The organism is Actinophytocola sp. (assembly GCF_035762905.1).
Taxonomy (GTDB): Bacteria; Actinomycetota; Actinomycetes; order Mycobacteriales; family Pseudonocardiaceae; genus DASYTH01.
In genome coordinates this window covers 1-56537 of record NZ_DASUCC010000111.1, presented here as the reverse complement: position 1 = coordinate 56537, position 56537 = coordinate 1, and the positions used below count along the sequence as shown (strand labels likewise).

At 70.6% G+C, this 56537-nt stretch carries 55 protein-coding genes and 1 pseudogene (1 of these 56 running past the window's edge); 21 read left to right on the top strand and 35 right to left on the bottom strand.

The features are described from left to right. Nucleotides 1-200: pseudogene (locus tag VFV67_RS24285) on the top strand (protein-L-isoaspartate O-methyltransferase family protein) (it extends 153 nt beyond the left edge of the window). Between the two features lie 452 nt (nt 201-652). Here VFV67_RS24285 and VFV67_RS24280 read toward each other — a convergent pair. Together VFV67_RS24280 and VFV67_RS24275 are read right to left on the bottom strand one after the other, a co-directional pair. Beyond that, nucleotides 653-1846 carry an RICIN domain-containing protein gene (locus VFV67_RS24280; RefSeq protein WP_326472937.1) on the bottom strand — a complete coding sequence of 398 codons (1194 nt, stop codon included), beginning with the start codon at nt 1844-1846 and terminating at the stop codon, nt 653-655. 239 nt (nt 1847-2085) lie between these two features. Further along, nucleotides 2086-5430: a BTAD domain-containing putative transcriptional regulator gene (locus tag VFV67_RS24275; RefSeq protein WP_326472936.1), complete on the bottom strand. Its 3345-nt coding sequence runs from the start codon at nt 5428-5430 to the stop codon at nt 2086-2088. A gap of 132 nt (nt 5431-5562) precedes the next feature. Here VFV67_RS24275 and VFV67_RS24270 point away from each other — a divergent pair, with 132 nt between their 5' ends. Next, entirely contained in the window at nt 5563-7902 is a 2340-nt protein-coding gene (locus tag VFV67_RS24270) for an NmrA family NAD(P)-binding protein (protein WP_326472935.1), read from the top strand. Between the two features lie 703 nt (nt 7903-8605). Here the strand turns inward: VFV67_RS24270 and VFV67_RS24265 are convergent. From VFV67_RS24265 to VFV67_RS24250, 4 genes are all read right to left on the bottom strand, one after another. Beyond that, nucleotides 8606-9028 carry a hypothetical protein gene (locus VFV67_RS24265; protein ID WP_326472934.1) on the bottom strand — a complete coding sequence of 141 codons (423 nt, stop codon included), beginning with the start codon at nt 9026-9028 and terminating at the stop codon, nt 8606-8608. Continuing rightward, nucleotides 9025-11181 (bottom strand): integrase, encoded by a 2157-nt coding sequence (locus VFV67_RS24260; RefSeq protein ID WP_326472933.1) that lies wholly within the window; start codon nt 11179-11181, stop codon nt 9025-9027. Before VFV67_RS24260 ends, VFV67_RS24265 begins: the two co-directional genes overlap by 4 nt. Next, nucleotides 11163-12800 carry a hypothetical protein gene (locus tag VFV67_RS24255; protein ID WP_326472932.1) on the bottom strand — a complete coding sequence of 546 codons (1638 nt, stop codon included), beginning with the start codon at nt 12798-12800 and terminating at the stop codon, nt 11163-11165. The genes VFV67_RS24260 and VFV67_RS24255 overlap by 19 nt, the downstream gene beginning before the upstream one ends. Nucleotides 12801-12928: 128 nt before the next feature. After that, complete coding sequence (locus VFV67_RS24250; protein ID WP_326472931.1) at nt 12929-14521, bottom strand: site-specific integrase; 1593 nt, start codon at nt 14519-14521, stop codon at nt 12929-12931. 77 nt (nt 14522-14598) lie between these two features. Between VFV67_RS24250 and VFV67_RS24245 the strand changes: the two genes are divergently transcribed. Continuing rightward, complete coding sequence (locus tag VFV67_RS24245) at nt 14599-14721, top strand: hypothetical protein (RefSeq protein WP_326472930.1); 123 nt, start codon at nt 14599-14601, stop codon at nt 14719-14721. After that, nucleotides 14718-15194 carry a hypothetical protein gene (locus VFV67_RS24240; RefSeq protein ID WP_326472929.1) on the top strand — a complete coding sequence of 159 codons (477 nt, stop codon included), beginning with the start codon at nt 14718-14720 and terminating at the stop codon, nt 15192-15194. Before VFV67_RS24245 ends, VFV67_RS24240 begins: the two co-directional genes overlap by 4 nt. A gap of 250 nt (nt 15195-15444) precedes the next feature. Here the strand turns inward: VFV67_RS24240 and VFV67_RS24235 are convergent, their stop codons facing one another. After that, nucleotides 15445-16398: a hypothetical protein gene (locus VFV67_RS24235; RefSeq protein ID WP_326472928.1), complete on the bottom strand. Its 954-nt coding sequence runs from the start codon at nt 16396-16398 to the stop codon at nt 15445-15447. Nucleotides 16399-16582: 184 nt separating this feature from the next. Next, nucleotides 16583-16747: an aldo/keto reductase gene (locus VFV67_RS24230; RefSeq protein ID WP_326472927.1), complete on the bottom strand. Its 165-nt coding sequence runs from the start codon at nt 16745-16747 to the stop codon at nt 16583-16585. 88 nt (nt 16748-16835) lie between these two features. Here VFV67_RS24230 and VFV67_RS24225 point away from each other — a divergent pair, with 88 nt between their 5' ends. Continuing rightward, complete coding sequence (locus VFV67_RS24225) at nt 16836-17648, top strand: hypothetical protein (protein WP_326472926.1); 813 nt, start codon at nt 16836-16838, stop codon at nt 17646-17648. Nucleotides 17649-17662: 14 nt separating this feature from the next. On the opposite strand, the gene hutI is transcribed toward VFV67_RS24225, so the two are convergent. The 5 genes from hutI to hutH are packed head-to-tail and all read right to left on the bottom strand — an operon-like array spanning nt 17663 to nt 24447. Further along, nucleotides 17663-18811 (bottom strand): imidazolonepropionase, encoded by a 1149-nt coding sequence (hutI, locus tag VFV67_RS24220; protein ID WP_326472925.1) that lies wholly within the window; start codon nt 18809-18811, stop codon nt 17663-17665. Then, nucleotides 18808-20100, bottom strand: coding sequence for a formimidoylglutamate deiminase (locus VFV67_RS24215; protein WP_326472924.1), 1293 nt, complete (start codon nt 20098-20100; stop codon nt 18808-18810). The genes hutI and VFV67_RS24215 overlap by 4 nt, the downstream gene beginning before the upstream one ends. Next, nucleotides 20097-21296, bottom strand: coding sequence for an allantoate amidohydrolase (locus VFV67_RS24210; protein WP_326472923.1), 1200 nt, complete (start codon nt 21294-21296; stop codon nt 20097-20099). The genes VFV67_RS24215 and VFV67_RS24210 overlap by 4 nt, the downstream gene beginning before the upstream one ends. Further along, complete coding sequence (gene hutU / locus VFV67_RS24205; protein WP_326472922.1) at nt 21293-22942, bottom strand: urocanate hydratase; 1650 nt, start codon at nt 22940-22942, stop codon at nt 21293-21295. The genes VFV67_RS24210 and hutU overlap by 4 nt, the downstream gene beginning before the upstream one ends. Then, nucleotides 22939-24447, bottom strand: a complete 1509-nt coding sequence (gene hutH, locus VFV67_RS24200) for a histidine ammonia-lyase (RefSeq protein ID WP_326472921.1) — start codon at nt 24445-24447, stop codon at nt 22939-22941. The genes hutU and hutH overlap by 4 nt, the downstream gene beginning before the upstream one ends. Before the next feature lie 81 nt (nt 24448-24528). Here hutH and VFV67_RS24195 point away from each other — a divergent pair, with 81 nt between their 5' ends. Next, nucleotides 24529-25296 carry an IclR family transcriptional regulator gene (locus VFV67_RS24195; RefSeq protein WP_326472920.1) on the top strand — a complete coding sequence of 256 codons (768 nt, stop codon included), beginning with the start codon at nt 24529-24531 and terminating at the stop codon, nt 25294-25296. A gap of 484 nt (nt 25297-25780) precedes the next feature. Here VFV67_RS24195 and VFV67_RS24190 read toward each other — a convergent pair whose 3' ends face one another. The 6 genes from VFV67_RS24190 to VFV67_RS24165 all read right to left on the bottom strand — a co-directional run bounded on the left by VFV67_RS24190 (nt 25781) and on the right by VFV67_RS24165 (nt 33185). Then, nucleotides 25781-26725, bottom strand: coding sequence for an ABC transporter substrate-binding protein (locus VFV67_RS24190; RefSeq protein ID WP_326472919.1), 945 nt, complete (start codon nt 26723-26725; stop codon nt 25781-25783). 10 nt (nt 26726-26735) lie between these two features. Beyond that, nucleotides 26736-27491 (bottom strand): ABC transporter permease, encoded by a 756-nt coding sequence (locus tag VFV67_RS24185; protein ID WP_326472918.1) that lies wholly within the window; start codon nt 27489-27491, stop codon nt 26736-26738. Further along, on the bottom strand, nt 27488-28147 hold the full coding sequence (locus VFV67_RS24180; protein WP_326472917.1) for an ABC transporter permease: 660 nt from the start codon (nt 28145-28147) through the stop codon (nt 27488-27490). Before VFV67_RS24180 ends, VFV67_RS24185 begins: the two co-directional genes overlap by 4 nt. Next, nucleotides 28144-29286 carry an ABC transporter ATP-binding protein gene (locus VFV67_RS24175; RefSeq protein ID WP_326472916.1) on the bottom strand — a complete coding sequence of 381 codons (1143 nt, stop codon included), beginning with the start codon at nt 29284-29286 and terminating at the stop codon, nt 28144-28146. Before VFV67_RS24175 ends, VFV67_RS24180 begins: the two co-directional genes overlap by 4 nt. Nucleotides 29287-29387: 101 nt before the next feature. After that, nucleotides 29388-31976 carry a sensor domain-containing protein gene (locus VFV67_RS24170; RefSeq protein ID WP_326472915.1) on the bottom strand — a complete coding sequence of 863 codons (2589 nt, stop codon included), beginning with the start codon at nt 31974-31976 and terminating at the stop codon, nt 29388-29390. Nucleotides 31977-32024: 48 nt separating this feature from the next. Further along, complete coding sequence (locus tag VFV67_RS24165) at nt 32025-33185, bottom strand: NAD(P)-dependent malic enzyme (protein WP_326472914.1); 1161 nt, start codon at nt 33183-33185, stop codon at nt 32025-32027. Between the two features lie 268 nt (nt 33186-33453). On the opposite strand from VFV67_RS24165, the gene rfbC reads away from it, so the two are divergent. Further along, complete coding sequence (gene rfbC, locus VFV67_RS24160) at nt 33454-34062, top strand: dTDP-4-dehydrorhamnose 3,5-epimerase (RefSeq protein ID WP_326472913.1); 609 nt, start codon at nt 33454-33456, stop codon at nt 34060-34062. Here the strand turns inward: rfbC and VFV67_RS24155 are convergent. Continuing rightward, nucleotides 34059-34385: a S24/S26 family peptidase gene (locus VFV67_RS24155; RefSeq protein ID WP_326472912.1), complete on the bottom strand. Its 327-nt coding sequence runs from the start codon at nt 34383-34385 to the stop codon at nt 34059-34061. The genes rfbC and VFV67_RS24155 overlap by 4 nt on opposite strands. Nucleotides 34386-34438: 53 nt before the next feature. Between VFV67_RS24155 and sodN the strand changes: the two genes are divergently transcribed. Continuing rightward, on the top strand, nt 34439-34843 hold the full coding sequence (gene sodN / locus VFV67_RS24150) for a superoxide dismutase, Ni (RefSeq protein WP_326472911.1): 405 nt from the start codon (nt 34439-34441) through the stop codon (nt 34841-34843). A gap of 60 nt (nt 34844-34903) precedes the next feature. Here the strand turns inward: sodN and VFV67_RS24145 are convergent, their stop codons facing one another. The 3 genes from VFV67_RS24145 to VFV67_RS24135 all read right to left on the bottom strand — a co-directional run bounded on the left by VFV67_RS24145 (nt 34904) and on the right by VFV67_RS24135 (nt 36743). After that, on the bottom strand, nt 34904-35389 hold the full coding sequence (locus tag VFV67_RS24145; protein ID WP_326472910.1) for an SRPBCC family protein: 486 nt from the start codon (nt 35387-35389) through the stop codon (nt 34904-34906). Next, nucleotides 35386-35730, bottom strand: a complete 345-nt coding sequence (locus VFV67_RS24140) for a metalloregulator ArsR/SmtB family transcription factor (RefSeq protein WP_326472909.1) — start codon at nt 35728-35730, stop codon at nt 35386-35388. Before VFV67_RS24140 ends, VFV67_RS24145 begins: the two co-directional genes overlap by 4 nt. Nucleotides 35731-35810: 80 nt before the next feature. Then, entirely contained in the window at nt 35811-36743 is a 933-nt protein-coding gene (locus VFV67_RS24135) for an AraC family transcriptional regulator (RefSeq protein ID WP_326472908.1), read from the bottom strand. A gap of 81 nt (nt 36744-36824) precedes the next feature. Here VFV67_RS24135 and VFV67_RS24130 point away from each other — a divergent pair, with 81 nt between their 5' ends. Further along, complete coding sequence (locus tag VFV67_RS24130; RefSeq protein WP_326472907.1) at nt 36825-37307, top strand: DUF1772 domain-containing protein; 483 nt, start codon at nt 36825-36827, stop codon at nt 37305-37307. On the opposite strand, the gene VFV67_RS24125 is transcribed toward VFV67_RS24130, so the two are convergent. After that, nucleotides 37304-37792, bottom strand: coding sequence for a hotdog fold domain-containing protein (locus VFV67_RS24125; RefSeq protein WP_326472906.1), 489 nt, complete (start codon nt 37790-37792; stop codon nt 37304-37306). The two genes, VFV67_RS24130 and VFV67_RS24125, sit on opposite strands and share 4 nt — an antisense overlap. A gap of 43 nt (nt 37793-37835) precedes the next feature. Here VFV67_RS24125 and VFV67_RS24120 point away from each other — a divergent pair, with 43 nt between their 5' ends. The 3 genes from VFV67_RS24120 to VFV67_RS24110 all read left to right on the top strand — a co-directional run bounded on the left by VFV67_RS24120 (nt 37836) and on the right by VFV67_RS24110 (nt 39887). Beyond that, nucleotides 37836-38435, top strand: a complete 600-nt coding sequence (locus VFV67_RS24120) for a histidine phosphatase family protein (protein ID WP_326472905.1) — start codon at nt 37836-37838, stop codon at nt 38433-38435. A 43-nt stretch (nt 38436-38478) separates the two neighbouring features. Then, nucleotides 38479-38961, top strand: a complete 483-nt coding sequence (locus VFV67_RS24115; protein WP_326472904.1) for a GNAT family N-acetyltransferase — start codon at nt 38479-38481, stop codon at nt 38959-38961. Nucleotides 38962-39032: 71 nt separating this feature from the next. Further along, a complete protein-coding gene (locus VFV67_RS24110; RefSeq protein WP_326472903.1) occupies nt 39033-39887 on the top strand; it encodes an ATP-grasp domain-containing protein in 855 nt (284 codons plus the stop codon). A gap of 78 nt (nt 39888-39965) precedes the next feature. Here VFV67_RS24110 and VFV67_RS24105 read toward each other — a convergent pair whose 3' ends face one another. Together VFV67_RS24105 and VFV67_RS24100 are read right to left on the bottom strand one after the other, a co-directional pair. Continuing rightward, a complete protein-coding gene (locus VFV67_RS24105) occupies nt 39966-40259 on the bottom strand; it encodes a hypothetical protein (protein ID WP_326472902.1) in 294 nt (97 codons plus the stop codon). 92 nt (nt 40260-40351) lie between these two features. After that, nucleotides 40352-40756: a hypothetical protein gene (locus tag VFV67_RS24100; protein ID WP_326472901.1), complete on the bottom strand. Its 405-nt coding sequence runs from the start codon at nt 40754-40756 to the stop codon at nt 40352-40354. A 180-nt stretch (nt 40757-40936) separates the two neighbouring features. Here VFV67_RS24100 and VFV67_RS24095 point away from each other — a divergent pair, with 180 nt between their 5' ends. Then, on the top strand, nt 40937-41866 hold the full coding sequence (locus VFV67_RS24095; protein WP_326472900.1) for a diacylglycerol/lipid kinase family protein: 930 nt from the start codon (nt 40937-40939) through the stop codon (nt 41864-41866). A 233-nt stretch (nt 41867-42099) separates the two neighbouring features. Further along, entirely contained in the window at nt 42100-42354 is a 255-nt protein-coding gene (locus VFV67_RS24090) for a WhiB family transcriptional regulator (RefSeq protein ID WP_326472899.1), read from the top strand. Between the two features lie 70 nt (nt 42355-42424). Here VFV67_RS24090 and VFV67_RS24085 read toward each other — a convergent pair whose 3' ends face one another. Beyond that, nucleotides 42425-43921 carry a sensor histidine kinase gene (locus VFV67_RS24085; protein ID WP_326472898.1) on the bottom strand — a complete coding sequence of 499 codons (1497 nt, stop codon included), beginning with the start codon at nt 43919-43921 and terminating at the stop codon, nt 42425-42427. A gap of 12 nt (nt 43922-43933) precedes the next feature. Further along, complete coding sequence (locus tag VFV67_RS24080) at nt 43934-44146, bottom strand: biotin/lipoyl-binding carrier protein (protein ID WP_326472897.1); 213 nt, start codon at nt 44144-44146, stop codon at nt 43934-43936. Nucleotides 44147-44282: 136 nt separating this feature from the next. Here VFV67_RS24080 and VFV67_RS36845 point away from each other — a divergent pair, with 136 nt between their 5' ends. Further along, entirely contained in the window at nt 44283-44357 is a 75-nt protein-coding gene (locus VFV67_RS36845; RefSeq protein WP_414635456.1) for a 50S ribosomal protein bL37, read from the top strand. Nucleotides 44358-44391: 34 nt separating this feature from the next. Here VFV67_RS36845 and rsrA read toward each other — a convergent pair whose 3' ends face one another. The 4 genes from rsrA to VFV67_RS24060 form a co-directional block, all read right to left on the bottom strand. After that, nucleotides 44392-44703, bottom strand: a complete 312-nt coding sequence (rsrA, locus tag VFV67_RS24075; protein ID WP_326472896.1) for a mycothiol system anti-sigma-R factor — start codon at nt 44701-44703, stop codon at nt 44392-44394. Next, on the bottom strand, nt 44700-45326 hold the full coding sequence (locus VFV67_RS24070; protein ID WP_414636338.1) for a sigma-70 family RNA polymerase sigma factor: 627 nt from the start codon (nt 45324-45326) through the stop codon (nt 44700-44702). Before VFV67_RS24070 ends, rsrA begins: the two co-directional genes overlap by 4 nt. 324 nt (nt 45327-45650) lie before the next feature. Continuing rightward, on the bottom strand, nt 45651-46262 hold the full coding sequence (locus VFV67_RS24065; RefSeq protein ID WP_326472894.1) for an alpha/beta family hydrolase: 612 nt from the start codon (nt 46260-46262) through the stop codon (nt 45651-45653). Continuing rightward, nucleotides 46259-47035, bottom strand: coding sequence for an SOS response-associated peptidase (locus VFV67_RS24060; RefSeq protein ID WP_326472893.1), 777 nt, complete (start codon nt 47033-47035; stop codon nt 46259-46261). Before VFV67_RS24060 ends, VFV67_RS24065 begins: the two co-directional genes overlap by 4 nt. Nucleotides 47036-47113: 78 nt before the next feature. On the opposite strand from VFV67_RS24060, the gene aroA reads away from it, so the two are divergent. The 4 genes from aroA (at nt 47114) to VFV67_RS24040 (ending at nt 51236) form a co-directional block, all read left to right on the top strand. Beyond that, complete coding sequence (gene aroA / locus VFV67_RS24055; protein WP_326472892.1) at nt 47114-48376, top strand: 3-phosphoshikimate 1-carboxyvinyltransferase; 1263 nt, start codon at nt 47114-47116, stop codon at nt 48374-48376. Then, on the top strand, nt 48373-49398 hold the full coding sequence (gene rsgA, locus VFV67_RS24050; protein ID WP_326472891.1) for a ribosome small subunit-dependent GTPase A: 1026 nt from the start codon (nt 48373-48375) through the stop codon (nt 49396-49398). Before aroA ends, rsgA begins: the two co-directional genes overlap by 4 nt. Nucleotides 49399-49450: 52 nt before the next feature. Beyond that, nucleotides 49451-50281, top strand: a complete 831-nt coding sequence (locus VFV67_RS24045) for a hypothetical protein (RefSeq protein ID WP_326472890.1) — start codon at nt 49451-49453, stop codon at nt 50279-50281. A gap of 70 nt (nt 50282-50351) precedes the next feature. Then, nucleotides 50352-51236 (top strand): NAD(P)-dependent oxidoreductase, encoded by an 885-nt coding sequence (locus VFV67_RS24040; RefSeq protein WP_326472889.1) that lies wholly within the window; start codon nt 50352-50354, stop codon nt 51234-51236. Nucleotides 51237-51245: 9 nt separating this feature from the next. Here VFV67_RS24040 and pruA read toward each other — a convergent pair whose 3' ends face one another. Genes pruA through VFV67_RS24025 form a run of 3 tightly spaced genes read right to left on the bottom strand, consistent with a single transcriptional unit; the run spans nt 51246 to nt 54820 of the window. Then, on the bottom strand, nt 51246-52874 hold the full coding sequence (gene pruA, locus VFV67_RS24035) for an L-glutamate gamma-semialdehyde dehydrogenase (protein WP_326472888.1): 1629 nt from the start codon (nt 52872-52874) through the stop codon (nt 51246-51248). A gap of 54 nt (nt 52875-52928) precedes the next feature. Beyond that, on the bottom strand, nt 52929-53432 hold the full coding sequence (locus tag VFV67_RS24030) for a DUF6912 family protein (protein WP_326472887.1): 504 nt from the start codon (nt 53430-53432) through the stop codon (nt 52929-52931). Further along, complete coding sequence (locus VFV67_RS24025; protein WP_326472886.1) at nt 53429-54820, bottom strand: wax ester/triacylglycerol synthase family O-acyltransferase; 1392 nt, start codon at nt 54818-54820, stop codon at nt 53429-53431. Before VFV67_RS24025 ends, VFV67_RS24030 begins: the two co-directional genes overlap by 4 nt. 65 nt (nt 54821-54885) lie before the next feature. Between VFV67_RS24025 and VFV67_RS24020 the strand changes: the two genes are divergently transcribed. Both VFV67_RS24020 and VFV67_RS24015 read left to right on the top strand, forming a co-directional pair. Further along, nucleotides 54886-55614: an RNA methyltransferase gene (locus tag VFV67_RS24020; protein ID WP_326472885.1), complete on the top strand. Its 729-nt coding sequence runs from the start codon at nt 54886-54888 to the stop codon at nt 55612-55614. A 76-nt stretch (nt 55615-55690) separates the two neighbouring features. After that, nucleotides 55691-56537 (top strand): DEAD/DEAH box helicase (locus VFV67_RS24015; RefSeq protein WP_326472884.1); only part of this gene is annotated, 847 nt, incomplete at its 3' end.

Below are 56537 nucleotides of genomic sequence, written 5' to 3'. Positions count from 1 at the left end.
GCGCGCTCATCGCTACCAGCTATGGCGGCGTACACGTGATCACCGGTGATGGCGGGCTCGGCTACCCCGGCCACTCCCCCTACGACCGGATGATCGCCACCGTCTCACCCTGGGACATCCCTCTCCCGTGGTGGAACCAGCTCGCTCCAGGAGCGCGGCTGGTCGCCCCGCTGCGGTTCCCTGTCAAGTCGGCGTGTTGAGCTTCTTCGCCGGGCTGGCGCAGAGCCGATGCTCCGGTGTTGTCGGGGTCTGACACCGAGTTGGCTTTTGTTCTGGTAAGCCAGGACATGCGGTCAGGTGAACCCGGGGCCCATTTTCAAGCGAGCGAAAGGTTTCTATGGACGCGTCTGTCACCGCAACATCGCCCGACTCCCTGCGGACGCGATGATCACGAAGGTCAAGGACGCGGGTTACATCCTCAGCCTTTCGAGTGCGGTGCTGGCTGGCTCGAACGATGGTGAAGCTCGAATCGGATGGCAGTAGCGGGTGGCGGTTGGTCCGCCACCCGCTGAAGGTGCCCCGCTCGCCGCTCCGGGTTTGGTTTGGGTCGGGAGTGCCGCCGGAAGACCTTGGCCTGTGGGGAAAGTTGACGCTCAACGTTGCGGGGAGCGTGGCCGGTAGGGCTTCCGGGATGCCGTCGGGTATTCCGGGCTTACTGGATGGCGATGGGGGGGTGGAGGTAGAAGGTCTCGTTCGGCACGGGGTTCCCTCCGGCTTGGTCGGGCCATTGGATGAGCCAGGCGCCGTCGTCGGTTTCGTTGCGGTTGACGTTGGCGTAGAGGCCGGTGGCGTTGTTGCGGAGCATCGTGAGGTTCGGCATGTGCGCGACGGGGTGTTCCAGGGTGTAGTTCTGGGTGTCGCGCTGGGGGCCGCCGGGGTCGGGCTGGCCGTCGGCGCGGTGGCAGGTCCAGATGTTGAGGTGGTTGCCCGCTGTGCTGGACTGGCCCTGGTTGACGTCGAGGCATTTGCCGGTGTCGGAGCTGATCAGCCGGTACAGGGGTTGGCCGCTGTCGGCGGTGCCGATGTGGGACAGCCGCCATTTCTGGTTGGCGCCGCCGGTGTCGTGGTAGGTGATCACGTGCGTGCCGTTGCGGTCCTCGGCTTGGTACACGTCCAGCAGGCGGTCGCTGTTGTCGGCGTGGATGGTGAGCTCCGGGGGCTCGGCCGCTGCCCGCAGGGAACCGAAGCGGACGGGCCAGTGGTCGCTGCCCGCGTTGGCGCCGACCGTGGCCTGCCAGTTGTCGGTGAGGACGTTGGAGACCATGTAGTCGAGTTGTCCGCCGCTGCGCTGGGTGGCCTGGCCGGGGTTGTAGATGCGGGAGTTCTGGGGCAGCCCGAGGACCGGCAGCAGACCGGGGTCGCGGTTGAAGTCGCCGAGCACGGCCCAGTGGGCGTAGGTGTTGGCCGTGGCCGCGTCCGACACGCGGCGCACGAGGGAGGCGGAGTCGCTTCCACCGTTGGCCGAGGCGTGGATGGCGGCGAACATGACGTTGTCGGTTCGGTTACCGACCGCGAGCGCGTCACGGTAGTTGCCGTCGACCACATGGACCGTGTCGGGCCACCAGGTGGTGATGATCGCCAGGTTCTGTGAGGCCTGCGGGAGAATGTGCAGGTAGCGGACCGGGTCACGGGTCGACTCTCGCCAATGGTAGACCGCTACCTGCCCTCGCATCATCAGGAGGACCGCGGCGGACGGTTCGACGTTCGGTACCTCCTGCAGCGTCACCACCGAGGTCGTCCGGGCCAGGGCGTAGGCGCCGGCCCACCGGTCCCGCCCGTTCTGCATGTTCCACGTCGCCGCGGTGTGGGTGTCCGGCGGCGCCGCGTGCGCGGTTCCCCCGGCCATGGTCAACAGTGTCCCCGTCAGCAGCAGGGTCGACAGTGTTGCGAGCACGTGTCGCAGCGGCGGCCATCGAGGCGGCGAGCCCCTGTGCGGCTTGTCAGACATCTTGGGTTGTTCTCGTCTCTTGGGTAGGAGTGGGGCCGATCTGGGGCAGACTCTGACCGCACCCGCTGATCTCCCACTTGCCCCCTGTCGAGCCCCGCTTATCGTCGGCTTACCGCCGTGTCGAGCCGACCCTCAGGTCAGGCCGGGAGAGCGTCCAGGCTCTGCTGTGCGCGCCGCAGCCAGGGGACGACCTGCGCAGCCTGGTTGCGGTCGACGGCCCGCTGGTAGGCGGCCCGGGCGCCGTCGAGGTCGCCGAGTGCTTCCCGGCCGCGGCCGATGAAGTACTCGACCGAGCCGAGGTAGTCGGTGGAGCCGGCGACGGCGAACTCATCGCGCCACGGTTCGATCCGGTCCAGCGCCTTACGCAAGCGTGGGCTGGGTCCGGCCATGGCGAGAACATCGACACGGAGACACTCGGCATACATCGAGGAGTAGTGCCACAGGCCCTCCGGCACCGGCTCCCCGAGCACGGTGATGGCCTCGCGGAGGCGCCCGGTCCGGGCGAGTGCTTCGGCGATGAAGGACCGGAAGGCGGGATTGGCGTTTCCCGTCGCGAGGGTGAGCAACGATTCCGGAACCGGCGCGTCTGCCCCGGCCCGCTCCAGCTGTGCCATCGAGGCGATCTCGGGCAGGGCCACGGTCTGGCTGCGCCGATGCCGTTGGATGACCTCGTCCGACATCCGGGCCACGAGGGCGTCGTCCCCGGTCGCCACCGCCCGGTAGAACCGCCACCAGGCGATCGGGACGTCGGCGCCGGTGTGCCGCAGCCGCCGGGCCAGCTCGGTGCAGCGGATCATCTCCCGGTCGGCCGCGAGAGGCTCACCGTGCTGCAGCTGTGCGGCGGCCGCACCGAACCGGGCGTACAGCTCCTGTTCCGGTGAAAGTGGCAACCGCAGGACTTCAGCGGCCAGGGCGAGTCGCTCGCCTGCCGCCCCGGGCTTGCCCCAGAGAACCATCATGCGCATCGCCACGACATCGGCGAACAGCGCGGTGTCGCCGATCGGCCGTGCCATGTCGACCGCCTGCCCGGCGATCGCCGCGGCCTCGGGCGAGCACCATTCATGCGTCATCTCCATGGACAGGCTCGCCAGCACCCGAGCGAGCAGGGGCCCGGGTGGCAGGGCCGCCGCGGCTTCCCGCAGAACGGCGACCGTGCCGGGATCGTCCGCGCCGGCCTCCCGCCAGCGCCAGACGCCCGCCCCCCGGAAGCTGGACGCGGCCTCGGCCACCAGCACGATGTCGTCGAGCTCGCGGCCGAGGTCGACGGCCGCGTCCAGCGCTTCGCGGGAGCCGGCGACCTGTCCGCGTCGGTACCGAGCGCGGCCGAGGCCGAGCAACACGTCGTAGCGGCGCCGCGGGTGTGGTTCCGGCGTGCGCGCCTCGGCCGCCTTGGCGGACTCCCAGTGCTTGAGGGCTTCGTCCAGCGCACCCTGGCTTTCGGCCAGCCGGGCGGCGGCCACGGCGTACCGCACGGCGCGCCCGGCCAGTTCGGGCCGGATCGCCGCGCCGAGCGCGAAGTGATGCGCGATCGCGGTCACCAGCTCAGGGGCGTGGCGCAACCGGGCCTCGAGGGCGACGGCGACAGCGGCGTGCAGCAGGCCACGGCGGGTTGACGACATTGAGCCGAGAAGGGTCTCCCGGACCAGGGCGTGGGTGAACCGGTATCGTCCCGGCCGCTCGCCCTCCTCGACGCAGGGGCTGCGCACCGCCTCGTCCAGCAGGTCGATCGCCTCCTCCGGGGGCGTGCCCGAGACCTCGCCGGCCACGTCGAGATCGAATTCCCGCCCGATCACGGCCGCCACCCGCAGCAACCGACCGGTGGACGCGGACAGCCCGGCCAGCCGAAGCCGCAGGACGTCCTGGATGCCGTGTGGTACCGGAACGTCGCGGGCACCGGCTGCGTGCAGACGCTGTTCGGCGGCGAGCAGGCGAACGAGTTCGATCACGAAGAACGGATTTCCGTCGGTGCGTTCGGACATGATCGAGCCCAGTTCGTCGTCGGTCTCGCCGCCGCCCAGCGCCGCCACCAGGCTGCGGACGTCCTCAGCGGGTAGGCCGCGCAGCGCGATCCGCGTGATCTGCAGGCGTCCCAGCGCGCCGAGACAGGTCTGCAGGGCCGGGCTCGTCTCCGCCGGGTCGCGCAGGGTGGCGATGATCATCACACGTTCGTCGGTGAGCGCTTCGGCGGCGTAGGACAGCAGCCGCAGCGACGACATGTCGGCCCACTGCAGATCGTCGATGACGACCAGCAGCGGACCGTCGGACGCGCCGCAGGCCAGCAGTGCCGACACCGCGTCGTACGTCCGCAGTTCGACCGATCCCGCCTCCCCTCCCGAAGGTGTGTCGGCCGGGGACAGCAGCAGGTCCACCGGCGACCCGGGTCGCACCGGCCCGAGCTCACGCAGGATCGGCAGCCACGGCCAGTAGGCGGGCGAGAAGTCGGCTTCGTGGCACTGCCCCCGCAGCACCCTGACCCCCGCGGCAGCGGCCATCGCCGCCAGTTCGGTGACCAGCCGGGTCTTGCCGATGCCGGCGTCACCACTGACCAGTACCGTCTCGCCGTGGCCGGCGAGCACCCGCCGCAGACCGGCCTGCAGGTCGGCGACCACGCTCGCGCGTCCGATGAATCCCGAGGCCGCCGGGGCGAACGGCCGAGTCGCCGCCGAAGCAGGGGCGGTTTCGGGAACGGCGCGAGCGGTCAACTCCGGCGACTGCGCGAGGACGTCGGCCTCGAGCTTCCGCAGCGCTGGCGAGGGGTCGATGCCCAGTTCGTCGGCCAGGGCGCCGCGGGCCCGGCGGAGCGTGGCCAGGGCGTCGCCCTGCCGGCCGGAGCGGTAGAGCGCCAGGGCGAGCAGTTCCCACAGTCGTTCGCGGAACGGGTGCGCGAGCACGAGGGACTCCAGCTCGCCGGTCAGCAGCCCGTGCCTGCCTAGTTCCAGGAGTGCCTGGGCGCGTAGCTCGTGCGCCCGCAACCGCAGGTCCTCCAGACGGGCGGTTTCGGACCGGATCAGAGCGCAGTCGAGTTCCTGGCCGAACGGCGGGCCTGCCCAGAGCGCGGTGGCCTCGTCACAGAGCTTCACCGCCTGGTCGGGCCGCCCGGCCGCCAGCGCGGCGTCGGCGTCCACGACCAGAGCGGTGAACTGTTCGAGATCGACACTGTCCGGGGGCGCCAGGAGTGCGTATCCGGCTCCGCTGGTGACCAGCACGGCGGGCTCGGCGCCCTTGACCCGGTCCGGCTCGATCAGCGCGCGCAATCTGCTGACGGCCACCTGCAGCGATCCGAGAGTGCTGTCGCCGGCGTCATCGCCCCAGATGTCCTCGATCAGGCGATCCGCCGTGAGCACCTGCCCTCGGGCGGCCAGCAGGAGAGCGAGCACGGCCCGTTCCCGCCGGCCGCGGAGGCGCGCCTCGACACCGTCGGCCGAGAGACGCACCCGACCGAGAGCGAGGAACGTCATCGCCACCATAAGGGAGGCTATCACCGCGACAGGCGAATCGACCTGCGTCAAGCCGACGGTAAGCGAGCCGCGGCGGCGGGCAAGTGGGCGGTCAGCGGGGGCGGTCAGGGTTTGCCCCAGATCACCACCCCTACCCAAGAGACGAGAACACCCGAGATGGCAGACAAGCTGCACAACGCCACCGCCGACCGCGCGACGGCACTGTGCGAACTCGCCGCCGTGCTGCCCGGACAGGTCGCGCTGCCCGGCGACCCAGGCTGGGACGATCTGCGGTTGGGCTGGGTCCGCTCAGTGGACCAGCAGCCCAGCGCGGTCGTGACCGCCAACGACGACGAGGACGTGGTGGCCGCTGTCCACTGGGCCGCGACCAGCGGATTCAGCGTCTCCGCCCAGCCGGTCGGACACGGTGCCACCACCGCGGTCGACGGCACGGTCCTGCTGCGGACGCGGAGGCTGTCGGAGATCACGCTCGACCTCGAGCACGGGACGGCCCGGGTAGGGGCAGGCGTGAAGTGGGGCGAGTTCCTGACCGCCCTGAACGGCCTGGGCGTCACCGGCCTGGCAGGCAGTTCCCCGGACACCTCGGTCGTGGGCTACACGCTCGGAGGTGGGCTCAGCTGGTTCGGCCGCAAGTACGGGCTGGCCGCCTACAGCGTGCTCGCCGTGGACCTGGTGGACCCCACCGGTCGGCCGCGTCGGGCCACCCACACCACCAATCCCGATCTGTTCTGGGCGATCCGCGGCGGTGGCGGCGACTTCGGCATCGTCACGTCGATGGACATCCAGCTGCATCCGGCCCCGCACGTCTACGGCGGCCGGTTGCTGTGGCCGGCCGCGATGGCGCGCCCGGTACTACAGGCGTTCAGCCACATCACCGATACCGCCCCGGACGAACTCACCATGTGGGCCGAGTTGTTGCGGTTCCCGCCACTGCCCGCAATTCCCGCGCTCCTGCGCGGCGGCAGCTTCGTCGCCGTGGATCTGACCTTCCTCGGTTCCGCCGAGAAGGCTGAAGCCCTGCTCGCTCCGCTGCGCGCACTCGCGGCTCCGCAGCAGGACACGCTCGGCACCGTCGAGTTGGCCGACCTCGGTGGTATCTGCGCCGAACCTGTCGACCCGCTGCCGGTCAGCGAGCAGACCGGCCTGCTCAGCGGCCTGGACGATGCGGCGATCACCGCACTGCTCGACGCTGTCCAGGACGGCCCGGACTTCGTGCTCGACGTCGTCCAGGTGCGGCATCTGGGCGGCGCGTTCGCACGGGCCTCGGCAGCGGACGGTCCGGCCGGCGCCATCACCGAGCCGTACATGCTGGCCGCCCTGGCCGTTCCGGCGACACCGGAGGTGGCTGTGCGGATTCAGCAGACCTTCGCCGCAGTCACGAGGGCCATGTCCACCTGGCTGACTGGGCGGACCCCGTTCAACTTCCTCGGCGCGGACGTAGACCCGACACGAGCGATCACGGGCGCCGCCCTCACCAGGCTCAGCGCGGTGAAGGCGGCGACCGACCCCGACGGAGTGATCCGCAGCAACCGGCCGATCCCGGTCCGCCGGGTCATCGCCGTGACCGGTGCGACCGGGGCCCAGGGCGGTGCCCTGATCCGGGCGATCCTGCGGCACCCGGAAAGCGGCCTCGTCCCGCGAGCCATTCTCCGGAACGCGAATTCCGCCGCGGCCTATCGCCTCGCAGCCCTCGGAGTGGAGATGGTCCGCGCCGACCTCGACGACCGCGACAGCCTCGCGGCCGCGTTCGAGGGCGCCCACGGTGCGTTCTGCCTGACCAACTTCTGGGAGCACTTCGACGCCGACCGTGAGCAGGCACAGGCCGCGAACCTGGCCGCAGCCGCGTCGACCGCCGGGGTGTCGCACGCGATCTGGTCCACCCTGGAGGACACCCGCACCTGGATGCCGCTGCCGGACGAGCGGATGCCGACCTTGCAGGGCAAGTACAAAGTCCCGCACATGGACAACAAGGCCGAGTCCGACAGGCTTTTCATCGAGGCCGGCGTGCCGACGACCTTCCTCATCGCGTCGTTCTACTGGGAGAACCTGATCAACCTGGGCATGGGGCCGCAGCGCGGCGCCGACGGCGTTCAGGAACTCACCTTGCCGCTGGCGAACTCCGCACTGCCGGGCATCGCCGTCGCCGACATCGGCGCCAGCGCCTACGAGATCTTCCGCGCCGGTCCCCCGGCGACCGAGGAACGGATTGGCATCGCCGGAGACCACCTCACCGGACACGAGTTGGCCGACGCCCTCGGCCTGGCTCTCGACGAGGAAGTCCGTTACCGCCCGCTGACGGCGGCAGCGTTCCGGGCGCTCGGCTTCCCGGGAGCTGACGACATGGGCAACATGTTCCAGTTCGTCGCCGAGTTCAACGCCGACAACCTCGCCCTGCGCCCTCTCGCATCCAGCCGTGCGAGGCACTCAGGCCTGCAGGACTTCACAACCTGGCTGGCCGTAAACGCCACAGCCATCCCCCTCGCCCCGGCCGGGTGACCGAAGACTAGTGGGATTTCGTCCTGCATCCCCTGTGGCGAGTGGAAGTAAAGCCACCAGTGAGCCGAGGGTCATCAGATCGGCCATCACGACGATGACCCTCGCCTCAGGGCGAACCAGATACCAGGCGACAGCGGTCAGCAGCGCCGTCCCACACGCTCGCCGCAGTGGCCAGCACACCCTGGCAACCCTGGCGACAAGCCCGAGCGACCGAAGTGGAGAACTACATCACATGCCGCAACGCCGTGGCGGACAAGGCCTTCGGTCGACAAACCCACAGCGACGGTACCGCGGCGTCGAGACAGGTCGCCGGCGTAACCGGAGCGCGTGTTACCGGCGAGTTCGTTCCAGGTAGTGGCGGTTGTTGCGTTGCAGGTTGAGCAGGTCGGACAGCACCATCGCGAGAAGTTGGACGGCCAGGTCCATCAGTGCGGTGGTGCGGCTCAACCGGGGCCCGGATGCCCAGGCGGTTGACTGTCGGCGATCATGAAATTCTCCACCAAAGCCGGGTTTGCGATCACGTAATTCTTGTCCCACCCATCGGCGCCGTCGAAGGCACCGCCAGCTTCGACGCTTGAGCCGGGACAGGCTGCACGCAGGACATGCCAGCAGCACAAGATCACCGAAGACGTGCCCTGTCGGTGCACTTCGTCGCAGGGGCCCCCGAAGGTGGGGCGGTGAAGATCGCGGCCGGAGGCTCTGTTTACGAGTTGGTGCTCGATGGTTGTCGGGGCCGCAGCGGGATGACGGTCGGGAGGGTCTGCGCGCCAGCCTCGCGGAGTTGCTGGTTTTCCAGCGTGAGCACGTTGATCGTGCGGACCAGTGCCGGCACATCCGCTCGGAGCTGCTCGAGTTCGGTGTTTTTGTTGGCGATCGTGTTCTTGAGCCGGGCGATGGTCTTGCGCAGCCGGTCTTCCACCTCGGAGGGGCCGTCGCGTTCGCGGACGCGCGTGTAGAACTCGATCTTGAGGTCGAGATGTCGTTGGGTGAGTGCGTTGCGGGGGACACCGGCTTCGTGGGCGAGAGCGACGATCGTCAGGGCGCCGTTGGAGTTCTCGGCTGCGCCGGCCAGGATGCGGTCCATCGCAGCGCGGATACGGTCGCGTTCGTCGGGTGCAGGGCTCATCCGGTGGTGTCCTCCAGCATGGTTCGGGTCCGGTCGTGGGTGTCGGCGTAGCCCCGGAGCCGATTGGCGTTGGTGCGCAGACGCTCGGCGACCGGATGGGGCGCGTGGCGTGCGTGGGTCTCGAGGAGGTCAGCGCGGTCGCGGAGCTGGGCGGCGTGCTGGTCGGTGCGGACGGTGTTGCCGCAACCGGGGACACAGTGGTGCAGGCTGGGAGTGTCCTTGATGCCATCGCGGTGGCACAGCGCCTGCTCGCGTTTGTAGTGGCAGAGCAGGAAGGCTTGCGGGTTGTCGTAGATCATGGCGTCCTCGTTCACCAGTAGACGCCGGGCGGTGCGGGCGGTGATGACGGTGCCGGCGAAGCGCGGGGCGGTCGCGGCGGCCGTGATGGCGCGTCGCGCTGCCGGACCAGAAACGCCGCCGCCGCTGTCCAGGTCGTCGTGCAGGTCGGCGACGGTGTCGGCGACCGCGCGGACAGTCTCCATGTCCAGCAGTTCATGAATGCCGCCACGCCCGCGCGAGGCGTAAGCACCGGAGACGGCGGTGCGCAGGTGGCCGTACTGGATGGCCAGGGCGACCAGGCCGTTGGGGCGGCGAGCGATGTGCCAGGCCAGACTTCTGCGGAACCGGGCGGTGCCGATCCGGCCGTGCGGGTCGGCCGGAATCGCCTCGCCCGGCAGGTTGTGCGTGACGGCTTCGGTGTTCACCCAGGCCACGAAGTCCTCGATCCGGTGCCGGATGGCCACCGGTTTCAGCGACCCGGTGCCGGGCCGGTGGTAGCGCACATCGTGAACGCGGCGGTCGAATAGCAGACTCCCGTCGGGGACCATGCGTTCCAGCACGCGGATCGCGTTGACCACGGGTGTGATCGCGACCCAGGGCACGTCGCGTTCGGTACCGGCGGATTGGTGGTTGCCGTCCGCGTCGACGGCGTTCTTGTACTCGTGCGTGCGGATCAAGTGCCTGCCGGCGTTCCCGTCGGCGTTCTCGTCCGTGGTCGGTTTCGGGTCGGGGCAGCAGCCAGTTGTCATGCCCAGAACCTCACCGGTGCGCATCCCGGTCAAGTAGGCGCAGACGATGAAGGCTGCGGTGCCGAGGTGCCGCATCAGCACTGGGGCCTCCGTGAAGTCCAGCGCCTGCCGCCACGGCGCTCCGGCGATCCGGCCGGTGACCGGGACGTTCAGCGGGCACGGCCCTGGCCGCTTCGCGGCGACGGCGGCGAGGCTCTCGCGTTGGTTCAACTTGTCGATCTGGGAACGTGAGGCTCCGGTGATGCCGCCGAGGTAGGTCGCGGCGAGACAAACCTCTCCCCGGATCCGGCTGGCGGGCAACGGGGCTTCTTCGGCGAGCAGCGGAGCGAGGAACGCCTCCAACGCGGCTTTCCCGTGCGGTGTCCCGGTGGTGGCGTGGGCGGCCTCGGTCAGCCGCTGTGTCTCGGCCCAGGCGGCGAGGATGTCCTCGGCCAGGTCGTCGATCATGCGCATCGCCCAGACTAGGAGCGGGCCCATCGTTTGTTCGGCCAGTGGCTCGGTCTCGTTCTCCCCAGTGGTTGTTGTGGCAGCGGGGAGGTAGTCATCGGCTCCGCGTTCGTCCCACGGTGGCTGCCCGATCCCGGTGGGCCGGGCGCACAGCTGGTCGAACGCCCACAGCCGGGTCACCGCGCCCAACGTCTTGTGCGTGTGGCTGCGGTTGGTGTGGCAGCTCAGGAGGTGGTGCCCGTAGGAGTGCAGGACGCTGGTGGTGCAGTCGGCGAGCCGCCGGATGCCGCGAGACTCCAGCCAGATCGCCAGTCGTATCCAGCAAGAGATCGTCTCGTGTATCTGTGCGGCGCTGAGGCGGGAGCGCAGCCGGTTTCCGCGAGTCTGCAGGAACGTGGGCCGCAGCCGGCCGTTGATCATCGTCCAGGTGGCCAGTCGCAGTTCGTCGGCGAACACGGTCGGGCAGTTGCGCCAGTGGATCACCTTTTTGCCGGTGCTGGGGTTGGCCGTCAGCGGGCCGAGCGGCCAGGCGGAATCGGCGTAGCGGGCGTTGAGGTGGGCGTGCATCGCCACGACGAACTGCGGCAGGACCACTGGAGTGCCGGGTTCCGGCAGCGGCAGGAGATAACGGTCGTGGCGGCTGAGGTCCAGGGCGGCGGTCACATGTCCGGTGTCCACGTATCAAGGTCTCCGGTCAGCATGAGGTCGATCAGGTCCCGGTCACTGTCGGTGACCTGGGCTTTCGCTCGGGTCCATACGGTGTCGCCGAGCGTGGTCTTCAGGTCGTCCAGACGGGCGTGGGTCTCGCACCAGTCCGCCTCCCACCCCGCCGGGGCCACGACGGAGCGCAGGTTGTTCACCGCGTGATGCAAGTGGGCGAGCCGGCCGTGGTGGCCAGGATGGATCCGGGCGTTTACGCAACCCAGGCACATCAGGAACGACGCCCCGCAACGACCACCAGCTGCCGGGTAGGGGCTGTGCTCGATATCGGCGCAGTCCGCGGTCGCGGTCTCCACGTCGCCGGGGTCAGGTGCGTCCCGGAGTTCAGCCACCAGCACCGCTCGACGTGCGTGCTCGGTCGCCTCTTCCGCACCGGCTGCGATGATCGCGACCGCGTCGGCCTGGACTCGCTTGTCGGCCAGCACGTAGTGCCTGTCGTGCGTGTCCTGGCTGTTCTGGCCCGGCTCGCGGCGGTCGAGCGCGTTCACCGTCTGCCGTCCCCGCTGGAACGGCGACCCGCGCAACCCCACCGTGCGTGCCCACCGTGCACCGGCGTCGCGATGAACTCCGAAATGGAACGGGCCAATCGGTGGTTGTCGGTCGCCATCGGCGCGTTCCCGACCGGCGACGTGCGTTCGCCAGACGACCAGCAGGTCGATGTCCGGCGCATGGTCGACGACGATGGCGCGAGCAAACCGGGTAGCCGCGAGCGTCTGAGTGATCAGCCGGCCCGGCGAGGCAGCACCGTCATCGGTGACGTTGCGGGTCTCGTAGAAGCGGCCCGCGCCGCGGCGCCGTTTCTCGATCGGGATGCGGTACGTCGGCCGGCCATCCTCCCCGGGGTCGGGCAACGCCCGCGGGACCGCGGCCCGGTCGATCACCGAGAGGTTCCAACCGAACTCCGCCAGCAGCAGCACCCCGAGCGCCGTGGCCTCCATACGGGACAGAAACAGCCGCTGCCACGTCACCGCCGCGGCCATCCCCCCGAACGCCGTCCGGTACTTGTAGACGATGCCCTGCCCGCCTCTCGTGCGGTGGCCGGGGTGGCGGATGAGGTCGCCGGTGCGGGCGAGGATGTCCAAGGCTTCGCCGAGCGCCCAATCGCGGCTGCCCTCGGTGAACTCGCCCGTCTGCCAGCGGTGCAGGTGGGCGGCGTTGTGCTCGATCCGCAGCAACGCAGCACGGAACATACGCCGAGCAGCGAGCTTGATCCGATCGAACTCGGCCTCGCTGTAGGACTGCGTCCCACTGCGGGGCCGCTGAGCGCGCCGGGCCAGCGTGTCCGCGATCGGCCCCGTCTGCAGCCGGGGATCTGTGCGCAGCAGGCTGGTGACCGCGGTGAACGTGGTGTAGCCACCCGCGGTGGTCAGCACGTTCTCTCGCCATCGCTCGATCATGTGGGCGGTCAGTTCGTCCACGTCGCGCGGTGGCCGTACCTGTTGGGACAGGAAGGTCGTGAACGTCTGAAGCTGCCGCCAGTACATTGTGGAGCTGGCGTGCACGGTCCAATGGTGCGGGGTACAGCGGGCCGCGAACAGCGCGGCCAGCGAGCGCTGCATCGGCTCGGCGACCAGCAACGCCGTGAAGTCGTACTCCCGGACCCGGCCAGCACTGTTGTAGTGGTGCACGACTAGGCCATCCGGGGCGACATACTTCGGGCGGGCATGGTCAGCCAACGGCAGAGACGCCTGGCGCCCACGGCCACTCACACGCTCCCACCGGACGCAGGCCGCATGCGATCGTCGAGGTCCTGGATGCCTTCGGACTCTCGCGCGATCCGCGCGAACACCGCGTCCAGTTCGGGCATCGGCGCTGCCGCCAGCTCGGTCGCACCGGCCAGCATCGACCGCAGCTGCAGGTCCGCCACGGGAGCCAGATACCGATCCACAGTGGTCTCCCGCGACGCGTGGCCCAGCAAGCACTGCACCATGAACCACGGATCCCCATACAGCTGCCGGAAATCCCGCCGTTCCTCCGGACTCAGCCCGTACTTCAGGTCCATCAGGGTGTTCAACACCACCAACATGTACAGCGCGAACGAGTGCCGCGCCGAGTGCGGCGTCGCGTAAGGAGCGAACACCTGGTGAGGATCGAAGCCCATCCGGTTCGGCGGGGTCAGCACCCGCTCGCAGCGTTGGTTCGCGGCGGCGAACACCCCCTCCCACGAATGCACCTGGAACGGCAGGCCCTGTTCGTTAAGCCACAACCACAACGGCTCCAACCCCCGCGAACCCTCAATGAACAATCCCATCCGCTCCCGCGCCGTCAGATCATCCAGCGCCCGCTCACCCGTGACGCCCGCCTCGTCACGCCAGCGCACCACCGGCTTGCGGCCCCGGGTCACCTCGGTAACCACTCGCCTGCCCGGCAGCCGGTCGTAGCGCCCCTTCCGCTGTGCCTGGCGCACGACCCACGCACGCGAGGACTCCATATACGCGTCGATCTCCCCGACCGCGTCGGCGGCGACGTAGAACGTGCGCGGCTTCTTCGACCGCGTCACCTCGGCGGCGACCTTGCCGCGGTAGTAGCGGGCAACGTCCACCTGCCGCGCCGGCACCTCGAACGTCAACAGCGACCCGCCCTCCGCCCGCCGCAGCCCCGAGGTAACCAGCAGCCGCACGAACGCCACGTTGCGGTCCTCCAACCGGCCCACCCAACCCGGTTCCGGAACCCCGTCACGGGTATGGCCACGGAGCCCGACATCGATCCACCGCCGCCACGTCCGCGGCGTCAGCCAATGGACATTGCTTGGCCGCGCGTCCTTGGCCCTGGCGACTGGCACCGACAGCACCACGCCTTCACGACCGACCACCTGCTTCATCGCCACCGGACTGCGCCGCACGTGACCGTTGCCAACCGCCCACCGGTACAAGCTGGCGAACGCCGCCAGCTCGCGATCCCACTTCGAGCCACCGACCCGCACCGGATTCCGCTCCGCGAATCGGCGCCAGTGCTCGTAATCCTCCACATCCCTCTCCGTCGCCACCGTCCACACCTGACCGCGGCCGGACAAGAACGTCAGAAACAAGCTGATGTCCGTGGCGTAGTTCCGCCGCGTCTCCGTCGTGTACTCGCGGAACCTTTTCGACTGCCCGTACTGACTCAACAGCGGATCCACGCGATACTCCGGCGACAGGAAGACCGGATCCCCCGCCCGTATCCCCGCCTCGTCTTCGCGCGCCGCCAGATCCGCCCAGTCCGCCAGCACCTGTCGTCGTACCCCGCCACGCACCGCATCCCACGGCACCCAGAACACCCGCCAGCCCGCCACGCCACCATCCCTCTCGAAGTGGATCAACACACGCATTCAATAGGGAACTGCGGTGGCGCGGCCAAGGGCGTAGCGTCGCCTTCACCTACACCGACGGCCGCCTGGTGTCCGATTCGCTGCACCTGTGCGGTTTCGTGTACCTGGTCGGCGAGGACGAAGGCGAACTCAGCGGCCCGATCACCCCGACGGCCTGGTTACGCTCCACTGGGACCGCGACCAAGCCGTGAACCCCGACGCGCTGGGCGGTGTCCTCGACCAGCCGCGCGTCACCACCTGGTCCGGAATCACCCTCGCCGGTAACGAGTCCCACGACGGCCTGTGGCTCGGCCTGACCGTCACCGACCCACGCGTATGCCGGCTCAAGGTCCACGCCGACGTCCCACCCGAGACATGCGATCCGGTACCCGGATGGTGGCGCATGGCGCTGGTCGACCGCGGCACGCTGGTCTACCTCACCACCCGCCGCCTTAAGACCGGTGACGAGGCGTGCCGGGAGCTAGGCGCGATCGGCCACGGCCGCCCCGAGCTCACGGAGTACCTGGGCGACGAGATCCGGACTTGGGCCCCCGAACGCGACCTACACGCGCCCACGCTCATCGTGTACCCGGCGGACACCCCCGACAGCGAGTTGGCCGGCCCCGCCACCGACAAGACCCACAGCAGATTCGTCCTCACCGACACGCTGTCCGCAACATTGTGACGATGCGCGACAAGGATCCCATCGCCAAGGCTTCGCCGCGTCCAGTGAGGGGCAATCGGTCAGCCTCCTCGGACAGGCGAATCGACCATGTGCGTGCTCAAGATCCGCAGCGAGCTGACTGAATCTGCGGGTACCAGTACCAGTCCGGGTACCGGTACCGCGACCAACGTTCCAGTAACCAACTTGCCGGCTCGGTACTGTCCAGTGCTCAGCCACGCCACATCCGACCTGCGCGGGGCTCACAGCAGCGTTAATCGTCCCAGTAGCTGGCGCGGAGGTACCCGCCAATGTCGAAGCTTGGACCCAGGTCGTCGCTGCTGACCTCAAAATGCTGGGATGGTAGCCCTACCTCGGCCAACTCCTGGGTGCCGTGGAGCTGCAGCTTGCACACCATGCAGAAGAAGGCCCGGGGGCCGAGCCTCAGCTGCGAGTACGGCACCTCGATGGTGTCGTAGTGGCCACCGCCCAGCGGCTCGACGTCGTAGTCAACCTCCGCGCTGACATCCAGTTCCCCGAAGAGCCTCGCCTTAGACCGACACTCGGGGCACTCGGCCTCGATGCCTTCGCCCCCGGTGACGAAGTCGTCCGGGTCGAGGGACCATCGCTGGTCCTCCAGCTCGTGAGCGGCCTTCTCGAAAGCCGTATCGCCAAGGGCCTCTTCCAGTCGGGTCAGCCGCGTGCGGGCCGTGGCCATCTTGGCGGCAACCTGCCGAGAGATCTCCGTTTTCCGCTCGTCGAGGAGCACTTCGACCGTACGAACGTGCCGCCCGAAGAAGTCCGTTCGCTCGATCCCCAGCCGCTCCAACAGCACTCCGAGGATGGCGAGACAGTCGAGCAGGACATACCGCAACTCCCCGCCAGAACCTACGTGAACCGCCCCATTCCGGACGTCAACGATGCGCTTCTGGCGATCCTTCGCCACCGGCAGATCGCCGAGCAGCTTGATCAGGCGGTTCAGCACAATCTGCAGGCCGACCGTCTTGACGCCCTTGGTCGCCAGGTCAGGATGGGTGGCGAGCAAGAACAGCGCCGTCTCGTGCTGGTCGTTCAGCTGGACCAGCAGCACGGGGTTCTCCCGCCATAAAGTCGCCTTCCCAAGCAGCTCCACAGCCATAGGCGCCATCAGGGCCACTTTCGGCTGGTCACCCTCGCTCCAGGCGTCGAGAGCCTCGCCGATCCAGCGCTCCGCGCCGGTGATGAGCACCTTCTCGGAAGTCGCCCTCCCATCAGGTGCGACGGCAGGGCTGGGAGCCGGCTCAGGCTCAGGCGCGGGTGATGCAGTCACGCCACGAGCATGTCATCACGCCATCGCGGCGGTGCGAACGACCGTTGCCAACTGGGAAGACACCCGCTCGGCGTGTCCCGCCCGCCACTCGCGTCCCCCGGAGTTAATCTGTTGTTATCGACGTGTCGAAGAAGTTGATTCCGTACTCGTGCGCCCGATCCATGATCCCATGACTGTCCTCTTCGGACGTATGCGGCCCGAAGTTCATGGTGCCCAGCACAAGCCGGGATACGGACAGACCGGTGCGGCCGAGATTCGTGTACTCCATGAGAGCCAACCTACCCCTGGAGTTGCTCCAGAACTGTGCCCGAAAGGCCATTCCCGCTCCGGGCGCCGGTTTGGAACACTGTCGCGGCATGGGCGACACCGTGTTGGCGGTGCTGCGCGACCCCCTGTTCGCCGTGGCGCTGAGCCTTGTCCTCGCCATCCTGGCCAGCCGGGTCGGTGGCTGTGTGGTCAAGCTTCTGCTCGGCGTGGGAGCCGTGGCGGCGTTCATCTGGCTGCTGGTCCGGTTCGAGCCGTTCGAGAACGTCGTGGTCGCGATCATCGGCGTCCTCGGCACCCTGCTGGTCATCCTGCTGATCTGCATCGCGGTCGTGGCCCTCGCCGCCATCTTCGCGGTGCACGCCATGCACCGCACCGCCGCGTCCGGCACCCCTGGCCGCCGCCCGCTCGCCTTCCCCCGCCCCGCCGGCCCGGTCACCGACCGCTCCATCCTCGGCCGCCTCGAAGCCCGTCACTCCCGGGTCGCCGAACTGGAAACCCACCTCGTCACCATCATCGAAGCCGTCTTCGACATCGAAGACGACCGCCTCACCCGCATGATCGGCAACATCACCCGGGCCTTCTTCTCCGGCCTGTCCCCCTACCGCGCCGACCTCACCCGCCTGCACACCGAGATCAACGCTCAGCTACTCGACCTCGCCGGCGAACTCCCGCCCCACTTCACCGGCGTGGACTCCCTCCGCCTGCGCACCATCGCCGCCACCCGCTCCTACCTGCTGACCAAATCCGAGTGGGACGAATGGTCCGAATCCCACGGCACCGGCTTCGCCTACCTCTTCCTCCGCCTGCTCTGCCTGCACCGCGACTGGCGCCACATCGGCACCATCATCTCCAAATGCCAACACACCACCGCCCTCCTCGACGAATGCCTCGCCTCACTCTGACCGAAAGGTTGCCTTCACCGGACGCGTTCGCCCTGGTGGTAGACGGAGTGGGTGAGGGGGACGCCGGGGCGGTAGGCGAGGTGGGTGGCGGAGGGGGCGTCGAGGATGTGGAGGTCGGCGCGGGAGCCGGGGCGGAGGATGCCGACCTCCTGCTCGCGGCGCAGGGCGCGGGCGCCGGCCCAGGTGGCGGCGCGGATGGCTTCGGGGACGGTCATCCGCATTTGCAGGACGGCGGTGGCGACGCAGAAGGACATGGAGGTGGTGTAGGAGGAGCCGGGGTTGCAGTTGGAGGCCAACGCGACGGTGGCGCCGGCATCGAGGAGCGCGCGGGCGTCGGGGAGCGGGGCGCGGGTGGACAGGTCGCAGGCGGGCAGCAGGGTGGCGACGGTGTCGGACGAGGCCAGAGCGTCCACATCGGACGGTGTGAGGTGCGTGCAGTGGTCGACGCTGGCGGCGCCCAGCTCGACCGCGAGCCGGACGCCGGGGCCGGGGCCGAGCTGGTTGCCGTGCACGCGCAGACCGAGACCGTGGGCGCGGGCGGCGAGCAGGACGGCGCGGGACTGGTCCTCGTCGAACGCGCCGGTCTCGCAGAACACGTCGGCCCAGCGCACCAGCGGTGCGACGGCGGTGAGCATCTCCCCGCACACCAGGTCCACGTAGTCGTCGGCGGCCAGTTCGGGCGGAACCAGGTGGGCGCCGAGGAAGGTGACCTCGTCGGCCTGTTCGGCGGCCAGGGTGGCCGAGCGCACCTCGTCGGCGACGGTCAGGCCGTAGCCGGTCTTGGTCTCCACATACGTCGTGCCGGCGGCGCGCGCCTCGGCCACATGGCGGCGCAGACCCGCGGCGAGAACCTCGGCGGACGCGGCCCGGGTGGCGGCCACGGTGGTCGCGATTCCGCCTGCGGTGTAGGGCTTTCCGGCCATCCGGGCGGCGAACTCGGCGGTCCGGTCACCGGCGAAGACCAGGTGCGTGTGGCTGTCCACCCAGCCCGGCAGCACCGCCCGGCCGGCCAGGTCCACGTGCTCGTCGGCGGCCGGGGCGCGTGCAGCCGGCCCGACCCAGACCACCCGGTCGCCCTCGATCACCAGTGCCGCACCGGAAAGCTGGCCCAGCTCGTCGTCGTTGGTGGTCAGCTCACCGATCCCGGTGAGCAGCAGGGTCATTCCCACAGCCTCCCGATCGCGGCGTCGAGCAGCTCGCCCACGTCGCCGAGCTTCTCGTGCCGGCCGTCCCGGGCGATCACCTGACCGCGGGAGACCACGGTGTGCACGTCCGCGCCGGTCGCGGCGAGCAGCACCTGGTCCGGCGCACAACCCGCGGTGCGCACCGAATCCGTGCGTACCGCGACGAGATCCGCGTACGAGGCGGACCAGCCGAGCGCGTTGTGCCCGGCGGAGGTCAGCGCGATGGTCAGCTCGACCGGAGCGAACCGGCCGCGCCGTCCCGTGCGGAGCCGCTCGCCGTGCTCGAGCGCCCGCGCCTCGAGGAACGGATCGACCACGGCGTGCTGGTCGCTGCCGAGCACGATCGGGCAGCCGGCGTCGGCCAGCTCGCGTGCCGGTCCGATCCCGTCGGCCAGATCCGCCTCGGTGGTCGGGCACAGGCAGGCGTTGACCCGCGCCGACCCGAGCAGCTGAATGTCCCGTGTGGACAGATGAGTGGCGTGCACGGCCGTGGTGCGCGCGGACAGCACGCCGGCCCCGGCCAGCAGCTCGGTCGGCGAGCACCCGTAGGCCGCCTGGCAGGCCTCGTTCTCCGCCGGCTGCTCGGACAGGTGGACGTGCAGCGGCCGGCGCACGTCCGACGCGGCGACCGCGGCCAGGTCGGTACGCGGCACCGCCCGCACCGAGTGGATCGCGGCCCCGACGACCATGGTCTCGTCGCCGCGCAGGGCCGACACCCGCTCCGCCCAGGCCAGCACCGAGCCGTCGGAGAACCGTTGCTGCTCAGCGGAAACCGGCGTCTCGATGCCGCCGGCCAGGTAGCAGGTGTCCAGCAAGGTCAGCCGGATTCCGGCCTCCGCCGCGGCCGCGCGCAGCGCCTCGGCCATCGCGTTGGGGTCGTTGTATCGGGCCCCACCCGGCGCATGGTGCAGGTAGTGGAACTCCCCGACGCAGGTGAAGCCGGCCACCGCCAGTTCCGCGTAGACGGCCCTGGCCAGCTCGAGGTAACCGTCCGGGTCGAGTTTCCTCGCCAGCGCGTACATGCCCTGCCGCCAGGTCCAGAAGGTGCCGCCCGCGGTGTGCGTGCGGCCCCGCAGCGCCCGGTGGAAGGCGTGCGAGTGCACGTTGGCGAACCCGGGAAACACCAAGCCGGACAATCGATGCGCGTCCGCAGGCGGACTGTCGGTGATCGACATCCGGCCGATCGTGCCGTCCTCGTTCACCGCGACCAGCACGTGGTCGCGCACGCCGGTCGGCTGCCACAGCCGCTCACACCAGAAGTCGGTCATGATGATCGCGCCAGGTGCTCGAGCACGGACGCCAGCGCCACCGCGCCGGCCTCGCAGTCGGCCGGCTCGGCATGCTCTGCGGGCGCGTGGCTCACGCCGGTCGGGTTGCGCACGAACAGCATCGCGGCCGGAACGTGCGCGGCAAGCACCCCGGCGTCATGCCCGGCGCCGGTCGGCAGGGCCGGTACGCCGCCGAGCATCCGGGACAGGTCGTCGCGCAGCGCCGGGTCGAAGATCACGGTGTCACCGTAGGACTCCTCGGTCACGGTCACCGCGCAGCCCTCGTCGGCCGCGGCCACGGTCGCCGCCGAGGTGATCTTCTCGACCAGATCCCTTGTGCTCGCGTCGTTCTCGGCACGTGCGTCCAGCCATACGTCCACAGTGGACGCGATGACATTGGTGCCGCCCGGGTTGGGCACCAGCCGGCCGACCGTCGCCCGGGCTCCGCCGGTCGCGGCCCGGCGCGCGGCCAGGACCAGCTGGGAGGCCGGCAGCATCGGGTCCCTGCGGTCGGCGATCGGGGTTGCGCCGGCATGATTTCCCTCGCCGGTGAACCGGAACCGCCACCGGCCGTGGGCCATGATCGAACTGGCGACACCGACCGGCGCGTCCAGCTCGATCAGCCCGCGCCCCTGCTCCACATGCAGCTCGATGAAGCAGCCGATCCGGGACAGCGCCTCGGTGTCCCGCCCGAAGGCCGCCGGGTCGAACCCGGCGGTCTCCGCCGCGTCGGCCAGCGTCACCCCGCTGTTGTCGGTCAGCCCCAGCGCCGCCGCCGGATCGAGCGAACCGGTCAGCAGCCGGCTGCCCAGGCACGGCACCCCGAACCGGCCGCCCTCCTCCTCCGCGAACACCACGACGGCGAGCGGTTTGGCCGGCTGGAATCCCTTGCTCCGCATGGCCTCCACCGCGGCGAGGGCGGACACCACGCCGAGCGGGCCGTCGAACGCGCCACCGCCGGGCACCGAGTCCAGGTGGCTTCCGGTGACCACCGCATCGGGGCCCGGATCACCCCACCAGGCCCAGATGTTGCTGTTCCGGTCCACCTCGACGTCCAGCCCGCACCACCCGGCCTCCGCGATGAACCAGTCGCGCAGTTCCAGCTCGGCCTTGGCGAAACCGTGCCGCGAGTAGCCGCCCCGGCCCCGATCCGTTCCGACGCCGGAGATCGTCCGCAGCAGGCCGGTCGTGGTCATGACCCGGCCATGGGGATGGTCAGGCCCTTCCCGGCCGCGACCTCTGCCGCCCGGTCGTAACCGGCATCGACATGCCGCAGAACCCCCATCGCGGGGTCGTTGGTGAGCACGCGTTCGATTTTATGACCGGCGAGCTGCGTCCCGTCGGCCACGGTGACCTGACCGGCGTGGATGGACCGGCCGATGCCCACGCCGCCGCCATGGTGGATGGACACCCAGCTCGCTCCGGACGCGGTGTTCACCAGGGCGTTGAGCAGCGGCCAGTCGGCGATCGCGTCCGAACCGTCGGCCATCGCCTCGGTCTCCCGGTAGGGCGAGGCGACCGAGCCGCAGTCCAGATGGTCGCGGCCGATCACCACCGGCGCGGACAGCTCGCCGCGGGCAACCATCTCGTTGAACCGGACCCCGGCCTGCTCCCGCTCGCCGTAGCCGAGCCAGCAGATTCGGGCCGGAAGTCCCTGGTAGGCAACGCGTTCGCCAGCCAGGCGGATCCACCGGGCCAGCGCGGCATTGTCCGGGAACAACTCCAGGATGGCCCGGTCGGTGGCGGCGATATCGGCCGGGTCGCCCGACAGCGCTGCCCATCGGAACGGACCCTTGCCCTCGCAGAACAGCGGACGGACGTAGGCGGGCACGAAGCCGGGGAAGTCGAACGCCCGCTCGCAGCCGCCGAGCCTGGCCTCGCCCCGGATCGAGTTGCCGTAGTCGAACACCTCGGCGCCCGCGTCGAGAAAGCCGATCATGGCGTCCACATGCTCGGCCATGGAGTCCCGCGACCGGTCGGTGAACTCGTCCGGCTTGGCTGCCGCGTAGTCGTGCCAGTCCTCGAGTGACACGCCCTTTGGCAGATATGCCAACGGATCGTGCGCCGACGTCTGGTCGGTGACGACGTCCACCTCGACCCCACGGCGCAACAGTTCGGGCAGCACCTCGGCGGCGTTGCCGATCACCGCCACGGACAGCGCCCGGCCGGCCCGTTTGGCGGCGGTGACCCGCGCGACCGCGTCGTCCAGGTCGTCGGCGACCTCGTCCAGGTACCGGGTCGCCACCCGGCGCCGGGCCCGCTCGGGGTCCACCTCGACGCACAGTGCGACGCCCTCGTTCATGGTGATCGCCAGCGGCTGCGCACCGCCCATCCCGCCCAACCCGGCGGTCAGCGTCAGCGTGCCGCGCAGCGAGCCGCCGAACCGCTTGTCCGCCACCGCCGCGAACGTCTCGTAGGTTCCCTGCAGGATCCCTTGCGTGCCAATGTAGATCCACGACCCGGCGGTCATCTGCCCGTACATGGTCAGGCCGAGCGCCTCCAGCCGGCGAAACTCCGGCCAGGTCGCCCAGTCGCCGACCAGGTTGGAGTTGGCGATCAGCACCCGCGGCGCCCATTCGTGGGTGCGCAGCACGCCGACCGGCTTGCCGGACTGCACGAGCAGCGTCTCGTCCTCGCGCAGTTCGGTGAGCTCCCGGGTGATCGCGTCGAAGCTCGCCCAGTCCCGGGCCGCCTTGCCGGTGCCGCCGTAGACGACCAGGTCGTCCGGGCGCTCGGCCACCTCCGGGTCCAGGTTGTTGTGGAACATCCGCAGCGCGGCCTCGGTCGGCCAGCTCCGCGCGGTCAGCGTGCCGCCGCGGGCCGCGCGAACGGTTCTCGTCATGGCAGTCCTCCGGTTCGGATCAGGTCTTCGGCGGCGGCGATCTCGGGCGCGAGGTGCCGGTCCGGGCCGGGGCCGGGCACCCGGGCGCGCAGCGCGGCGACCGCGGCGGCAGTGCCCGGCGCCGGGGTCAGCGGCGCGCGCAGGTCCAGCGCACGGGCGGCGGTGAGCAGCTCGACCGCCAGCACCGTGGTCAGCCCGTCGATCGCCCGGCGCAGCTTGCGGGCCGCCGACCAGCCCATGGACACGTGATCCTCCTGCATGGCGGAGCTGGGAATCGAGTCGACCGACGCGGGCACGGCCAGGCGTTTGAGCTCGGCGACGATGCCGGCCTGGGTGTACTGGGCGATCATGTGGCCGGAGTCGACGCCGGGATCGTCGGCCAGGAACGGCGGCAGTCCGTGCGAGCGGGCCACGTCGAGCATCCGGTCGGTGCGCCGCTCGGCCATGCTGGCCAGGTCCGCGACCGGGATGGCCAGGAAGTCGAGCTGGTAGGCCACCGGCGCGCCGTGGAAGTTGCCGTTGGACTCCACCCGGCCGTCCGGCATGACCACCGGGTTGTCGATGACGGCGGCGAGCTCACGGTCGGCGACCAGTGCGGCGGCGGCCAGCGTGTCCCGCGCCGCACCGTGCACCTGGGGGGCGCAGCGCAGCGAGTAGGCGTCCTGCACCCGGTTGCAGTCCGGGGTCCGGTGACTGGCCACGATCGCCGAGTCGGCCAGCAGCGCGGTCATTCGAGCGGCCGACACGGCCTGGCCGGGGTGCGGACGCAGCGCCTGCAGGTCGGGTGCGAACACCCGGTCGGTGCCGAGCAGCGCCTCCACGCTCATCGCGGCGGTGAGGTCGGCGACGTCCAGCAGCCGGTGCAGGTCGGCAAGGGCGAGCACCAGCATCCCGAGCATGCCGTCGGTTCCGTTGATCAGCGCGAGGCCCTCCTTCTCGACCAGCGCTACGGGGTCGATTCCCGCCTCCAGCAAGGCATCCGCGGCCGGACGGCGGGCACCCTCCGCGTCGAACACCTCGCCCTCACCCATCAGCGCGAGCGCGACGGCGGACAGTGGAGCCAGGTCGCCGGAGCAGCCCAGCGAGCCGTACTCCGGCACCACCGGAACGATCCCGGCGTTCAGCAACGCGCCCAATCCGTCCACAATGGACGTTCGGACGCCGGTACGGCCGGTGGCCATCGTGCGCAGCCGCAACAACATCAGCGCGCGCACCACCTCGGGCTCGACGGCCGGGCCGGCGCCCGCGGCGTGCGAACGGATCAGCGAGCGTTGCAGCGCGGCCCGCCGCTCGGCCGGGATGTGCCGGGTGGCCAGCGCGCCGAAGCCGGTGGACACCCCGTAGGTCGGGGTCGTCGCGTGCGCCAGCCGCTCGATGTGGGCACGGGACTTGGCCACCGCGTCCAGCGCCGTCCCGGTCAACTCGACCGCGGCCCCGTCCCGGGCGACCGCAACCACCTGCTCGCGGGTCAGCGGCCCGCCGTCGACGAGTACGGGTTCAGACATGCCCTCATCCCACCCCGCCATCCGGAGTTGCACGACCCGGGAACGGGTGACAGCGTCTGGTATCCCAGACAGGAGGCTCCGGTGGGTGCCAGTAGCGACGTTCCGGCCCTGCGCCGCGGTCTCGCGGTGCTCCGGCTGCTGGCCGGCAAGGCCGGTCCGGTCACCGCCAGCTCGGTGGCTCGCGAGTTGGCCCTGCCCCGGTCGACGACCTACCACCTGCTGTCCGAGCTGGCCGCCGCCGGCTTCGTCACCCACCTGCCGGACGACCGCCGCTACGCCCTCGGCCTGGCCGCGTTCGAGCTCGGCTCCGCCTACCTGCGCCACGATCCGCTCGAACGGCTGGCCAAACCGGTCCTGCGCCGGCTGATCGAGCACACCGGCCAGACCGCGCACCTCGGCGTGCTGCACGGCCGCGAGACCCTCTACCTGATCCGCGAGCAGCCACCCAACCCCTACCTCACCGTGACCGACGTCGGCGTCCGGCTGCCCGCCCAACTCCCGGCGTCCGGCCGCGCCATGCTCGCGCACCTGCCCGCCGCGCAGGTCCGCGCCCTGTTCCCGACCCGGGACAGCTTCGTCGACCGCACCGGCCGCGGCCCCGCCAACCTGCCGGCGCTGCGCCGCCTGCTGGCCGCCGACCGCCGCCGCGGCTGGGCCGTCGAGGACGGCTACATCACCCCCGGCTTCGCCTCCGTCGCCGCCCCGGTCTTCGACCACGGTGGCCGCCCGATCGCCGCCATCAGCACCACGTTCCCGCACCGCTGCGACCCCGAATGCACCGAAACCTGGCCCACCCTCGCCACCGAAACCCGCCGCGCCGCCACCGACCTCACCACCCGCCTCCGCTGACCCCGGCGCCGCCGACGAACCCAACGTTCACCACACCCGCCCCCCGCAACTCAACTGCCCGAACCCAGAACACAGCTGCGCGAACCGAGAACTCGGCTGCCCGAACCCGCAACTCAGCTGCCAGAACCCGGAACTCAGGTGCTCGAACCGGGATCCGGCTGCCAGAACCGCAACTCAACTGCCCGAACCCCGAACTCCGCCGCCCAAACCCGCAACTCAACTGCCCGAACCCCCGAACTCCGCCGCCTAAACCCGCAACTCAACTGCCCGAACCCCCGAACTCCGCCGCTCCAACCCGGAACTCGGGTGCTGGAATCCGGAACTCGCCGAGGCTTCGCGTGCCCTCGGCGAGTTGCCGGGTCCGGTTCGGTGAGTTGCCGGGTCCGGCAGCCGAGTTGCTGACTTGGGCAGTCGGGTTGCCGCGACGCGCCGGATCCGGCTGCTGGCCGGCCGCGCGGCGGCCGGCCAGCAGGCGGACATCGGGTCAGCTGATGCCGGCTGAGGCGAGCCAGTCGGCGGCGACCTTCGAGGCGTCCGGCTTGTCCGGGGCGGACAGCTTGGCGTTGAGGTCGATCAGGATCTCGGTGGTGAGCTTGGCCGAGATCGCGTTGAGCACCTGCTTGACCTCGTCACTGGCCTTCGCCGAGTTGATCAACGGAACCACGTTCTGCGCGGCGAAGTTGTTCTTGGGGTCGTCGAGCACCACGAAGTTGTTCACGGTGATCGCCGGATCGGTGGTGAACAGGTCGGCCGCCTGCACCACGTTGGTCTTCAACGCGTTGACGGTCAGCGGTCCACCGGTGTCCAGCGGCCGGAACTCCTTGAACTCCAGGTCGTAGTTCTTCTTGAAGCCGGGCAGGCCATCCGGCCGGTTCGCGATCTCCGGCGGCCCACCGAAGATCACCTCGCCGGCGTGCGCCTTGAGATCCTCGATCGACTTCAGGCTCCACCTGTCCGCGGTCTCCTTGGTGACCACGATCGCGTCCTTGTCCTCCGCCGAGGACTTCTCCAGCACGGTCAGGTTCGGCGGCAACGCCTTCTGCAGCGCCGCATACACGTCGTCCGGACCGGTCTCGGTGGCGGACTTGTTGACGTGCTGCAGTAACACGCCGGTGTACTCCGGCATCAGGTCGATCGATCCGTCCTGCAGGCCCGGGTAGTAGGTCTCCCGGTTGCCGATGTTGAGCTTCTTCTCGATCGTGATGCCCTTCTTCGCCAGCGCAGCGGCGTAGATCTCGGCGAGCACCACGTTCTCCGGGAAGTTCGCCGAGCCGACGATGATCTTGTCGGGCTTCGCCACCGGGCCACCGGAACCGGTGGGCTGCTGGGCCGGCTCGTTGGCCGTGGGGTCGGAGGAACCCCCGCAAGCCGTCATGGTGAGCGCCGCGACGACCGCGGTCGCCACACCGGCGAATAGGCGTTTGTTCAAGGGTTTCTCCTCACGAGATAGCAACTTCCGTCTTCTCGACCGGTTTTGTCCGAACGCGAGTCTCGCGCCGGCTGAACTTGCGGTTGCGCAACCCGGGCGACACCACGAGCCGCTGCACGCCGGCCAGGGTCAGCTCCACCACGATGGCCAGCGCGGCGATCAACACGGCGCCGCCGGCCATCATCGTGTAGCCCTCCAGCGTGCCGAACCGCTGGCCGTCGATCACGTACCGGCCGAGGCCACCCAGCCCCATGTACGCGGCGATGCTGGCCGTGGCGATCACCTGCAGCGTGGCCGTCCGCAGCCCGCCGAGCATCAGCGGCAGCGCGATCGGAACCTCCACCCGCCAGACGATGTCCCGCTCCCGCATGCCCATGCCGCGGGCGGCGTCCACCACCTCCGGATCCACGTTGCGCAGCCCCGAGTACGTGCCGGCCAGCAGCGGCGGGATGGCCAGCGCCACCAGCACGATGGTCAACGCCTGCAGGGCAAGGGCCACACCCATGGCCAGCACGAGCAGGATCACCAGGCCCAGTTCCGGCAGCGCCCGGAACCAGTTCGCCACGCCGACGACCAGGAAGCCGCCGCGCCCGGTGTGGCCGACGTAGATGCCGATCGGAACGGCGATCATGACCGCGAACACGATCGCCAGTCCGGTATAGGTCAGATGCTCCAGGATCCGAGCCGGGATGCCGAGATCGCGGAAGTTCTTCTGCCAGTTCTCCGGGTCGGTCAGCCAGGCCCACACCAGTTCGAAGACGTTCACCGGCGCACCGTCCCGGCCCGGGCCCTGGTCCACGGCGTGAGCAACCGGCCGAGGAGCACCAGCAGCCCGTCGACGATCAGCGCCAGCAACACGATCAGCACGATGCCCGCGATGATCTCCGCGTAGTTCGGCGGAGTGAGCTGGGCCCCGGCGGTCAGATAGAGCCCGAGCCCGCCGACGCCGATGATCGCGCCGACACTGACCAGGCTGATGTTGGACACCGCCGCCACCCGCACCCCGGCGACCAGCACCGGTACCGACAGCGGGAACTCCACCGCGAAGAACCGCCGGGTCGGGCCGTAGCCGATCGCGGTCGCCGCGGCGATGACGTCCTTCGGGGTGGCGTCCAACGAGTCGGCGACCGAGCGGACCAGCAGCGCGACGGTGTAGATGGTCAGCGCCGCCTGCACGTTGATCGGATCGAGGATCCGGGTGCCGAGCACCAGCGGCATCAGCACGAACAGGGCCAGCGACGGGATCGTGTACAGCAGGCTGGACACCGGCACCAGGATCGCCCGCGCGGTGCGCCAGTGGTGCGCCACCCAGCCGAGCGGGATCGAGATCAGCAGTCCGACCAGCACCGGAATCAGCGCAAGGCCGAGGTGCACCCAGGAGGTGGCGAGCAGTTCTTCGATGTGGTCCCAGATCCACCTCATATCGGGACCTCGCCGCTGTCCCGGGCCGCGGCGAGGGCCCCGAGCACGGTGTCCGCGCTGATCCCGCCGACGACGGCCCCGGCGGCGTCCACCGCGATCCCCAGCCGGGCCGGGGAACTGAGCGCGGCGTCGAGCGCGTTGCGCAGCGTGCCGGCGGTGCCGCCGCCCTCCGCGTCCACCCGGTAGAGCGTGCCGCCGGAGATCAGGTCGTCGGACCCGACCGCGTCCGATGAGTCCATAGCGGACAGTACGTCCTCGGACACCCAGCCGAGCGGCCGGCCGCTCTCGTCCACGACCACCGCCCAGCCGTCGGTCAGCTTCGCCCGCGCCTCGGACACCGGCGTACCGACCGGTACCCGCGCCACCGGGGCCAGATCGATCCCTTTGGCGGCAAGGAATCCCAGCGCCCGGTAGCCGCGGTCGCGACCGATGAAGGAGGACACGAACTCGTCGGCCGGCTTGGCCAGCAGCGCGGCCGGGCTGTCGTACTGCGCAAGCACCCCGCCGACCCGGAACACGGCGACCCGGTCGCCCAACTTGATCGCCTCGTCGATGTCGTGCGTGACGAACACGATCGTCTTGTCCAGCTCGGACTGTAACCGCAGCAGTTGTTGCTGCAGGTCGTCCCGCACGATCGGGTCGACCGCGCTGAACGGCTCGTCCATCAGCAGCACCGGCGGATCGGCGGCCAGCGCCCGGGCCACCCCGACCCGTTGCTGCTGACCGCCGGACAGCTGCGCCGGATACCGCTTGGCCAGCCCTGCGGGCAAACCCACCAGGTCGAGCAGTTCCGTGGCCCGGGACCGGGCGGCGCGCCGGCCGGCGCCGGTCAGCACCGGCACGGTGGCCACGTTGTCCAGCACCGTGCGGTGCGGGAAAAGCCCGGCGTGCTGGATGACGTAGCCGATGCCGCGGCGCAGCCGGGCCGGCTGCGACTCGCGGACATCCTTGCCGTCCAGCAGAATCCGGCCCGCGGTCGGGTCGATCATCCGATTGATCATGCGCAGCGACGTGGTCTTCCCGCAGCCGGACGGCCCGACGAACACGGTGATCCCACCGTCTTCGACCGTCAGATCCAGGTTGTCGACGGCGACCGTGCCGTCCGGATACCTCTTGGTCACGGCCTGGAACTCGATCACTCGAGGCTCCCGCAGGTCGAGACGGCCACTCGCCGGCCGCGTGATCAATCGACCCTAACGTGCCGCACTGACACCGGCAGCACATCTCAATATTTGACAGCTCAGTCCTGGGGAATGTGCAGCGGTCCCATCCGCAGCAGCTCGCGGAACTCCACCGCAGGAACCGGGCGGGACAGCAGCCATCCCTGGTACGCCTCGACACCGACGCTGCGCAGCACGTGGAACTGGGTGGCGTTCTCCACGCCCTCGGCCACGCAGCTGCGACCCATCGCCCTTGCCATGTCCACGACCGCCCGGGCCACGGCGAAGTCCGAGGCGTCGCTGGCCACCCCGGCGACGAACCGCCGGTCCACCTTGATGATCTGCGCCGGCAGTTCCTTGAGCCGGGCCAGCGACGAGTAGCCGGTGCCGAAGTCGTCGACGGCGAACCGGATTCCGCGGTCGGCCAACTCCACCATCGCCGCCCGGCTGCGCTGCGGCAGGTCGATCAGGCTGGTCTCGACCAGTTCGAGCACCACCCGGTCCCACTCGATCCCGGACTCGATCACGGCCGCGGCGACCGCCTCGACGAACTCGGGGTCACCGGGCACCAGCCCGGACATGTTCACCGCGACGCTGACCGCGCCGCCGAGCACCGCGCCGGCCATCAGCGGCCACTTGGCGGCCTCGCGCAGCGCGGTCTTGAGCACCCAGCGATCCAGGTCGCGCAGCAGGTCACCCTGCTCGGCCACCGGCAGGAACTCACCGGGGGCGAGCAGCCCGCGCTGCGGATGCGGCCAGCGCACCAACGCCTCCGCGGACAACACGGTGCCGTCCGGCCCGACCACCGGCTGATAGTGCAACACCAGGCCGTCGCTGCCGATCGCGTCCCGCAGTTGGCCCTCGAGCAGCATCTGGCTGGTGGCCGAGGCGATCATCTCCGCGTTGGCCACCGACACCCGCCCGGTGCCGCGCCGCTTCGCGTCGAACATCGCGGCGTCGGCGAACCGCAGCAGGTCCGCGGCACTGGTCTCCGGGCCGGCCGGCACCGCCGCGCCGATCGCCGCCGAGACCCGTAACAGCTGACCGCGCACCGGAACCGCGGTGCGCAGCAGCGCCGAAACCTTGGTGGCCAACGCCTCCACGCCGCCGACCTCGTTGACGTCCGAGCAGATCACCACGTACTCGTCGCCGGACATCCGGGCCGCGGTGCACCCGGGCGGCAGCCCGCGTTCCAGTCGCCTGGCCAGCGCGGCGATCAGCTCGTCGCCAACGTCGTGACCGAGGGAGTCGTTGAACCGCTTGAAGTTGTCCACGTCGCAGAACAGCAGCGCGACGCTCTCCGCCTCCGGCCCGCCGAGCAGCTTGGCCAGCAGCTCCTTGACCGCCGGCCGCCCGGGCAACCCGGTGAGCTCGTCGTGCGTGGCCTGGTAGTGCAGCCGCTCGGCCGCCCGGCGCCGGTCGGTGACGTCGGAGAACACCACCAGCCAGAACCGCTGGCCGTCATCGGCCACCGACACGGTCGCGGACAGCTCGCAGTACACCGGCTTGCCGCCGGCCGTGCTCAGCACCCGCTGCCCGACCCGGAACGGGCCGGACCCGTGCCGCCCGCCGTTGCGCCCGGCCAGCAGCCGGCCACCCCGGTCGCTCGGGTGCACGAGCTGCGCCGCGGGCATCCCACGCAGCCGTTCCAGGTCGACGCCGAGCAGCTGGCACAGCGCCTCGTTCGCGTCCACCAGGCGCTCGGCGTCGTCCAGCAGCGCGATGCCCACCGGGGTGATCGACACCAGGTCGGTGAACCGCTGGCTGGAGCGCATCATCCGGGTCTCGGTGGAGCGCTGCTCGGTGACGTCCTGCGCGGTCCCGATCATGATCGGCGAGTTGGCGTCCGGCCCGAGCGGCTCACCCCGGCAGCGGAACACCCGCCGCGCCCCGTCCGGCCGGACCACCCGGTACTCGACCTCCACCGGGCGCCCGTCGGTGGCCAGTTCCTGGAACCGCTGGTGCACCCAACCGCGGTCGTCCGGATGCAGCAGGTCGAGGTAGTCGGCGTAGTTCACCGGCGTGCCCGGCTCAACGCCGAACAGCTCGTAGAGCATCGTCGACCAGATGAACTCGCCGGTGGTCGAGTTCCACTCCCAGGTGCCCAGCCGAGCCACCCGCTGCGCGTCACCGAACAGCCGGCGGTCCTGACTGGCCTGCTGCTCGGCGACCCGGTACCGGGTGACGTCCTGAACCGTGCCGTGCACCCGTAGCGCGGTCCCGTCGGCGTCGCGCTCGGGCCGCCCGCGCACCAGGAACGTGAGGCTTCCGGTGCTGTCGTGAATCTCCAGGTCGATCGTCTCGCCCGCCTCGGCCACCCGCAGCCGCTCCCGGAACTCGTCGATGACCGGCAGGTCGTCCGGGTGGATCAGGTTCAGCGCGTCCGCGGCCGAGCACCCGTCGGTCAGGCCCATCAGCCGGCGCAACCCGTCCGACAGGTAGACCTCGCCGGTGCGGGTGTCGAAGCTCCAACTGCCCATCCGGGCCATATGCTGCGCGTCCAACAGCAGCGCACGCTCGATCGCCGGGTCGTCCCACGGCAGGGCCGCGGGCGGAGCGGGCGGGGCGAACCCGTCATCGCCGGTCAGTGCCCGGTCGACGGCCATGCCAAGATCGCCGGACCGCGCCTCGGGCGAGGGCAGTTCGGCGCGCACGACATGATCGGCCACGGCGCCTTCCTTCCGCCCCCCGGCCGCGATGTTGTTCTTACCGGGTGTTCAGGCTACCCCGTCTTCCCGTGCGGCCCGAGCCACAGCTTGAGCAACTTCTGGGGCGACCCGTGGGTCCAGCGCGCTCGGCACGATCTTGTCCGGAGCAAGGTCGTCGCTGGCCACCGCGGCGATCGCCGTGGCCGCGGCCAGCTTCATGTGCTCGGTGATCCGGCGTGCACCGACGTCAAGCGCGCCACGGAAAATTCCCGGGAAGGCCAGCACGTTGTTGATCTGGTTGGGGAAGTCGCTGCGGCCGGTGGCCACGATGGCGGCATGCCGGGCGGCCACCTCGGGGTGAATCTCCGGATCGGGGTTGGACAGCGCGAACACGATCGAGGACGGCGCCATCGTGGCGATCAACTCCTCGGACACGGTCGCGCCGGACAGGCCGACGAACACGTCCGCGCCGGCCAGCGCCTCGGCCATGCCGCCGCGCAACCCCGCGGTGTTGGTGAGCGCCGCCAGTTCGGCCTTCACCGGGTTGAGGCCGTCCCGGCCGGTGTGCACGATGCCGCGCGAGTCGAGCAGGGTGATGTCCCCGACGCCGGCGGCCAGCAGGATCTTCGCGCAGGCCACGCCCGCGGCGCCGGCTCCGACGATGACCACCCGCTGGCTGCCGATCTCGCGGTTCAGCACCTGGTTGGCGCCGCGCAGCGCGGCCAGCAGCACGACGGCGGTGCCGTGCTGGTCGTCGTGCATCACCGGGCAGTCCAGCGCCTCGATCAACCGCCGTTCGAGCTCGAAGCACCGCGGCGCGGCCACGTCCTCCAGGTTCACCGCACCGAACGACGGGCGCAGGCGCACCAGCGTCTCCACGATCTCGTCCACGTCGGTGGTGTCCAGCACCAGTGGGATCGAGTCGAGGCCGCCGAAGGTCTTGAACAGCGCGGCCTTGCCCTCCATCACGGGCAGCGACGCGCTGGCGCCGATGTCGCCGAGGCCGAGCACCGCGGTGCCGTCGCTCACCACGGCCACCAGGCGGTGCGCCCAGGTGTAGCGGGCGGCGAGCGCCGCGTCCTCGGCGATCGCGCGGCTGACCTTGGCCACGCCGGGCGTGTAGGCGATGGCCAGCGCGCGGGGATCGGAGATGGGTGAGGTCACGCCGACGGCGAGCTTGCCGCCCTCGTGTGCGCGAAAGATCTCGTCATCGGTGACGGGTGCGGTCATCTCGGTACCAACCGCCTGATCATCAACAGTGGTCACGGGCGTCCCTCCTGCGGGGGCTGTGGCGTTGGCGTCGGTTGCGCGGACGCTAGCCACACACTCTCGCGACGTGCTGGAGCGCTGGTCACGGTTCAGACCGTCGCGCACTCACGTCGCCTTGCTGTGGGCCGCCCACCAGTGGTAATAGGGCAGCCGCGGACGCTGCGGTACAGACAGTCTGTCAGGCCGTGGGGCGATTGTCTGCGTCAGGTCCGCCAGTACTGTCGTGGCCATGCGGGTGCGCGAGTTGGCCGTACGGGACGTCTACGAGTTCACCCCGCAGGCGTTTCCGGACCCGCGGGGTGTCTTCGCCGCGCCCTACCAGGAGGATCAGTTCATCAAGACGGTCGGCTACCCGCTGTGGGTGGCTCAGACCAACCACAGCCGTTCACGCCGCGGCACGTTGCGCGGGCTGCACTTCGCCGACGTCCCGCCCGGGCAGGCGAAGTACGTCTACTGCCCGGCCGGCGCGCTGCTCGACCTGGTCGTGGACATCCGGGTGGGCTCCCCCACGTTCGGCCGGTGGGACACGGTCCGGCTGGACGCCGACTCGTTGCGGGCGGTCTATCTGCCCGAAGGCGTGGCGCACGGGTTCATGGCGCTCGAGGACGACACGGTGCTGTCGTACCTGTGCACGACCGGCTACAACCCGGCCCGCGAGCACGGGATCAACCCGCTCGACCCGGCGCTGCGGCTGCCCTGGCCGGCCGGGCTGGAGCCGGTGCTGTCGGACAAGGACGCCGCCGCCCCCACGCTGTCTCAGGCCGAGGCGGCCGGCCTGCTGCCCAGCTACGAGGATTGCCTGGCGCACTACGACCACCTGCGGACCACCCTGGGTTAACGGATCCGGCGGGGGCGGGGCCACAGCCGCCAGCGGATCACCCCGAGCACCTCGGCCGGGCCGAGCTGGTTGGAGTCGGTCGAGGCCGCCGTGTTGTCCCCCACCACGAACCAGCCGTCCCCCTCCGGCCAGGCCGCGCGCTTGACCGAGAGCTGGCCGGGCCGCCGCGACCAGCGCACCAGCACCAGGTCGTCGGGCCGCACCGGGGCGTCGAGCCGGGCCAGCACCAGATCGCCGTCGGCCAGGGTGGGCAACATCGAGCTGCCGATCACCTTCACCTGCCGGCGCTGCGTCACGATCACCTCCGTCTGCCGCACCAGCATGCCGGGGGTAGGGTCCGAACATACGGATCAGGCACCCTTGTTCAGGAGGAAAGATGCGACTTCTGTCGCGCATTCTCGGCCCTCGCCTCGAGGCCACCGCGCACTGCGACCTCCCGTGCGGTGTGTACGACCCGGCCCAGGCGCGCATCGAAGCCGAGTCGGTCAAGGCGATTCAGCAGAAGTACCAGGACAACGAGGACCCCGAGTTCCGCGCCCGCGCCATCCAGATCAAGGAGGAGCGCGCCGACCTGGTCAAGCACCACCTCTGGGTACTGTGGACCGACTACTTCAAGCCCCCGCACTTCGAGAAGTACCCCCAACTTCACGAGCTGTTCAACAAGGCCACCAAGGCCGCGGGCGCCGGCGGCGCCAAGGGTTCCATGAACCCCAACACCGGCCAGCAGCTCCTGGACCTGATCGCCGAGATCGACACGATCTTCTGGGAGACCAAGAAGTAGCCCGATCCGGACAAGCGACAAGGGCGGCGGCCGCAACGGCCGCCGCCCTTTCGCTTGCCCTCACTCGGCGAGCAGCTCGTCGAGCTTTTCGTAGCCCTCGATGACACCGGTCTCCATGCCGCTGGCCAGGACCATGTCGCGGGCTTCCATGTTGTCCACGACGGAGAGGGCGGTGACCCGGGTGCGGCCGTTGCCGAGGTCTTCGAACGTGATGGTCTCAAGGCTGACCCCGTCCGGGACGCCTTCGTAGGTGAAGGTCTGGACCATTCGGGACGGTGAGCGGACCTCGTGGAACGACCCGTAGAAGGTCGCGATCACCTCGTCTTCGCGGGTGGCGGCGTACCGGTAGCTGCCGCCGGTGGTGGCGTCCCAATGGTCGATCCGCATGCCGACACTCTTGGGGCCCAACCACTTGGCGACCAACTCGGGCTCGGTCCAGGCGCGGAACACCCGGGCGGGCGGCGCGTCGAACTCGCGGACGATGGTGATGGTCGGCAGGTCGGGGTCGGCAGCGATGGTGGTCTTGTTGCGGGTGGTGGCGTTCATGATGCTGCTCCTTCTTCGTCGTCGGCCAGGTCGGCCAGGAGGGTGTCGAGGCGCTGGAAGCGCTCCTCGGCGGCGCGGCGGTAGCGGTCGATCCACGCGGTCATCAGGTCGAGCACGTCGGCCTCGAGGTGGCACGGGCGCCGCTGGGCGTCCCGGCCCCGGCTGACCAGTCCGGCGTCCCCCAGCACCTTGAGGTGCTTGGAGATCGCCTGGATCGACATGTCGTAGTGCGTGGCGAGTTGGCTGAGCGTGGCGTCACCCACGGACAGCCGGGCCACGATGTCCCGACGGGTGGGGTCGGCGAGGGCGGCGAACACCCGGGAGAGCCGGTCCTCGGTCACCGTCACCACCTCCCATCCGTCTTAAACCGATTGGTTGAATAAGACCACGGTAGACCCCGCTCACCTGCGTTGTCAACCGTCTAGTTTAAGACTCGGGTCCGGTACTGTTGCGGGCTCCGACCGTGCGCCCGCTTGAACGCCGCGCTGAGCGCGAACGGGCTGCCGTACCCGACCGACGCCGCCACCGAGGAGACCGTGGCGTCGGTGGCGCGCAGCAGATCGGCGGCAAGGGCAAGGCGCCACCCGGCCAGGAAGCTCATCGGCGGCTCGCCGACCAACTCGGTGAACCGGCGGGCGAGCGTGGCCCGGGAGACGCCGGTCGCCGACGCGAGCGCGGCCACGGTCCACGGATGGGCGGGATTGTTGTGCAGCATGCGCAGCGCCCGACCGATCACCGGGTCGCCCTGGGCGCGGTACCAGCCCGGGGCGCCGGCCTCCGGACGAGCGAACCAGGTGCGCAGCGTGGTGATCAGCAGCAGGTCCAGCAACCGGTCGAGCACCACCTCCTGGCCCGGCTCGTCGCGCACGATCTCCTTGGACAGCAACGAGATCAGCGATCCGTCCGGCGCGGGCAGCACGAGCACCTTGGGCAGGGCACGCAACAGGCGGAGGCTGACCTCGCCATCGAGGTGATACGAGCCGACCAGCATCACGGTGTCGCCGGCCGCCGAGTTGCCCCAGGTGCGCACGCCGAGGTCGAGCTCCCGGTAGGCCGGTTGCCCGTCCGGGGTCTCACATCGCTGCCCGGGGTGGATGATCACCTGGGGCGCCGTGCCCGGGTCGTCGGCGACGCTGTACGGCGCCGGCCCGCACACCACCGCCACCTCGCCCGGCGCCAGCGGCACCCGCCGGCCGTCGTCGGGCAGCACCCAGGCGCTTCCGTGCACCTGCGCGATCACGGTGAGCGGAGCCTGGTCCTGGATCCGCAGCGACCACGGCGGGGCGAGGATGGCCCGGAGCAGGAACGCGTCGCGCGCCCGCGGACCGTCGAGCAGACCGGCCAGTGCGTCCATGACGCCCAACGTAGACGCTCACGTATGAATTCGAGCCGCACAACGATGGAAGGTCTCGGCGTCGGGCCCTTGAATGGGGGCATGACCGATTTCGTGCTGGTGCTGACCTTCGCGGCGACATTGGGCTGCGGCCTCGGAGCCGGCGTGTTCTTCGCCTTCTCCTCGTTCGTCATGCCCGGACTGCGCCGGCTGCCCGCGCCGCAGGGCATCGCCGCCATGCAGTCGATCAACGTCACCGCGGTGACACCGGTGTTCATGATCCAGCTGTTCGGCACGGCGGTGCTGTGCGCGGTGCTGGTCGTGCTCGGCGCACTGCGTTGGGCGCAGCCCGGCTCGGTCCTGCTGGTCCTTGGCGGCCTGGCCTACCTGCTCGGCGCGATCGTGCTGACCGCCGGGTACCACGTGCCGCGCAACAACGCGCTGAACGCGCTCGACCCGGGCACGCCCGAGGCGGCCGAGTACTGGGCCCGCCACCTGCGCGAGTGGACCCGCGGCAACCACGTGCGGGCGCTGGCGTCCACCGCGGCGTGCGGGCTGCTCGCGGCCGCGCTGCGGATCGGTTAGTCCCGGGGCGAGACCTTGATCGTGATGATCGCCTGCACGACGACCCGGCCGGTGCTGTCGTAGATCAGCACCGGCACCGGCAGGTCGACGGCGTCCGGGCCGAACACCGGCAGCGGGGTGACCGCTGCGACGGCCCGCAGCCCGGTCTTCGCCTTGGCCAGGTAGTCCACGTTCATGTGCCGGGGGATCCAGCGGTGCGTGGCCGGCACGGTGGCCTCGGCGAGCATGCCCATGGCGTACTCGGCGAGGTTGCACATGGCGATGGCGTGGAACGTGCCGAGATGGTTGTGCACGCCCCACCACTTCGGCGCCCGCACCTCGGCCTCACCCGGGCGCATCCGCACCACGGTGGGCAGGATCGTGCCGAAGTAGGGGACCCGAACCCACGACGCGACGGAGAACAGCAGCTTGCCCAACGGCCGGGCGGCTAGCCTCTGCCACAGCGCGAAGGTCGTCGACGGTGCGGACCGTTCGATGGTGTGCACCGGCCCAGTTTAGCTACTGAGCGGTAGCTTAGCCAGAAGGGAAGTGTTCGTCGTGGCGGCGCTCTACCTGCTCCGGCACGGTCAGACCGAATGGACCGTGTCCGGCCGGCACACCGGCCGCACCGACGTCCCGCTCACCCCCGAAGGCGAGCGCCGCGCCCGGGCCGCCGGCCGCCTGCTCCGCGAACTCCGCGGCGACACTCCACCGGCCCTGGTCCTGTCCAGCCCCCGCCGGCGCGCCCTGCGCAGCGCCGAGCTCGCCGGCCTGACCGTCACCGACATCACCGAAGAAGTCGCCGAGTGGGACTACGGCGACTACGAAGGCCTGACCACCCCCGAGATCCGCGAGCACGTCCCCGGCTGGCGCGTCTGGACCCACCCGACCCCCGGCGGCGAAACCGCCGAAGCGGTCGGCACCCGAGCGACCCGAGTCGTCCACCGCGTCCGCGCCGCCCTCCCCGCCGGCGACGCGATCATCGTTGGCCACGGCCACTTCAGCCGCGTCCTCATAGCCACCTGGATCGCCCAACCCCCCTCCTTCGGCGTCCACTTCGGACTCGAGCCCGGCGCCGTCACCGTCCTCGGCGAGGAACGCGGCGCCCCCCAGGTGGTCCGGCTCAACCTCCCGCCCATCGACCCCTAGCGGAGCCGAGATGGTCCCCGTCCAACTCCGAGGGGAGAGTTCAGTGCCTGACCAGCGCATCCGGCGGGCCACGGAGTCCGACGTGAATGCCATGGTGCAGCTCGTCTACGAGTTGGCCGAGTACGAGCGCGCCCCCGACGAGTGCCACCTCACGGCCGAGCAGCTACACCGGGCGCTGTTCGCCGAGTCACCCGCGCTGTTCGCCCACGTCGCCGAGCTGGACGGGGACGTGGTCGGCTGCGCCCTCTGGTTCAAGAACTTCTCCACTTGGGACGGCGTACACGGCGTGTACCTCGAAGACCTCTTCGTCCGCCCCAGCGCCCGCGGCACCGGCCTCGGCAAGGCCCTCCTCGCTGCCCTGGCCGAGGAATGCGTGCGCAACGGCTACACCCGCCTGCAATGGTGGGTCCTCAACTGGAACGAACCGGCCATCGGGTTCTACAAGTCCCTCGGCGCGGTCCCCATGGACGAGTGGACCGTGATGCGCGTCAGCGGCCCGGCCCTGACCCAACTCGCCAGGGCCTGACATCTCGTCGTCCGCGACGTCGAGCCACAAATCCGTGGAGATGAGCGGCGTGGTTCGGCACGATGCGCCGCATGATGTTGCTCGTTCCGGCCGACGTGCTCAACCCTCGCCGCGTGGATGGACACTTCGCGGCGGAGGCCGAGGCGGCTCGCGCGGCGGGGCTGCGGGTGACGGTGGTCGACCACGATGCGTTGGGTCGGCCCGGTGGTGCTGGGCGCGGGGTCGAGCGGGTTACGGGCGGCGGTCCGGCGATGTACCGGGGCTGGATGTTGCGCAGCGAGCAGTACGCGGCGTTCGCCGAGGCGTTGCGCGAACGGGATGTCACGTTGCGGACCAGCGCGGAGCAGTATGCGCGGGCCCATGAGCTGCCGGGGTGGTATCCGGCCCTGTCGGCGGTGACGCCCCGGTCGGTGTGGACGGTGGGTGCCGGTCGGGACGCGTTCGAGCGGGCCTGCCGGCAGTTGGGTTCGGGCCCGGCCGTGCTGCGCGACCATGTCAAGTCGATGAAGCACTACTGGGCAGAGGCGGCGTTCATTCCCGATCTCGGCGACCCGGATGCCGCATGGGCCGTGGCATCTCGTTTCCGTCTGCTGCGCGACGAGGACATGGTCGGTGGCTTCGTGCTGCGCCGGTTCGAGCGGTTCGTCTCGGCCGAGGTGCGGACCTGGTGGGTTGACGGGGTCTGCCGCCTGGTGGGTCCACACCCCGACACTCCGCAGGACATGCCGGTCGCCGAGCCGAACCTCGATGCGATCGGCCCGTTGATCGGCGGGCTGGGCCTGCCTTTCGTCACCGCGGATGTCGTACTGAGCGCGGACGGGGTGTGGCGGCTTGTCGAACTGGGCGACGGGCAGGTCAGCGACCGCCCGGGCACGATCGCACCGGACACGTTCATCGCCATGCTGCACACCGGATTCGACGGGTGATCCCGGTGGGATCGTGTTCCCGTCGGCACCACCGGGCCCGATCCCGACTCCGCCGCACGGGCGCCGAACACGACGATTTCAGCCGAGTCCCCGGTGAGCGCCCCACAGCTCCCCGGCCCGATTGGCGGCTTCGGCGACGAGGTTGGTCAGTTCGGGCTTGTCGGGGACGCGGAACGAGACGTAGGCGCCCCGCCCACCGCCGGTCGGCCGGCCGTAGGCCTTCGCCGCGAGATGCCCGTCCGGGAGAAGCCGGACGTTGAGGGTGGTCAGCAGAAACTCCTCACCGCGCCGGATGTCCGTCCAGCGAAGGGCCTCCGGAATCGTGACGTTGATCGCCAGGGCACTCACGTCGGGGGTGAGGTCGCTGCTCATGGACCCAGGGTCGCATGCGGGTGGAGACCCGAGCCCGGGTTCTGCGACCGTTCAGGGCATCTGGCGGGGCTGGCAGGTCCCGGCTGCGGCACTCATCGGCGCTGCGAATCCTCGGGGTCGCCGTCGGCCCAGGCGCGGGCGGGGACGGCGAGGAGGAGGACCAGGATGAGGATGGCGAGGGCGGCGACGGGGAGGCCGTACGCGGGGCGGCTGGACGGGCCGATGGCGTACCAGGAGACGCCGAGCAGGACGATCTCGATGACCAGGGTGGGGGTGCGCGCCCAGGTCTTGCCGAGGAGCAGGCCGATGCCGCAGGCGAGGACGCCGGCGCCGAGCAGGGCGAAGTAGCCGGCCTCGCCGAACAGGTTGCCGCCGGGACCGGCGTCGTCGAAGGCGCGGACGAGGAGCGCGACGGCGAAGGCCAGACCGGCAAGTCCCTGGAGCCCGACCAGCACACCCGCAACCCGAACACTGCGCGGAGCGGCGGATACCTGCATTCGGGTGATCGTAACCCCACCCGGACGGGGGTCCCTAACGCCAGCCCTTCGAGGGACGATCAGTACAGTCAGACTGCTTCTCGCGAGCAGACGGTCGTCTGGGTGCACTCGCGCGAGGCTGCGAGGAGGAAGGGGACCGGTACCGGACGGGACGGGAACGGCACCGCATACGCTGCGCCCATGCGTGCAGTGCTGGTGGTGAACCCCAAGGCGACCGCGACAACGGCCGCCGGTCGGGATGTGCTTGCGCACGCCCTGGCCAGCCAGGTCAAGCTCGAGGTGGTCGAGACCGACTACCGCGGGCACGCGATGGCGGCGGCCGCCAAGGCCGCGGTCGACGGCGTCGATCTGGTGGTCGCGCACGGCGGCGACGGCACCGTCAACGAGGTGGTCAACGGCCTGCTGGCCGAGGGCGCCAGTGGCGCGGTGCCCAAGCTGGGCATCGTGCCGGGCGGCTCGGCTAACGTGTTCGCCCGGGCGCTCGGCCTGCCCCGTCACCCGATCGAGGCGGCGCATCAGCTACTCCTCGCGATCGCCGAGGGTCGGGGCCGGACCGTCGGGCTCGGCAAGGTGACCACCAATTGCACGCCGGGCCGCTGGTTCACCTTCAGCGCCGGGGTCGGCTGGGACGCCGACGTCGTGGCCGACGTGCACCGCAAGCGCGGCAAGCGGGCCAGCCCGGCCCTTTACGCCCGGGTCGCCGTGGCTGAGTACCTGCGCCCGTCCCAGGGCAAACAGCGGCTCACGGTGCAGCTGCCCGGCCAGGAACCGGTGTCCGACCTGCGCCTGGTGTTCGTCTCCAACACCGACCCGTGGACCTACCTTGGCGGCCGGGCGATCCACCTCAACCGGGGGTGCAGCTTCGAAGGCGGGCTCGGCGTGTTCGCCCTGACCAGCCTGCATCTACCCACCGTGCTGCGACACCTCACCCAGGCGATCAGCCGCAAGGGGGAAACCCGCGGCCGGAACCTGTTGCGGCTCGATGACGTTGACGAGATTCGGGTGACGTCAGAGGAACCGGTTCGGGTGCAATGTGACGGCGACCTCATCGGGGAACCCACGGTCGTGACATTCCAGTCCGTACCGCGGGCGCTCACCGTGGTGATCTGAGTCCTCGATCGAGGGGTGCGAACCAGCCGTCGTACGGTCCGTAATGATCGAGACCGAATCGTAACTCTGTGCATCGACAGGCCTTCTACCTGTTTCTTTTGGGTGAGGTCACTCACCGGGTGCATGAGAACTCTTGACATCTAGCTGGTTCGTGAAAGCATTCACAAGCACCCCGACGACCGGATGACGACCACAGGTGCGACCAACCGCGCCTAAGCGAGGAGCAATTAACCATGGACTGGCGCCACCGCGCGGCCTGCCGGGACGAGGACCCTGAGCTGTTCTTCCCTGTGGGGACCAGTGGTCCTGCGTTGCTGCAGATCGCCGAGGCAAAGGCCGTTTGCCACCGCTGTACCGTCGCTTCCAACTGCCTGGCCTGGGCGCTCGAGAGCGGTCAGGACGCTGGCGTGTGGGGCGGGATGAGCGAGGACGAGCGACGCGCCCTCAAGCGGCGCAACGCCCGGACCCGGCAACGCAGCAACGCCTGAGCCGCAGTACCGCAAAGCTACTGAGCCCGGCACCCCTCGAGGTGACCGGGCTCGTTGCTGTCCCCAGGCCCTACCGGCGGTGCGACAGCGGCACCCGCAGCACCGCCTCGGTTCCGCGCCGCTCCCGGCGCCGGATCGACAGCGTACCGCGCAGCTCGGTCTCCACCAGCGTCCGCACGATCTGCAGGCCGAGACCGTCGGTGCGCTCCAGCGAGAACCCGCGCGGCAACCCCTGGCCGTCGTCGCTGACCACCACGTCCAGCCAGCGGGTGGACCGGTCCGCGGACACCAGCACCTCACCCGACTGACCCGGCGGGTAGGCGTGCCCGACCGCGTTCTGCACCAGCTCGGTCAGCACCATCACCAGCGGCGTGGCCAACTCGGCGGAGACCACGCCGAACTGTCCGATCTTGCGCACCTTGACCTGGCTCTCCGCCACCGCCACGTCGCCGACCACCGGGATCACCTTGTCCACCAACGAGTCCAGGTCCACCCGCTCGTCCACCGAGGTGGACAGCGTCTCGTGCACCATCGCGATCGCGGCCACCCGGCGCATCGACTCGGCCAGTGCGTCCTTGGCCTCCTGGCTGGTCGCCCGGCGGGACTGCAACCGGAGCAGCGCCGCGACCGTCTGGAGGTTGTTCTTCACCCGATGGTGGATCTCCCGGATCGTGGCGTCCTTGGACAGCAGCGCCCGGTCCCGGCGGCGCACCTCGGTGACGTCCCGAACCAGCACCAGCGCCCCGGCCGGCTTGCCGTCCGGGCGCAGCGGCAGCGCCCGGAACAGCACCGTGGCCCCGCGCCGTGACTCGGCCTCCACCCGCATGCTCGGCTTGCCGTCCAGCGCGGTCAGGATGCGCTGGGCGACCTCGGTCGCGTCGAACGGGTCGGCGATCAGCGTCCTGGTCAGCGGCACCAGCCGGGCACCGATCAGGTCCGCCGCGTGCCCCATCCGGTGGTAGGCCGACTTGGCGTTGGGGCTCGCGAACACGACCGCGCCGGAGGCGTCCAGCCGGACCAGCCCGTCGCCGACCCGAGGGCTGGTGTGCACCCCGGGGGACGGCTCGGCGGTGGGGAAGCTGCCGTCGGCGACCATCTGGCACAGGTCGCCGGCCACGCCCAGATAGGCGATCTCCAGCGAGCTGGGCACCCGCGGCACGGCCAGGTTCGTCTCCCGGGACAGCACCGCGACCACCTGATCCCGGTGCGTCACCGGGATCGTCTCCCGGCGCACCGGCACCCCCAGGTACCAGCGGGGATCCTCCTCGCGGCAGATCCGCCGCTCGGTGATCGCCTTGCGCAGCTGGGGATGCTCCCGAGCGAACGCCCGGGAACCCACCACGTCCTCACCGTGCGCGGTGAGCGCCGTGGTCGGCCGGGCCTGGGCCACGCAGAGGAACTCCGCGCCGTCCTGGTTGTCCTCCTCGTCCACCTGCACCCACAGCAGGAAGTCGGCGAAGGACAGGTCGGCGAGCAACTGCCACTCGGCCACCACCATCTGCAGGTGGTCGACCTGTTTCGCGGACAGGCTGGTGTGCTCGGCGAGTAGGTCGGAGAGGGTGGACACGGCCCGAAGCTACTACTCGACCACCGCGATGAGATCGTGCTCCTGGACCACGTCGCCCTTCTTCACGGCGATCTTGGTGAGCGTCCCCTTGTGCTCGGTGAGCACCGGGATCTCCATCTTCATCGACTCCAGGATCACCACGGTGTCGCCCTCGTCCACGACCTGACCCTCGTGGCCGACGACCTCCAGCACGTTGGCCACTATCTCGGCGAGGATCTCCGCCATCGACCGCTCCTCCTCGACGCCGCGGATCGGTTCAGGGTCATCCAACCACGATCGACCGCGGGGCGAGCGACAACGCCGAACATGCCAGAATTGTTCGGCACCGACCGTGCCATCGAAACACCGAGGAGAAACCACGATGTCCAAGCGCGCCCGCAAGCGCCGCGACCGCAAGAAGAGCTCGGCCAACCACGGCAAGCGGCCGCACAGCTGAGCGAACCGGGGAACGCGGGCGTGTTCCCCGGACCTCACTCCTCGTGCACCTCGACGGTGACGCTGGTGACCTCCACGGTGACGCTGGTGTGCTCGAGCACGGTCTTCCTGATCTTCGCCCGGAGCCGCTCCTTGAGGCTGTCCGGGGCGTGCTCACCGCCGCACTTGGTCGCCAGCAGCATCTTCAGGTGCTCGTCGAGCCCGAAGCGCTCCAGGCAGGGGCTGCACTCGTCGAGGTGTTTCTCCAGCAGCTCCCGACGGGTCTGGTCACACTCGTGATCAAGAAATAGCCACACCTCGGCGAGCACCTCGGAGCAATCGGTCTCATGGGGTTTTCCGCAGCTCACGACCCGGCCACCTCTCGCTCGGCCGAGCGCAGGAACCCACGCTCACGCGCCACATCTGACAGCAGGTCACGCAGCAACCGGCGGCCGCGGTGCAGCCGGGACATCACGGTGCCGATGGGCGTGCCCATGATCTCGGCGATCTCCTTGTAGGCGAAGCCTTCGACATCGGCAAGGTACACCGCCAACCGGAACTCCTCCGGCAACTGCTGCAGGGCTTCCTTGACGTCGGTGTCCGGAAGCCGGTCCATCGCCTCCAGCTCGGCGGACCGCAGGCCGGTCGAGGTGTGGCTCTCGGCCTGGGCGAGCTGCCAGTCGGTGATCTCCTCGGTCGGCTGCTGGATCGGCTGACGCTGCCGCTTGCGGTACCCGTTGATGTAGGTGTTGGTGAGGATGCGGTACAGCCACGCCTTGAGGTTGGTGCCGGCACGGAACGACTCGAACGCGGCGTAGGCCTTGAGGTAGGTCTCCTGGACCAGGTCTTCGGCATCGGCGGGGTTGCGAGTCATCCGCAGGGCGGCCGAGTACAGCTGGTCGAGCATGGGCATGGCATCCCGCTCGAACCGCTCAGCCCGCTCGACCGGGCTCTCGGGTTTCGCGTTGGCCTGGATATCGGTGCCGGGCACCAGGCTCCCTTCCGGCGAGATTTCCATAGTTGAACACGCATGGGATCGCTTCGAGGATACGCGGCGAGATCGGAGACCCGCCGCGCGCAGCGTGGTCGGCACGCCGGACGCAACGCCGCGACACCCGTCCGGCATTCCCCAGGCTGGCCGCGTGGCCGGCCGGGGCACCGGCGCTGTTCCGCCTCTCCGGGTCTTGACTGCTGTTGTTGCGTTCCAGCCGGTGGTGTGGTTAGCGGGTTGATTGTGGCTGGATTGCGCCACGGTGCCCCTGAGGTTGCTGTTGGTCGGCCCGGGGCTTGTCTCGACGATCCACGGAGCAGGTCCCTAATCGAGGGGGCGCAGGATGCGGTCGAGCCACTCCTCGACGGTGCGCGAGATGCCCGTGGCGTCGCGCTTGAGCGAGTGATCGCCGGGGAACAGGACGATCTCGCGGTGGTGGGCGGGGTCGGGGCGACCGAACGGGTCGTTGTCGCCCTGCACCACCAGGGTGGGCACCTCGACCTCGTCCAGTTCGGGCTGGCGGGTCTTTTCCGGCCGGCCGGGCGGGTGCACCGGGAACGCCAGGCAGACCACGGCCACCGCCTGGCCCTCGGCGGCGGTCCGGCAGGCCACCCGGGCTCCAGAGGACCGGCCGCCGAACACCAACGGCAGGTCGGCGAAGAACTCCTTGGACAGCTCGTCGGCCACCGTGAGCCACGCCTTGTCCAGCTGCGCGGCCGGCGCAGGCGCCCGGCGACCGGCGACCCGGTAGGGCTGCTCGATCAGCGCCACGTGCACGCCGGCCGCCCGCGCGCCGCGCGCGGCGGCCACCAGGTCCGGCGCGCCGATCCCGCCGCCGGCACCGTGGCCGAGCAGGAGGGCGGCCCGTGGCTCGGGCACGCAGTGCAGCTCGGCCCGGGCGAGGCCGAAGGCGGTCTCGATCTCGGTGGCGGTCATCGTCCGGGCGTGTCCTCCACGTCGAAAAGGGCGGGCTCGTCGAGGTCCGGCACGGGTTCGTGCCGGACCACCAGCTCAGGGCCGTTGTTGCGCACGCTGTTCACCGCGCTGGACACCGGGCGCAGCTCCAGCGCCGACACCAACTCCATCGACGGCGCGACCAGCAGGTCTGACACGTCCTCGCGGTCCGGGTCAAGCCACGCCGCCCACGACTCCCGCGGCAGCACCATCGGCATCCGGTCGTGGATGTCGGTCAGCTGCCCGATCGCGTCCGTGGTCAACACCGTGTAGGTGACCAGCGGCTCGGCCTCCTCGTCGGCCTTGTCCCGCCAGGTGGACCACAGTCCCGCGAAGGCCAGGCTGGAGCCGTCCGCGCTGGTCATGAAGAACGGCTGCTTGGTCCCGCCGTCCCGGCGCCACTCGTACCAGCCGTCGGCCGGCACCAGACAGCGCCGCTTGGCCAGGCTGGACTTGAACGCCGGCTTGGTGGCCACGCTCTCCGCTCTGGCATTGATCATCTTCGCGCCGACCGACTTGTCCTTGGCCCAGAACGGCACCAGGCCCCAGCGCATCACCCGCAGGCTGCGCACGGTGCTGTTCGGGTCGGGATTGCCCTCGTCGTCCCGCGGGTGCCGCTGGACGACGGTGACCTCCTGCTTGGTGGGCGCAACGTTGTAGTCCGCGCGTGGTTCGTAGGAGTCCGTCTCGTCGACCGCGTCGAACTCCGCTGCCAACGTCGCCGGGTCCTTCGTCGCCGCATACCGTCCGCACAATGTCAGTGCACCTCCCTGACCGATCGTGACATGTCCCACCGACACAGGCGAGCCGGCCATGCGGGATCATTGGCAACCATGACGACGCACTGGCCGGCACCGGTCGCCACGGCGCCGGTTCGGGCCACCGTAGCCGTTCCCGGATCCAAGTCGATCACGAACCGGGCGCTGCTGCTTGCTGCGCTGTCCGGATCGGCGGCCACGGTGCACGGGGTGCCGTCGAGCCGTGACACCACGTTGATGGTGGACGCGCTGCGCTCGCTCGGCGTGCCGGCCGACGTCGCCGGGGACACCGTGCGTTTCGGGGCACACGAAGGATTCCGCGGCCCGGCGTCGATCGACTGCGGGCTGGCCGGCACGGTGATGCGGTTCGTCCCGCCGGCCGCCGCGCTGGCCACCGGGGACATCCGGTTCGACGGCGACCCGCGGGCCCGGGAGCGTCCCATGGGGACGGTGCTGGATGCGTTGCGCGCTTTGGGGGTCGGCATCGACGGCGATGCGTTGCCGGTCACCCTGCACGGCACCGGATCGGTCGGCGGCGGCGCGGTGACCATCGACGCGTCGGCGTCCTCCCAGTTCGTCTCCGGGCTGCTGCTCTCCGGCGCCCGCTACCGGCGTGGGGTGACCGTGCACCACGACGGAAAGCCGGTGCCGTCGCTGCCGCACATCGAGATGACCGTGGCGATGCTGCGCGAGGCCGGGGTCGCGGTGGACGACTCCGAGCCGAACACCTGGCGGGTGGCGCCCGGACCGATCGCCGCGCGGGACTGGATGGTCGAGCCGGATCTGTCCAACGCCACACCGTTCCTGGCCGCGGCCGCGCTCACCAGGGGCACCGTGACGATCGCCGGGTGGCCGGCGCGGACCACCCAGGCGGGCGCGGCGATCCGCGATATTCTGACCGCGATGGGTTGCGAGGTAACGCTTTCCACGGCCGGGCTGACCGTGACCGGGCCGGCCGAACTGTCCGGAGTGGACGTCGACCTGCACGAAGCAGGTGAGCTGACCCCGACGGTCGCCGCGCTCGCCGCGCTGGCCAAGGGACCGTCGGTGCTGCACGGGGTCGCGCACCTGCGCGGGCACGAGACCGATCGGCTGGCCGCGCTGGCCACCGAGCTCAACGGGCTCGGCGGCGACGTCACCGAGACCCCGACCGGCCTGGCGATCCGGCCGGCAGCCCTGCACGGCGGCCGCTGGCGCGCCCACGCCGACCACCGGATGGCCACCGCGGGGGCGATCGTCGGCCTCGTGGTGCCCGGCGTCGAGGTGGACGACATCGCCGCCACCGGCAAGACGATGTCCGACTTCCCCGGGCTGTGGGCGGGGATGCTGCGCACGTGACGGGCAGGGCGCGGCGCGACGACTGGCGCAGGCTCGACGAGGCCGACGTCCGGGTCCGGCCCGGCCGGGGCACCCGGCCGCGGAGCAAACTGCGCCCGGAGCACGCCGATGCGCGCTCCGCACTGGTGGTCGAGGTCGACCGCGGTCGGTGGACCTGCGCGCTGGACGGCGATCCGGACCGCGAGGTGGTCGCCATGCGCGCCCGGGAGCTCGGCCGCACCCCGATCGTGGTCGGCGACCGGGTCGACCTGGTCGGCGACACCTCGGGCCGGCCGGACACCCTGGCCAGGGTGGTGCGGGTGGCCGACCGGAGCAGCGTGCTGCGCCGCACCGCGGACGACAACGACCCGTTCGAACGGGTGGTGGTGGCCAACGCCGAGCAACTGATGATCGTCTGCGCGCTGGCCGATCCCCCGCCGCGCACCGGTTTCATCGACCGGTGCCTGGTGGCCGCGTTCACCGGCGGACTCGGACCGGTGCTGTGCCTGACAAAGGCCGACCTGGCCAGCCCGGACGAGCTGCTCGCCGGCTACGCCGAGCTGGACCTGCGGATCCTGGTCACCCGGCACGACGAGGAACCCGACGTGCTGCGCGAGGCGCTGGCGCACAAGGTGTCCGCCCTGGTCGGCCACTCCGGCGTCGGAAAGTCCACTTTGGTCAACAAGCTGGTCCCGGACGCGGACCGGGCGATCGGCGCGGTCAGCGCGGTCGGCAAGGGCCGGCACACCTCCACCACGGCGGTGGCGCTGCCGTTGCCGGGCGGCGGCTGGGTGGTGGACACCCCGGGAATTCGGTCATTCGGCCTCGCACACGTTCGGCCGGGCGATATCGTGGCGGCGTTCCCGGAGTTCGTCGAGGCGGTCGAGGAGTGTCCGTCCAACTGCGGACACCGGGGCCCACCGGAGGACCCCGACTGCATGTTGGACGTGGTCACAGCGGCGGGTGAAGCGACGGCGGGGAGACTTGGATCACTGCGCCGCCTGCTCGCCTCCCGGGCAGGGCTGGACGAATATCAGGACTAACTGGCGGGTAACGTCCCCCGCAGAGACATCTCGTACGGAGGGCACAAAACCAATGCGGAAAACCACCATGTTGCTCACCAGCGGGGCGGCACTCGTCGCGCTGGTGCTGACCGGCTGCCAGTCGACGCAGTCCGGCAGCCCCACCGGCAGCGGCGGCAACGCCAACGCCGGCAGCGGCGGGGAGGAGATCGGCAGCCTCACCAACCTGGCCGACGTGGTCGCCAAGAAGAGCGCCGAGAAGCAGTCCGCGCACGTGAAGATGTCCATGGACGCGGCCGGTCAGTCGATCGGCGGCGAGGGCAACATGCGCTTCGGTGACCAGCCCGCGATGGAGATGACCATGTCCATCCCGGAGATGGCCACGATGACCATGCGTCTGGTCGACGATGTGTTCTACATCAAGCTCCCCTCCGAGCTGCAGCCCGGAAAGCCGTGGGTCAAGATCACCGCCGGCGGCGACGACCCGATGTCGAAGACGCTCGGCTCGATGGTCGAGCAGATGAAGACGAACGGGAACCCGGCGGAGACGCTCAAGCAGCTCCAGGAGGCCGGCACCATCAAGAGCTCCAAGAAGGAGCAGCTTGGCGGCGAGGAGACCACGCACTACGAGGTCGTGGTCGACGTGGCCAAGGCGGTCGAGGCGCAGAAGGACCCCGAGATGAAGAAGATGCTCGAGGAGGCCACCAAGGCCGGCCTGACCGAGTACCCGATGGACGTGTGGCTGAACAAGGACAACCTGCCGGTCAAGATCGCGATCAAGATGGACATCACGGCGGGTGGGCAGTCCCAGTCCGTCACGATGAACATGGACTACACCGACTGGGGCAAGCCGGTCGAGATCACCGCGCCGCCGGCCGCCGAGGTGGCCGAGCTGCCCCGGTAACGCCGGCCGTCACATCCGGGTCCGCCGCCTCGTCCGATCCGGTGGATCCGATGGAGAGAGGTGAGCGGCGGTGCGGGTGCTGCTGATCGGCGGGACCGGAGTGCTCGGCCGGGAGGCGGCGCCGCGGCTGCTCGCCGCCGGCCATGACGTGACCGCCCTGGTTCGCTCGACGGAGCGAGCCGGGGCGGTTCGTGCGTTCGGGGTCGAGCCGCTGGTGGCCGACCTGTTCGACCCCGGGTCGATGGCGGCGGCGGTGGCCGGGCAGGAGGCGGTGCTCAACCTGGCCACCCGGATCCCGACCAGCGCCAGGGCCATGCTGCGCGGCATGGCGGAGAACGACCGGGTGCGCACCGAGGGCAGCCGGAACCTGGTGGACGCCGCGCTCGCCACGGACACCGTGCGGGTGATCGTGCAGGAGGGCATCTCGTTCGTCTACGCCGACGGTGGGGACGCCGAGCTGGACGAGGACGCGCCGCTCGACCCGGCCGGAGCCACCCGCTCCTCCCTGGCGGCGCACGCCAACGTCGCCCGGTTCGCCGAGGCCGACGGCCGGGTCGGGGTGCGGCTGCGGATCGCCGCGCTGATCGGCGACGAGCCGATGGCCCGGACGCTGGTCCGCCTGGCCAAGCTGCGGATGCCGGTGCAGTTCGGCGACCCGCGCGGCTGGTTCACCGCGATCCGGCCGGCCGACGCCGCCGCCGGAGCGGTGGCCGCGCTGTCCGCGCCCAGCGGCGTGTACAACGTGGGCGCCACGCCGGTGCGCAAGTCCGAGTTCGCCCGGGCGGTGGCCGAGGCGGCCGGCGTGCGCCGGGCCCGCACCCTGCCGGGTGCCCTGGCCGCCGGCCAGTTCGCCACCTTCGCCCGGTCACAGCGGGTGGTCTCGCACCGACTCACCGAAGCCACCGGCTGGCGCCCGGCGGACCCGGTTCCGGCGGCGGCCTGGTTCTCGGCGTAACCCCGGCGGTCAGGCCATGTGCGGGTAGGTGTGGTCGGTGGGCGGGACGAAGGTTTCCTTGATGGTTCGGGGGCTGACCCAGCGTTGCAGGTTGTGGCTCCAGCCGGCCTTGTCGTTGGTGCCCGAGCCGCGGCTGCCGCCGAACGGTTGCTGGCCGACCACGGCGCCGGTCGGCTTGTCGTTGACGTAGAAGTTGCCGGCCGAGAACCGCAGCGCCTTGTGCGCCTGCTCGACGGCGGCCCGGTCGGTGGCGAACACCGACCCGGTCAGCGCGTACGGGGTGGAGCCGTCCACCAACTCCAGCACCTTGGTGTACTCGGCGTCGTCGTAGACGTAGACGGCCAGGATCGGGCCGAACCACTCGGTGGTGAACACGTCGTGCATCGGGTCGGTACCGAGCAGCACCGTCGGCTGCACGAAGTAGCCGACCGAGTCGTCCGCGGTGCCGCCGGCCAGCACCTCGATCGAGGCGGCACCGCCGGCCATCTCCAGCACGCCGCGGTGCTTGTCGAACGCCCGCCGGTCGATCACCGCGCCGCCGAAGTGGCCGAAGTCGGTGACGTCGCCGAAGGACAGCGACCGGGCCATGTCGGCCAGCCCGTCCCGCACACCGCCCTCCCACAGCGAACGGGCGACGTAGGCCCGGGAGGCCGCCGAGCACTTCTGCCCCTGGTACTCGAAGGCGCCCCGGACCAGGGCGGTGACCAGCGGGCCGGGCTCGGCCGAGGGGTGGGCGACCACGAAGTCCTTGCCGCCGGTCTCGCCCACGATCCGCGGGTAGGAGCGGTAGCCGTCCAGCCGCTCCCCGATGCTCCGCCAGAGCATCTTGAACGTGCGGGTGGAGCCGGTGAAGTGCAGGCCGGCGAAGTCCGGGTCGGCCATGGCCACCTCGCTGACCGCAGCGCCGTCCCCGGTCACCATGTTGATCACGCCGGGCGGCAGGCCGGCCGCCTCGAGCAGCCGCATGATGTGGTGCGCGGCGAGCTGCTGGGTCGGCGACGGCTTCCACACCACCGTGTTGCCCATCAACGCGGGCGCGGTGGGCAGGTTGCCGGCGATCGCGGTGAAGTTGAACGGGGTGATCGCGGTGACGAACCCGTCGAGCGGCCGGTGGTCGAACCGGTTCCACACCCCCGGCGAGGAGAACGGCTGCTCGGCGAGGATCCGGCTGGCGAAGTAGACGTTGAACCGCCAGAAGTCGATCAGCTCGCAGGCGCTGTCGATCTCGGCCTGCTGCACGGTCTTCGACTGTCCGAGCATGGTCGCGGCGTTGAGCGTGTCCCGCCACGGCCCGGCCAGCAGGTCGGCGGCGCGCAGCAGGATCGCGGCCCGCTCGTCGAACGGCAGTTCGCGCCAGGCCGGGGCGGCGAGCTTGGCGGCGCTCACCGCGTCGGCCACGTCCCGCTCGGTCGCCTGCCCGGTCACCCCGAGCACGTGCTCGTGGTCGTGCGGCTGGACCACGTCGATCGGCTCCCCGCCGGCCATCCGCTGCCCGCCGCCGATGGTCATGGTGAGCTCGGCCCGCTCACCCTCCAGCTCGGCGATCCGGCGCCGCAGCGACTCCCGCTCGGCGCTGCCCGGCGCGTAGCCGCGCACCCGTTCGTTGACCGGCTCCGGCACTGACGACACCGCGTCCATCGGGTTGCTCCTCGAGGTGTGGGCTGCTTGTGGCTGCCAGGCCATCTTCGCACCTCAGAGAAGATCGAGAAGAAACGGCAACTCCTGGGCCGCGTACCAGGACAGCTCGTGGTCCTCGGCGCTGCCGAGGGTGAACTCGGCGTCCGGATCGCCCATGTCGGCCGCGTCGATCACGGCCGCGGCGGCGCGCACCGCGTCCTCCGCCTCCGGGGTGTCCATGTGCACCGCGGCCACCACCTTGAGCGGCACCGGCCCGGACAGCCGGACCGCGGCGTGGTCCAGGTCCGGCCGCGGCGTCACCCCGTCCACGTCGGCCGAGACCACCGCCCGCCGGGGCAGCGCCGGGACGTCCTGGGCCAGCTCGGTGGCGATCAGCCGCAGCGAGGCCCGGGCCGCCTCCAGCATCGCCGCGTACTCCAGTTCGTCGGCGCTGCCGGCGTTGTAGTACTCGCGCAGCGCCGGGGTCAGCGCGAACGCGGTGTTGTTCACGGCGACCAGCTCGCCGTCGGCGTCCAGCCGGCGCAGAATGGCCACGGTCGCCGGAATGTAGACCCTCATGACCGCCTCGGTGTCGTTGTGACCAGCTCGTCGACCGACTCTTCGATCATCTTCGCCATGATGTCCACATCGGACAGTGCGTCCCGGTCGCCGGTCAGTCCGAAGTAGACTCCGCCGTCGTAGGACGTCACCCCGATGGCCAGGGCCTGGTTGCGCACCAACGGAACCACCGGGAACATCTCGGTGAGCAGCGCCGTGCCGGCGTAGAGCGGCAGTTGCGGACCGGGCACGTTGGTGACCACCAGGTTGAAGATCCGCTTGGAGAACGAGGCCGCCGCCCGGGCGCCGAGCGCGTGCAGTGTCGGCGGGGACAGGCCGCCGACACCGAGCAGCGCCGATGCCGCGACGGCCGAGTCGGTGTGCGCCTGCATGGCGTGGCTGATGTGCTGCAGCCGCACCACCGGGTTCGGTTCGCCGACGGGCAGATCCACCAGGTACGGCGTGACCTTGTTGCCCTGCTGTCCGGACTCGTCCCGCACGGCCAGCGGCACCAGGGCGCGCAGCGTCGTCGACGAGGTGACCGGCTCGCCCCGGGACAGCAGCCAGGTGCGCAACGCCCCGGACACCACGGCCAACACCGCGTCGTTCACCGTGCCGCCGTGCTCGGCCCGCACCCCGCGCAGGTCGTCCAGACGCGCCCGGGCCACGGCGAACCGCCGCTGACCGGAGATCGGCACGTTCAGCGGGCCGGCGGCGGCCGGGCGCGCCACCGTGCCAACCGTCTCGATCAGCGACCCGACCGCGCCGGCCACCTTGCGCGCGGTGGCCACCGCGTCGGTCGCCGCGGACCGCAGGTTCTCGATCACCTCGCGCGGCCGGCCGACCGTCTCGCGCACCGCGTCCAGGGCGAGCCCGGTGCGGCCGGGCAGCCGGCGCGGCCGCCAGCCGTCGTCCGGGTCCTGGTCGGGCAGGTGCGGGCCGGTGTCCAGGATCAGCTGGCCGATGTCGACCGTGCTCACCCCGTCCACCAGCGCCTGGTGGGTCTTGGTGACCAGCGCGACCCGGTTCCGGCTCAGCCCCTCCACCAGGTAGGCCTCCCAGAGCGGCCGGGCGTGGTCGAGCGGCCGGGAGAACAAGCGGGCGACCAGGTCCAGCAGCTGCTCCTCGTTGCCCGGCCGGGGCAGCGCCGAGCGGCGCACGTGGTAGGTCAGGTCGAAGTCCGGGTCGTCGGCCCACACCGGCCGGGCCAGGTGTCCCGGCACCGGCAGCACCCGTTGGCGGTACCTCGGGACCTGCGGCAGGCACTGCTCGATCAGCGCGACCAGTTGGCCGTAGTCGAACCCGATCCGCGGCCTGCGAAACAGCGCCACCGCGCCCACGTGCAGCGGCGCGGTCCGATCCTCCAGGTACAGGAAGGACGCGTCGAGCGTGGACAGGCGATCGGCCATGCGCCAGATCCTGGCATACGTGCCAGACTCCGCACGTGGACGCCGTTTCGCCCAAGGACAGATTCGTGACGGTCTTCGGGCGCAAGCCGGTGCTCGAGGCGCTGACCGACGACCGGCTCACCGTGGACAAGGTCATCGTCGCGGACACCGCGCGCGGGCCGGCCGTGCGGGACATCGTCGACGCGGCGCAGCGGCGTGGCGTGCCGGTCTCCCGGGCCACCGCACACCGGGTGAAAGTGTTGGCGGGCAACGGAAAGCAGGACCAAGGCGTGCTCGCCGACGTGGTCGCGCCGCGGATGCGCCGGCTGTCCGACGCGCTGGCCGGCCGAGCCCCGCGCCGGGTGCTGCTGCTTGACGGGATCACCACCCCCGCCAACGTCGGCATGATCCTGCGCACCGCGACGGCGGCGGGGGTGCACGGCATCGTGGTGCCGCGCCGGGGGGTCGCCGGCATCGACCCCCTCGTGATCAAGGCCTCGGCCGGAGTCGCCTTCCAGGCCCCGGTGCTGCGCTGCGCCACCGCGGCCGAGGCGGCCGGCGACCTCCGCGCCGCCGGCTATCCCCTCTACGGGCTGGACGCGGGCGCCCGGCAGTCCCTGTTCACCGCCGACCTCCCGGACCGGGCGGCGTTCGTCCTCGGCGGCGAGACCTCCGGCGTCACTGCCGACGTCCGCCGCCACGTCAACCGCTGGGTGTCCATCCCGATGTCCGCCGACGTCGAGTCCCTCAACGTCGCCAGCGCCGCCGCCGTCCTCTGTTTCGAGCTCGTCCGCCGATTCCACCCGAACGGATGAACTGTGACCTGATCAGCACCCTCGCTTCCTCATCAGTGCGGACTCATTGCCGACCGCCACCCCGAGGGAGCCCGCCATGTCCGCGCCCGCGCTCGTCCCCCAGCACCGGCCCGCCATCCTCCTGCGCGCCCTGTTCGACGACGAGCCGCCGGAGGGGGTCGAGGCGGCCGAGGCCGAGCGCGTCGTCGAGTTGCTGCCGGAGCCGCTCGTCGACCTCGCGCTCTGGCTTGCCGACTACTACGGCTCGACGCCGGGCCGCGCGCTGGCGCTCGTGGCCCCGCCGGGCCGCGTCCGCAAGGTGGGCGAGCGGGACGTGCCCGCACTGCGTGAGGGCCTCGAGGGCGAGGCGGAGCCGGAGCAGTTGTCGGAGGCGCAGACGGCCGCGGTGGCGCGGGTCGTGGCCGCGATGGACGCGGGCGCCGGCGGGCCGTTCCTCCTCCACGGCGCGACGGGATCGGGGAAGACCGAGGTCTACCTCCAAGCGTGCGCTGCAGCGCTCGAGCGCGGGCTCGGGGCGATCGTGCTCGTGCCGGAGATCGCGCTCACGCCGCAGGCGGTCGGGCGCTTCCGGGCGCGGTTCGGCGACCGGATCGCGATCCTCCACTCGGCGCTCACCGAGGCGGAGCGGCGCGACGAGCGTGACCGGATCCTCGCGGGCGAGGCGCGCGTGGTCATCGGCGCGAGGTCGGCGGTCTTCGCGCCGGTGCGCGGCCTCGGCCTGCTCGTCGTGGACGAGGAGCACGACGCGTCGTACAAGCAGGACGGCGACCCGCGCTACGACGCCCGCACGGTCGCGGCGAAGCGGGCGGCGCTCGAGAACGCCGTCGCCGTCTACGGGAGCGCGACGCCCCGGGTGGAGAGCTGGGTGAGGGTCGACCGGCTCGAGCTGCCGACACGGATCGGGGCGCCGCTCCCGTCCGTTC

Bases quoted from the DNA above. Each gene is read 5' to 3' on its own strand.
- VFV67_RS24100 (WP_326472901.1), bottom strand. From the start codon at position 40,756: ATGCAGGTATCCGCCGCTCCGCGCAGTGTTCGGGTTGCGGGTGTGCTG.
- VFV67_RS24105 (WP_326472902.1), bottom strand. From the start codon at position 40,259: ATGAGCAGCGACCTCACCCCCGACGTGAGTGCCCTGGCGATCAACGTC.
- VFV67_RS24025 (WP_326472886.1), bottom strand. From the start codon at position 54,820: ATGGCCGATCGCCTGTCCACGCTCGACGCGTCCTTCCTGTACCTGGAG.
- VFV67_RS24090 (WP_326472899.1), top strand. From the start codon at position 42,100: ATGGACTGGCGCCACCGCGCGGCCTGCCGGGACGAGGACCCTGAGCTG.
- hutH (WP_326472921.1), bottom strand. From the start codon at position 24,447: ATGTCTGAACCCGTACTCGTCGACGGCGGGCCGCTGACCCGCGAGCAG.
- VFV67_RS24065 (WP_326472894.1), bottom strand. From the start codon at position 46,262: ATGACCGCCACCGAGATCGAGACCGCCTTCGGCCTCGCCCGGGCCGAG.
- VFV67_RS24135 (WP_326472908.1), bottom strand. From the start codon at position 36,743: ATGGACGCACTGGCCGGTCTGCTCGACGGTCCGCGGGCGCGCGACGCG.
- rfbC (WP_326472913.1), top strand. From the start codon at position 33,454: ATGCGGGTGCGCGAGTTGGCCGTACGGGACGTCTACGAGTTCACCCCG.
- VFV67_RS24110 (WP_326472903.1), top strand. From the start codon at position 39,033: ATGATGTTGCTCGTTCCGGCCGACGTGCTCAACCCTCGCCGCGTGGAT.
- VFV67_RS24030 (WP_326472887.1), bottom strand. From the start codon at position 53,432: ATGAGGGTCTACATTCCGGCGACCGTGGCCATTCTGCGCCGGCTGGAC.
- hutI (WP_326472925.1), bottom strand. From the start codon at position 18,811: ATGACCCTGCTGCTCACCGGGATCGGTGAGCTGACCACCAACGACGAC.
- VFV67_RS24045 (WP_326472890.1), top strand. From the start codon at position 49,451: ATGCGGAAAACCACCATGTTGCTCACCAGCGGGGCGGCACTCGTCGCG.
- VFV67_RS24225 (WP_326472926.1), top strand. From the start codon at position 16,836: ATGGGCGACACCGTGTTGGCGGTGCTGCGCGACCCCCTGTTCGCCGTG.
- VFV67_RS24095 (WP_326472900.1), top strand. From the start codon at position 40,937: ATGCGTGCAGTGCTGGTGGTGAACCCCAAGGCGACCGCGACAACGGCC.
- VFV67_RS24215 (WP_326472924.1), bottom strand. From the start codon at position 20,100: ATGACCGACTTCTGGTGTGAGCGGCTGTGGCAGCCGACCGGCGTGCGC.
- VFV67_RS24155 (WP_326472912.1), bottom strand. From the start codon at position 34,385: ATGCTGGTGCGGCAGACGGAGGTGATCGTGACGCAGCGCCGGCAGGTG.
- VFV67_RS24145 (WP_326472910.1), bottom strand. From the start codon at position 35,389: ATGAACGCCACCACCCGCAACAAGACCACCATCGCTGCCGACCCCGAC.
- VFV67_RS24130 (WP_326472907.1), top strand. From the start codon at position 36,825: ATGACCGATTTCGTGCTGGTGCTGACCTTCGCGGCGACATTGGGCTGC.
- VFV67_RS24165 (WP_326472914.1), bottom strand. From the start codon at position 33,185: ATGACCGCACCCGTCACCGATGACGAGATCTTTCGCGCACACGAGGGC.
- pruA (WP_326472888.1), bottom strand. From the start codon at position 52,874: ATGGACGCGGTGTCGTCAGTGCCGGAGCCGGTCAACGAACGGGTGCGC.
- VFV67_RS24265 (WP_326472934.1), bottom strand. From the start codon at position 9,028: ATGAGCCCTGCACCCGACGAACGCGACCGTATCCGCGCTGCGATGGAC.
- VFV67_RS24180 (WP_326472917.1), bottom strand. From the start codon at position 28,147: ATGAGGTGGATCTGGGACCACATCGAAGAACTGCTCGCCACCTCCTGG.
- VFV67_RS24080 (WP_326472897.1), bottom strand. From the start codon at position 44,146: ATGGCGGAGATCCTCGCCGAGATAGTGGCCAACGTGCTGGAGGTCGTC.
- VFV67_RS24280 (WP_326472937.1), bottom strand. From the start codon at position 1,846: ATGGCCGGGGGAACCGCGCACGCGGCGCCGCCGGACACCCACACCGCG.
- VFV67_RS24270 (WP_326472935.1), top strand. From the start codon at position 5,563: ATGGCAGACAAGCTGCACAACGCCACCGCCGACCGCGCGACGGCACTG.
- VFV67_RS24230 (WP_326472927.1), bottom strand. From the start codon at position 16,747: ATGGAGTACACGAATCTCGGCCGCACCGGTCTGTCCGTATCCCGGCTT.
- hutU (WP_326472922.1), bottom strand. From the start codon at position 22,942: ATGACGAGAACCGTTCGCGCGGCCCGCGGCGGCACGCTGACCGCGCGG.
- sodN (WP_326472911.1), top strand. From the start codon at position 34,439: ATGCGACTTCTGTCGCGCATTCTCGGCCCTCGCCTCGAGGCCACCGCG.
- aroA (WP_326472892.1), top strand. From the start codon at position 47,114: ATGACGACGCACTGGCCGGCACCGGTCGCCACGGCGCCGGTTCGGGCC.
- VFV67_RS24210 (WP_326472923.1), bottom strand. From the start codon at position 21,296: ATGACCACGACCGGCCTGCTGCGGACGATCTCCGGCGTCGGAACGGAT.